Origin of the sequence: Pseudomonas peli (assembly GCF_050563605.1) — a bacterium.
GTDB lineage: Bacteria > Pseudomonadota > Gammaproteobacteria > Pseudomonadales > Pseudomonadaceae > Aquipseudomonas > Aquipseudomonas peli_A.
The window spans coordinates 1-56,278 of record NZ_JBNXUH010000005.1 but is presented as its reverse complement, the minus strand read 5'-3'; the positions used below and the strand labels follow the sequence as shown (position 1 = coordinate 56,278).

49 protein-coding genes and 5 pseudogenes (1 of these 54 cut by a window edge) are annotated in these 56,278 nt (G+C 60.0%); 26 read left to right on the top strand and 28 right to left on the bottom strand.

The window, feature by feature from the left end:
* From ACQ4LH_RS07315 to ACQ4LH_RS07295, 5 genes are all read right to left on the bottom strand, one after another.
* A protein-coding gene (locus ACQ4LH_RS07315) for an IMPACT family protein (protein WP_430696599.1) crosses the window boundary here: on the bottom strand, positions 1-568 show its 5' portion. The gene continues 14 nt to the left of window position 1, outside the view; 568 of the gene's 582 nt are visible here — the first part of the coding sequence; it begins with the start codon at positions 566-568; its stop codon lies off the left edge, out of view.
* Positions 568-1,239 (bottom strand): TetR/AcrR family transcriptional regulator, encoded by a 672-nt coding sequence (locus tag ACQ4LH_RS07310; RefSeq protein ID WP_430696597.1) that lies wholly within the window; start codon positions 1,237-1,239, stop codon positions 568-570. The genes ACQ4LH_RS07315 and ACQ4LH_RS07310 overlap by 1 nt, the downstream gene beginning before the upstream one ends.
* Before the next feature lie 169 nt (positions 1,240-1,408).
* Complete coding sequence (locus ACQ4LH_RS07305) at positions 1,409-2,710, bottom strand: NTP/NDP exchange transporter (protein ID WP_430696596.1); 1,302 nt, start codon at positions 2,708-2,710, stop codon at positions 1,409-1,411.
* 30 nt (positions 2,711-2,740) lie between these two features.
* Complete coding sequence (locus tag ACQ4LH_RS07300; protein ID WP_430696595.1) at positions 2,741-3,658, bottom strand: aldo/keto reductase; 918 nt, start codon at positions 3,656-3,658, stop codon at positions 2,741-2,743.
* A gap of 314 nt (positions 3,659-3,972) precedes the next feature.
* Positions 3,973-4,890: a LysR family transcriptional regulator gene (locus ACQ4LH_RS07295; protein WP_430696594.1), complete on the bottom strand. Its 918-nt coding sequence runs from the start codon at positions 4,888-4,890 to the stop codon at positions 3,973-3,975.
* Positions 4,891-5,027: 137 nt separating this feature from the next.
* On the opposite strand from ACQ4LH_RS07295, the gene ACQ4LH_RS07290 reads away from it, so the two are divergent.
* From ACQ4LH_RS07290 to ACQ4LH_RS07280, 3 genes are all read left to right on the top strand, one after another.
* Positions 5,028-6,374 carry an aspartate aminotransferase family protein gene (locus ACQ4LH_RS07290; RefSeq protein ID WP_430696593.1) on the top strand — a complete coding sequence of 449 codons (1,347 nt, stop codon included), beginning with the start codon at positions 5,028-5,030 and terminating at the stop codon, positions 6,372-6,374.
* Positions 6,375-6,447: 73 nt separating this feature from the next.
* Positions 6,448-7,944, top strand: coding sequence for a CoA-acylating methylmalonate-semialdehyde dehydrogenase (locus ACQ4LH_RS07285; protein ID WP_430696591.1), 1,497 nt, complete (start codon positions 6,448-6,450; stop codon positions 7,942-7,944).
* A 395-nt stretch (positions 7,945-8,339) separates the two neighbouring features.
* Positions 8,340-9,110, top strand: coding sequence for a gamma-glutamyl-gamma-aminobutyrate hydrolase family protein (locus ACQ4LH_RS07280; protein WP_430696590.1), 771 nt, complete (start codon positions 8,340-8,342; stop codon positions 9,108-9,110).
* Between the two features lie 61 nt (positions 9,111-9,171).
* Here the strand turns inward: ACQ4LH_RS07280 and ACQ4LH_RS07275 are convergent, their stop codons facing one another.
* The 3 genes and pseudogenes from ACQ4LH_RS07275 to ACQ4LH_RS07265 all read right to left on the bottom strand — a co-directional run.
* Positions 9,172-10,083, bottom strand: a complete 912-nt coding sequence (locus ACQ4LH_RS07275) for a hypothetical protein (protein WP_430696589.1) — start codon at positions 10,081-10,083, stop codon at positions 9,172-9,174.
* 13 nt (positions 10,084-10,096) lie between these two features.
* Positions 10,097-11,536 carry a DUF3696 domain-containing protein gene (locus ACQ4LH_RS07270; RefSeq protein ID WP_430696588.1) on the bottom strand — a complete coding sequence of 480 codons (1,440 nt, stop codon included), beginning with the start codon at positions 11,534-11,536 and terminating at the stop codon, positions 10,097-10,099.
* Between the two features lie 122 nt (positions 11,537-11,658).
* A pseudogene (locus ACQ4LH_RS07265) lies at positions 11,659-11,769 on the bottom strand (NYN domain-containing protein); the annotation flags it as partial.
* Between the two features lie 850 nt (positions 11,770-12,619).
* Here ACQ4LH_RS07265 and ACQ4LH_RS07260 point away from each other — a divergent pair.
* The 3 genes and pseudogenes from ACQ4LH_RS07260 to ACQ4LH_RS07250 all read left to right on the top strand — a co-directional run.
* A pseudogene (locus ACQ4LH_RS07260) lies at positions 12,620-13,726 on the top strand (HAMP domain-containing protein); the annotation flags it as partial.
* Between the two features lie 15 nt (positions 13,727-13,741).
* The gene (locus tag ACQ4LH_RS07255) at positions 13,742-14,587 is read left to right on the top strand and encodes a methyl-accepting chemotaxis protein (protein ID WP_430696772.1); all 846 of its coding nucleotides are present in this window, start codon (positions 13,742-13,744) and stop codon (positions 14,585-14,587) included.
* 209 nt (positions 14,588-14,796) lie between these two features.
* On the top strand, positions 14,797-15,510 hold the full coding sequence (locus ACQ4LH_RS07250; RefSeq protein WP_430696587.1) for a DUF4349 domain-containing protein: 714 nt from the start codon (positions 14,797-14,799) through the stop codon (positions 15,508-15,510).
* A 79-nt stretch (positions 15,511-15,589) separates the two neighbouring features.
* Here ACQ4LH_RS07250 and ACQ4LH_RS07245 read toward each other — a convergent pair whose 3' ends face one another.
* Positions 15,590-15,958, bottom strand: coding sequence for a hypothetical protein (locus tag ACQ4LH_RS07245; RefSeq protein ID WP_430696586.1), 369 nt, complete (start codon positions 15,956-15,958; stop codon positions 15,590-15,592).
* Positions 15,959-16,304: 346 nt separating this feature from the next.
* Here ACQ4LH_RS07245 and ACQ4LH_RS07240 point away from each other — a divergent pair, with 346 nt between their 5' ends.
* Positions 16,305-17,417, top strand: coding sequence for a hypothetical protein (locus ACQ4LH_RS07240; protein WP_430696584.1), 1,113 nt, complete (start codon positions 16,305-16,307; stop codon positions 17,415-17,417).
* A 68-nt stretch (positions 17,418-17,485) separates the two neighbouring features.
* Here ACQ4LH_RS07240 and ACQ4LH_RS07235 read toward each other — a convergent pair.
* From ACQ4LH_RS07235 to ACQ4LH_RS07225, 3 genes and pseudogenes are all read right to left on the bottom strand, one after another.
* Positions 17,486-18,691: pseudogene (locus ACQ4LH_RS07235) on the bottom strand (type IV pilus assembly protein FimV); the annotation flags it as partial.
* Positions 18,692-19,017: 326 nt separating this feature from the next.
* Positions 19,018-19,599 (bottom strand): DUF1415 domain-containing protein, encoded by a 582-nt coding sequence (locus tag ACQ4LH_RS07230; protein ID WP_430696583.1) that lies wholly within the window; start codon positions 19,597-19,599, stop codon positions 19,018-19,020.
* Between the two features lie 78 nt (positions 19,600-19,677).
* On the bottom strand, positions 19,678-20,403 hold the full coding sequence (locus ACQ4LH_RS07225) for an endonuclease (RefSeq protein WP_430696582.1): 726 nt from the start codon (positions 20,401-20,403) through the stop codon (positions 19,678-19,680).
* Between the two features lie 316 nt (positions 20,404-20,719).
* Here ACQ4LH_RS07225 and ACQ4LH_RS07220 point away from each other — a divergent pair, with 316 nt between their 5' ends.
* Positions 20,720-21,430, top strand: coding sequence for a hypothetical protein (locus tag ACQ4LH_RS07220; RefSeq protein WP_430696771.1), 711 nt, complete (start codon positions 20,720-20,722; stop codon positions 21,428-21,430).
* A gap of 176 nt (positions 21,431-21,606) precedes the next feature.
* Here ACQ4LH_RS07220 and ACQ4LH_RS07215 read toward each other — a convergent pair whose 3' ends face one another.
* From ACQ4LH_RS07215 to ACQ4LH_RS07145, 15 genes are all read right to left on the bottom strand, one after another.
* A complete protein-coding gene (locus ACQ4LH_RS07215; RefSeq protein WP_430696581.1) occupies positions 21,607-21,801 on the bottom strand; it encodes a hypothetical protein in 195 nt (64 codons plus the stop codon).
* Positions 21,802-21,835: 34 nt separating this feature from the next.
* Positions 21,836-22,558: a substrate-binding periplasmic protein gene (locus ACQ4LH_RS07210; RefSeq protein WP_430696580.1), complete on the bottom strand. Its 723-nt coding sequence runs from the start codon at positions 22,556-22,558 to the stop codon at positions 21,836-21,838.
* Positions 22,559-22,678: 120 nt separating this feature from the next.
* Positions 22,679-23,281: a hypothetical protein gene (locus tag ACQ4LH_RS07205; RefSeq protein WP_430696579.1), complete on the bottom strand. Its 603-nt coding sequence runs from the start codon at positions 23,279-23,281 to the stop codon at positions 22,679-22,681.
* Position 23,282: 1 nt separating this feature from the next.
* The gene (locus ACQ4LH_RS07200) at positions 23,283-23,645 is read right to left on the bottom strand and encodes a response regulator (protein ID WP_430696578.1); all 363 of its coding nucleotides are present in this window, start codon (positions 23,643-23,645) and stop codon (positions 23,283-23,285) included.
* Positions 23,646-23,652: 7 nt separating this feature from the next.
* Positions 23,653-25,236 (bottom strand): GGDEF domain-containing protein, encoded by a 1,584-nt coding sequence (locus tag ACQ4LH_RS07195; RefSeq protein WP_430696577.1) that lies wholly within the window; start codon positions 25,234-25,236, stop codon positions 23,653-23,655.
* A complete protein-coding gene (locus ACQ4LH_RS07190; protein WP_430696576.1) occupies positions 25,229-25,756 on the bottom strand; it encodes a molybdopterin-dependent oxidoreductase in 528 nt (175 codons plus the stop codon). The genes ACQ4LH_RS07195 and ACQ4LH_RS07190 overlap by 8 nt, the downstream gene beginning before the upstream one ends.
* A gap of 285 nt (positions 25,757-26,041) precedes the next feature.
* The gene (locus tag ACQ4LH_RS07185) at positions 26,042-26,383 is read right to left on the bottom strand and encodes a zinc ribbon domain-containing protein YjdM (protein WP_304868413.1); all 342 of its coding nucleotides are present in this window, start codon (positions 26,381-26,383) and stop codon (positions 26,042-26,044) included.
* A gap of 65 nt (positions 26,384-26,448) precedes the next feature.
* Entirely contained in the window at positions 26,449-26,943 is a 495-nt protein-coding gene (locus ACQ4LH_RS07180; RefSeq protein WP_430696575.1) for an LEA type 2 family protein, read from the bottom strand.
* Positions 26,944-27,094: 151 nt separating this feature from the next.
* Positions 27,095-27,889 (bottom strand): outer membrane protein OmpK, encoded by a 795-nt coding sequence (locus tag ACQ4LH_RS07175; RefSeq protein ID WP_430696574.1) that lies wholly within the window; start codon positions 27,887-27,889, stop codon positions 27,095-27,097.
* A gap of 238 nt (positions 27,890-28,127) precedes the next feature.
* Positions 28,128-29,075, bottom strand: a complete 948-nt coding sequence (locus ACQ4LH_RS07170) for a MurR/RpiR family transcriptional regulator (protein WP_430696572.1) — start codon at positions 29,073-29,075, stop codon at positions 28,128-28,130.
* A gap of 130 nt (positions 29,076-29,205) precedes the next feature.
* A complete protein-coding gene (locus ACQ4LH_RS07165) occupies positions 29,206-29,973 on the bottom strand; it encodes an ABC transporter ATP-binding protein (protein WP_430696571.1) in 768 nt (255 codons plus the stop codon).
* A gap of 20 nt (positions 29,974-29,993) precedes the next feature.
* Positions 29,994-31,106: a succinylglutamate desuccinylase/aspartoacylase family protein gene (locus ACQ4LH_RS07160; RefSeq protein WP_430696570.1), complete on the bottom strand. Its 1,113-nt coding sequence runs from the start codon at positions 31,104-31,106 to the stop codon at positions 29,994-29,996.
* A gap of 9 nt (positions 31,107-31,115) precedes the next feature.
* The gene (locus ACQ4LH_RS07155; protein WP_430696569.1) at positions 31,116-31,811 is read right to left on the bottom strand and encodes an ABC transporter permease; all 696 of its coding nucleotides are present in this window, start codon (positions 31,809-31,811) and stop codon (positions 31,116-31,118) included.
* Between the two features lie 15 nt (positions 31,812-31,826).
* Positions 31,827-32,516 (bottom strand): ABC transporter permease, encoded by a 690-nt coding sequence (locus tag ACQ4LH_RS07150; RefSeq protein ID WP_430696568.1) that lies wholly within the window; start codon positions 32,514-32,516, stop codon positions 31,827-31,829.
* A gap of 90 nt (positions 32,517-32,606) precedes the next feature.
* Positions 32,607-33,383, bottom strand: coding sequence for an ABC transporter substrate-binding protein (locus tag ACQ4LH_RS07145; protein WP_430696567.1), 777 nt, complete (start codon positions 33,381-33,383; stop codon positions 32,607-32,609).
* A 509-nt stretch (positions 33,384-33,892) separates the two neighbouring features.
* On the opposite strand from ACQ4LH_RS07145, the gene ACQ4LH_RS07140 reads away from it, so the two are divergent.
* The 17 genes and pseudogenes from ACQ4LH_RS07140 to ACQ4LH_RS07060 all read left to right on the top strand — a co-directional run bounded on the left by ACQ4LH_RS07140 (position 33,893) and on the right by ACQ4LH_RS07060 (position 50,841).
* A complete protein-coding gene (locus ACQ4LH_RS07140; protein WP_430696566.1) occupies positions 33,893-35,662 on the top strand; it encodes a cyanophycinase in 1,770 nt (589 codons plus the stop codon).
* A gap of 67 nt (positions 35,663-35,729) precedes the next feature.
* Positions 35,730-36,053: a hypothetical protein gene (locus ACQ4LH_RS07135; RefSeq protein ID WP_430696565.1), complete on the top strand. Its 324-nt coding sequence runs from the start codon at positions 35,730-35,732 to the stop codon at positions 36,051-36,053.
* Between the two features lie 78 nt (positions 36,054-36,131).
* Positions 36,132-37,415 (top strand): OprD family porin, encoded by a 1,284-nt coding sequence (locus ACQ4LH_RS07130; RefSeq protein ID WP_430696564.1) that lies wholly within the window; start codon positions 36,132-36,134, stop codon positions 37,413-37,415.
* A gap of 169 nt (positions 37,416-37,584) precedes the next feature.
* Complete coding sequence (locus ACQ4LH_RS07125) at positions 37,585-38,349, top strand: transporter substrate-binding domain-containing protein (RefSeq protein ID WP_430696563.1); 765 nt, start codon at positions 37,585-37,587, stop codon at positions 38,347-38,349.
* A 108-nt stretch (positions 38,350-38,457) separates the two neighbouring features.
* Positions 38,458-39,717, top strand: coding sequence for a cyanophycinase (locus tag ACQ4LH_RS07120; protein WP_430696562.1), 1,260 nt, complete (start codon positions 38,458-38,460; stop codon positions 39,715-39,717).
* Between the two features lie 294 nt (positions 39,718-40,011).
* On the top strand, positions 40,012-40,653 hold the full coding sequence (locus ACQ4LH_RS07115) for a response regulator (RefSeq protein ID WP_430696561.1): 642 nt from the start codon (positions 40,012-40,014) through the stop codon (positions 40,651-40,653).
* Positions 40,654-40,903: 250 nt separating this feature from the next.
* Positions 40,904-42,037, top strand: a complete 1,134-nt coding sequence (locus ACQ4LH_RS07110; RefSeq protein ID WP_430696560.1) for a methyl-accepting chemotaxis protein — start codon at positions 40,904-40,906, stop codon at positions 42,035-42,037.
* A 30-nt stretch (positions 42,038-42,067) separates the two neighbouring features.
* Positions 42,068-42,436: a response regulator gene (locus ACQ4LH_RS07105; RefSeq protein ID WP_182834340.1), complete on the top strand. Its 369-nt coding sequence runs from the start codon at positions 42,068-42,070 to the stop codon at positions 42,434-42,436.
* A gap of 10 nt (positions 42,437-42,446) precedes the next feature.
* Positions 42,447-42,785 (top strand): STAS domain-containing protein, encoded by a 339-nt coding sequence (locus tag ACQ4LH_RS07100; RefSeq protein ID WP_305594238.1) that lies wholly within the window; start codon positions 42,447-42,449, stop codon positions 42,783-42,785.
* Positions 42,782-44,998, top strand: coding sequence for a chemotaxis protein CheA (locus tag ACQ4LH_RS07095; protein ID WP_430696559.1), 2,217 nt, complete (start codon positions 42,782-42,784; stop codon positions 44,996-44,998). The genes ACQ4LH_RS07100 and ACQ4LH_RS07095 overlap by 4 nt, the downstream gene beginning before the upstream one ends.
* Positions 44,967-45,542 (top strand): annotated as a pseudogene (locus ACQ4LH_RS07090) (MCP four helix bundle domain-containing protein); the annotation flags it as partial. The gene ACQ4LH_RS07095 and the pseudogene ACQ4LH_RS07090, both read left to right, overlap by 32 nt.
* A gap of 405 nt (positions 45,543-45,947) precedes the next feature.
* Positions 45,948-46,652 (top strand): annotated as a pseudogene (locus ACQ4LH_RS07085) (methyl-accepting chemotaxis protein); the annotation flags it as partial.
* A gap of 9 nt (positions 46,653-46,661) precedes the next feature.
* Positions 46,662-47,195, top strand: a complete 534-nt coding sequence (locus ACQ4LH_RS07080) for a chemotaxis protein CheW (protein ID WP_430696558.1) — start codon at positions 46,662-46,664, stop codon at positions 47,193-47,195.
* 27 nt (positions 47,196-47,222) lie between these two features.
* Positions 47,223-48,044, top strand: a complete 822-nt coding sequence (locus tag ACQ4LH_RS07075; RefSeq protein WP_430696557.1) for a CheR family methyltransferase — start codon at positions 47,223-47,225, stop codon at positions 48,042-48,044.
* Complete coding sequence (locus ACQ4LH_RS07070) at positions 48,041-48,544, top strand: chemotaxis protein CheD (RefSeq protein WP_430696556.1); 504 nt, start codon at positions 48,041-48,043, stop codon at positions 48,542-48,544. The genes ACQ4LH_RS07075 and ACQ4LH_RS07070 overlap by 4 nt, the downstream gene beginning before the upstream one ends.
* Positions 48,544-49,596 carry a protein-glutamate methylesterase/protein-glutamine glutaminase gene (locus tag ACQ4LH_RS07065; RefSeq protein ID WP_430696555.1) on the top strand — a complete coding sequence of 351 codons (1,053 nt, stop codon included), beginning with the start codon at positions 48,544-48,546 and terminating at the stop codon, positions 49,594-49,596. The genes ACQ4LH_RS07070 and ACQ4LH_RS07065 overlap by 1 nt, the downstream gene beginning before the upstream one ends.
* A gap of 3 nt (positions 49,597-49,599) precedes the next feature.
* Positions 49,600-50,841, top strand: a complete 1,242-nt coding sequence (locus tag ACQ4LH_RS07060; RefSeq protein WP_430696554.1) for an EAL domain-containing response regulator — start codon at positions 49,600-49,602, stop codon at positions 50,839-50,841.
* 53 nt (positions 50,842-50,894) lie between these two features.
* On the opposite strand, the gene ACQ4LH_RS07055 is transcribed toward ACQ4LH_RS07060, so the two are convergent.
* A complete protein-coding gene (locus ACQ4LH_RS07055) occupies positions 50,895-51,182 on the bottom strand; it encodes a hypothetical protein (protein WP_430696553.1) in 288 nt (95 codons plus the stop codon).
* Positions 51,183-51,747: 565 nt separating this feature from the next.
* On the opposite strand from ACQ4LH_RS07055, the gene putA reads away from it, so the two are divergent.
* A complete protein-coding gene (putA, locus tag ACQ4LH_RS07050; protein WP_430696552.1) occupies positions 51,748-55,689 on the top strand; it encodes a trifunctional transcriptional regulator/proline dehydrogenase/L-glutamate gamma-semialdehyde dehydrogenase in 3,942 nt (1,313 codons plus the stop codon).
* The last annotated feature ends 589 nt before the right edge of the window (positions 55,690-56,278 follow it).

The window sequence follows — 56,278 nt, the reverse complement described above, 5'->3', positions numbered from 1 at the left end:
CAATCCGCCCACGGCTGATATCCGCCAGCAGCCGCTGCAGCTCGGCGACCCGTGGTGCGGGGATGGCCAGCTGCAGCTCGGCTCCCGTGGCGTCGTAGTCTTCGCGCTCCAGCAGGCAGTCGAGTTCCGTCAGGCGCGCTTTGAGTAGCGGCAGTTCGGCGAACAGGCAATGGCAGCGGTACTCCTCGCGGGTGATCAACTCCCGACGTGGGGCGGCCTGTAGGCATTTATTGGCGCTGCCGCCGTAGGCGCGAGCCAGGCCGCCGGTGCCGAGCTGGATGCCGCCGTAGAAGCGGATCACCAGTACCGCCACTTGATCCATCTCCTGGCTCTCGATGGCTGCAAGGATCGGCCGGCCAGCGGTGCCGCCGGGTTCGCCGTCGTCGCTGAAGCGGTATTGCTGGCCCACCTTCCAGGCCCAGCAGTTATGACTGGCGCTGGCATCGTTGTGCGCGGCGATAAACGCCTGCGCCTCGGCTGCGCTGGCAACCGGCGCGGCGAGGGCGATAAAGCGGCTTTTGCGAATCTCCTCGCGGTACTCGCAAGGGCCGAGCAGGGTAAAGGGCATCAGGCGTCTTTGACGGGCGGCGTCAGGCCGCAGCCCTTGAGGATGATGCGGATCAGGTTGTCGCCGGCCACTTCATAGTCCTGCTTGGTCAGGCGCGAGGTGCCGGTGACGCGGCAGATCTGCGAGGAAAAGTCGGCGTAGTGCTGGGTGCTGCCCCACAGCAGGAAGATCAGGTGCACCGGGTCCACCGGGTCCATCTTGCCGGCAGCGCTCCAGGCGGCGAACACTGCAGCGCGGCCACGGAACCAGGCCTGGTAATCCTGATTGAGCATCTGCGACAGGGTTTCGCCGCCGCTAATCACTTCCATCGCATAGATGCGCGACGCTTTCGGATGGCGCCGGGAGAACTCCATCTTGGCGCGGATATAACCGGCCAGCGCGGTGGCCGGGTCGTCGTCCACGGTCAGGTTGTTGAAGGTGCTGTCCCACAGTTCGAGGATGTTCACCAGCACCGCCTGATACAGCCCCAGCTTGTTGCTGAAGTAGTAATGCAGGTTGGCTTTCGGCAGCCCAACGTTCTGCGCGATGGTGTTCATGCTGGTGCCTTTGAAGCCGTGACGGGCGAACTCTTCCTCGGCGGCCTTGATGATCGCTTCTTCGTTTTTCTGCCGAATCCGGCCGGCAGGTTTGTTGTTCGGATCGGCTCGGTGCGCAAGTACTTCAACAGTCATGGGCGGTTCCGCAGTGGTCAGGTTTTCGGACGAATGCACTGATAACCCAGTGCCGCTTAGGTGACAAGCGCAAGGGGCAGAAAAACCGACCTAGATACGCTGCAACCCTGCTTTTGCACCAGGGTTGTGCATGTAAGTGGCGTGTTGCGGCGGTTTTGGGGCTGGCGGGCTATGGCTCGATGCGCCCGTCAGCGGGCCGGCCGCTTTGCTCCCTGCGCCCACCCAAGTACCAGCCGAGCGCGCCCCAGGCGGCTGCGCAAATGGCGCCGGCTACAGCGGCGATCAGTACGCCGTTGGCGAGCATGTCGAGCAGGGCCTTGGCCCAGGCGCTGACGGCGTCGCCGGCGCGGTAGACCACGGTGTCGATAAAGTTCTTGGCCTTGTATTTACTCTCGGCGTCCAGCGGGGCGAAGAGCATTTCCCGGCCGGGGCGCACGAAGGCGTATTCGCCAACCCGGCGCACAATCATCAAGGCCGCGAGCATGGCGAAGGTCGGCGCCAGGGCCAGGCCGATAAAGCCCAGACAGACCAGCAGCGGCACTCCGGCGAGCAGGGCGCGGATGCCGAAGCGTTGGGCGATGCGCCCGGTGATAAACAGCTGCGCGAGCAGGGAGAGCGCCTGCACGCTGAAGTCGATCAGGCCGAATACGCGGATCTGTTCATTGCGCTCGGTAAAGGTCTCAGCCACCAGGCGCGCCTGCTCGAAGTAGAGAAAGGTGCTGGCGGTGGCCAGCAGGATCACGAAGGCGCTGATGCCCAACAGATAGGGCGAGGCGAGTACGCGAGTAAGACCACTGAACGGGTTGCCCAGCACAGGCTGGCGTGGGCTTTCGCTGGGCGGTGCGCCGGGCCGACCGGCCCCGCCGATGGCGCGCCAGGCCATCAACTGCTGTTTGGCCAGAATCGCCATGCCCAGCAGCACTGCCGCCAGCAGGATCAGCCCGCTCTGCCCGAGGCGCTCAATCAGCAGCGCGCCGAGCGCCGGACCGGCCAAGCCACCGCAGCTGGCCCCGGCGGCGATAAAGGCGAACAGACGCCTGGCTTGGGCGCTGTCGAACACATCGGCCATCAGGCTCCAGGCCACCGAGACGACGAACAGGTTGTAGACCGAGATCCACACGTAAAACACCCGCGCCACCCAGATGTCGTCACCGCTGCGCTGAAACAGCGCGGCGAAGGCCAGCAGGTTGAGGATAAAAAAGCCGTACACCCAATCGATATAGCGTGCCCGTGCCACCGTCGAGTTAAGCCAGGCGAACAGCGGCACGGCGGCGAGCATCAGCAGAAAGGTCGCGGTGAATAGCCATTGCAGGTTTTCCACGCCGCCGCGAATGCCCATGGCCTCGCGAATCGGCCGCAGCATGAAATAGCCGCTGAACAGGCAGAAGAACAGGCCAAACCCGCACAGTACCGCCAGCAGCTCGGCCGGCCGTGCATTGATCGCCTGGGCCAGGCGTTGCGCCGGGCTCATCGCCTGGTCTCTAAGGCCAGCCCGCGCATATCAGCTAAACGCCTGAACAATCTTCTCGCGCAGCGCCGCATCAGGCAGGCGACCGATGCCGGCCTTGAGGTTGTCGGCCATATAGCGCGGGTTAGAGGTGGCTGGGATCACCACCGTCACCGCCGGGTTGGCGAGGATAAATTTGAGCAGCAGCTGCGCCCAGGACGTGGCGTCGGTCTCTATCGCCCAGCTGGGCAGGGATTTGCCCTTGACCCGGCTTAGCAGCTGCGCGCGCTGGAACGGTCGGTTGATCAGCGTGGCGATGCCGTGGTCGGCGCAGTAGGGCAGCAGGCGTTTTTCGGCATTGCGCTCGCCCACCGAGTAGTTGAGCTGGACGAAATCCACCGATTCTTTGCCCAGTACCTCCAGCAGATCGTCATGCGCCGACTCGATGTAATGGGTGATGCCGATATAGCGCACCTTGCCCTCGGCTTTCAGCTCGCGCAGCAAGGCCAGTTGGGTGCGGGTGTCCTGCAGGTTATGCACCTGTACCAGGTCGAGTTTGTCGGTTTGCAGCGCCTGCAGGCTGGCCTCGACCTGCGCCATGCCGCGCTCGCGGCCGGTGGCGGAAATCTTGGTGGCGAGGAAGGCCTTGCCCTGGGTTTTGGTGCGTTTCAGCAGCTCGCCGGTCACCGCCTCGGAGGCGCCGTAACTGGGCGCGGTGTCGATCAGCCTGGCGCCGCCATTGATAAAGGTGCGCATCACTGAATCCAGCGGTTTCAGGCTGTCATTGGTAAGGCTGACATCGAAGGTGCGCGAGGTGCCCAGGCCGATCACCGGCAGCAACTCACCGCTGCTCGGGATGGGGCGTTTCAGCAGTTGGCTGGGGTCGGCGTAAGCCAGGGAAGGCAGCCACGGCGTGGCGGCGAGAGCGAGCAGGCTGGCGCTGCCCTGGATGAAGTGACGACGGCTAGGCATAGGGTCCTCCGTGGTAACACTGCACAGGTAAAGGGATCTAAGAACCTGTTCACGATCTGCTGCGCGTCGGCTCTGCTGCGTTAAAAACAGGCCGGGACGCGGCGTCTCGGAATGCTCATGTACAGCTCGTACACTGCGCTTCCTCGCCGCTTTGACCAGCCGAAGGCTGTTACTAACGTAGCACCTTGCATGGCTCTAGCTCGCGAGATCGTGAACAGGTTCTAAGCCGCGCCAGGCGTGGCTCCGACCGAGCATAGACCTGTGAGTCCCGGCTCCGCCCAAGGTTACGTCGCCAGTTGTTACTTGGTGTGTCGCTATGCCTCGGCCAACGCTTCGAGAAAACTCTCCAGCACCAGATGCGGGCGGCGGCCTTTGCGGGTGACAGAGGCCAGGCTGATGTCGTAGAAGCGGCTGGCCGGCTTGAGCACGCGCAGCCGGCCCTGTTGCACCCAGGCCTGGGCGTAGTGGTCGGGCAGGTAGCCGATATAGCGTCCGGTGAGGATGAGAAAGGCCATGCCTTCTCGGTCCGAGGCGCTGGCGGTGCAATTGAGCGCCTGGTAGTGGCTCTGCACCTCGGGCGGCAGGCGGAAGGTCGGCGCTATGGCTTCCTGGGCGTTCAGCCGTTCATCCTCCAGCTGCTGATCATCGACATAGAACAGCGGGTGGCCGACTGCGCAGTAGAGCAGCGAACGCTCGTCGTACAGCGCCTGGTATTCCAGCCCGGACAGCGCACCGGCCTGCGGCACCACGCCGATATGCAGACGACCATCGAGTACGCCCTGCTCAACTTCACTCGGTGGGGTCATGCGGATATGGATATGCACGTCCGGGCCGCGTTCTTTCAGGCGCGCCAGGGCGTTGGTGATGCGCATATGCGGCACCGTTACCAGGTTGTCGGTCAGGCCGATATTCAGCTCGCCGCGCAGGTGCTGGTGCAGGCCGTTGACCTCGGTGCGAAAGCTCTCCAGCGCCGCCAGCAACTGCTGGGTGCTCTGGAATACCTCGCGGCCTTCCTCGGTCAGGGCAAAGCCGGCGCGGCCGCGTTGGCACAGGCGCAGGCCGAGGCGCTGTTCGAGGTCGCTCATCTGCTGGCTGATCGCCGAGCGGCCGATGCCCAGGGCGCTTTCCGCAGCGGAAAAGCCGCCGCATTCCACCACGCTGCGAAACAGCTTGAGCAGGCGAATATCAAAATCACTGACCTGGGCCAGCGGATCGGGGCGGCGGGTGCTCATTGGTTGTGACTCATTGTTTAGTAGATGGTTAACTAAAGATAAGAATAGTCGTGTTTTCCTGACTCTAAGCCCGTGGCACCTTTGCTGGCAACTGCTTCTCCTTATAAGAACACCGCCCTTCCTTGCGAGGCCGCACCATGAACATGCCGCAGACCGCCACCCCGTCCCTGGCCAGCCAGCTCAAGCTGGATGCGCACTGGATGCCGTTTTCCGCCAACCGCAACTTCAAGCGCGACCCGCGTTTGATCGTCGGTGCCGACGGCAACTACTTTATCGACGACAAGGGCCGCCGCGTGTTCGACAGCCTGTCCGGGCTGTGGACCTGTGGTGCCGGGCATAACCGCAAGGAAATTCAGGAGGCCGTGGCCAAGCAGCTGGGCACCCTCGATTACGCGCCGGGCTTCCAGTACGGCCACCCGCTGTCCTATCAGCTGGCGGAGAAAATCACCGAGCTGACCCCGGCCGGCCTCGACCACGTGTTCTACACCGACTCCGGCTCCGAGTGCGCCGACACCTCGGTGAAGATGGCCAAGGCCTACTGGCGCCTGAAAGGCCAACCGAGCAAAACCAAATTTATCGGCCGTGCCCGTGGCTACCACGGCGTAAACATCGCCGGCACCTCGCTGGGCGGCATCGGCGGCAACCGCAAGATGTTCGGCCAGATGATGGACGCCGACCACCTGCCGCACACCCTGCAAGCGCATCTGGCTTTCACCAAGGGCATGGCGGCAACCGGAGGTGTCGAGCTGGCCAACGAGCTGCTGAAGCTGATCGAACTGCACGACGCCTCGAACATCGCCGCCGTTATCGTCGAGCCGATGTCCGGTTCCGCTGGCGTGATCGTGCCGCCAGTCGGCTACCTGCAGCGCCTGCGTGAGATCTGCACCCAGCACAACATCCTGCTGATCTTCGACGAAGTGATCACCGCTTACGGCCGTATGGGCAAGTGGACCGGTGCCGAATTCTTCGGCGTGGTTCCGGACCTGATGAACACCGCCAAGCAGATCACCAACGGCGCGATTCCACTGGGTGCGGTGATCGCCTCCAGCGAGATCTACAACACCTTTATGAACCAGGCGATTCCCGAGCACATGGTCGAGTTCGGCCACGGCTACACCTACTCGGGTCACCCGGTCGCCTGCGCCGCCGGCCTGGCCACCCTGGAGCTGCTCAAGCGCGACAACCTGATCGAGCAGTCCGCCGCCCTGGCGCCGATCTTTGAAGACAAGCTGCACAGCCTGAAAGGCAGCAAGAACGTCATCGACATCCGCAACTGCGGCCTGGCCGGCGCGATCCAGATCAGCCCGCGTGACGGCGACCCGGTGATCCGTCCCTTCGAGGCCGGCATCAAGCTGTGGAACGCCGGTTTCTACGTGCGCTTCGGCGGCGACACCCTGCAGTTCGGGCCAACCTTCAACACCACGCCCGAGCAGCTGGACTCCGTGTTCAACGCCGTCGGCGATGTGCTGAACAGCCTCGACTAAGCCACCCCTCATTCCCTGCAGGAGCCAGCAGCCAGGCTCCTGCAAAAACAAGATCCGTTATTAAGGAATTGCCATGACCCTCGTTAACCACCTGATCCACGGCGAACTGACTGCCGGCACCGGCCGTAGCGCTGACGTGTTCAACCCGTCCACCGGTGCGGCGACCAAGAAAGTCGCCCTGGCCGACCGCGCCACCATGCAATTGGCCATCGACTCGGCCAAGAGCGCCTTCCCGGCTTGGCGCAACACTCCGCCAGCCAAGCGCGCCCAGGTGATGTTTCGCTTCAAGCAGCTGCTGGAGCAGCACGAAGCGACCATCTCCAAGCTGATCAGCGAAGAGCACGGCAAAACCCTGGAAGACGCCGCCGGTGAACTCAAGCGCGGCATCGAGAACGTCGAATTCGCCTGCGCCGCCCCGGAAATCCTCAAGGGCGAGTACAGCCGCAACGTCGGCCCGAACATCGACGCCTGGAGCGACATGCAGCCGATTGGCGTCGTCGCCGGCATCACCCCGTTCAACTTCCCGGCCATGGTGCCGCTGTGGATGTACCCGCTGGCCATCGTCTGCGGCAACTGCTTTATCTTGAAGCCATCCGAGCGTGACCCAAGCTCCACCCTGTATATCGCCCAACTGCTGCAAGAAGCCGGTCTGCCGAAAGGCGTACTCAACGTGGTGCACGGCGACAAGGAAGCGGTGGATGCGCTGATCGAAGCGCCGGAAGTCAAAGCCCTGAGCTTTGTTGGCTCCACGCCAATCGCTGAGTACATCTACAGCGAAGGCACCAAACGCGGTAAGCGCGTACAGGCCCTGGGCGGCGCGAAAAACCACGCCGTGCTGATGCCCGATGCCGACCTGGACAACGCCGTCAGCGCACTGATGGGCGCGGCCTACGGTTCCTGCGGCGAGCGCTGCATGGCCATCTCCGTGGCCGTGTGCGTAGGCGACCAGATCGCCGATGCACTGGTCGAGAAGATCGTGCCGCAAATCAAAGCGCTGAAAATCGGTGCCGGCACCTCCTGCGGCCTGGACATGGGCCCGCTGGTTACTGGCGCTGCACGTGACAAGGTCAAAGGCTATATCGACGCTGGTGTGGCCCAGGGCGCAAGCCTGGTGGTCGACGGCCGCGACCTGGTGGTTGCAGGCAACGAAAACGGCTTCTTCGTCGGCGGCACCTTGTTCGACAAGGTGACCCCGGAGATGACCATCTACACCGACGAAATCTTCGGCCCAGTGCTGTGCATCGTCCGCGTCGGCAGCCTGGAAGCCGCCATGCAGCTGATCAACGACCACGAATACGGCAACGGCACCTGCATCTTTACCCGCGACGGTGAAGCGGCGCGCCTGTTCTGCGACGAAATCGAAGTCGGCATGGTCGGCGTCAACGTACCGCTGCCCGTACCGGTGGCCTACCACAGCTTCGGCGGCTGGAAGCGCTCGCTGTTCGGCGACCTGCACGCCTACGGTCCGGACGGTGTGCGTTTCTACACCCGCAAAAAAGCCATCACCCAGCGCTGGCCGCAGCGCGCCAGCCACGAGGCGGCGCAGTTCGCTTTCCCGAGTAATGGCTAAGTAACACCCAGGGGGCTGATCGCAGGATCAGCCCCCTTTTTTGATGTGGATGACGACCTGTAGGAGCCAGCTTGCTGGCGATCTCTCGCAACCATCCGCTTGCATGCGATCAGTCCCCTCGCCCCGTTGGGGGAGAGGGTTAGGGAGAGGGGGCAACTGCTGGTTTTGCAACGCCTTCAGCCCTCCCCCCAACCCCTCTCCCATAAATGGGAGAGGGGAGCAGTACCGCTTTACGCAACAAACCAGCCGCGCGGGCGCGGCGTTGGTGCAGTGACCGCAGGTTACGGCACCCCTTGGGTGAGCGGGTTCAGGGTTTCCTGATCCGCAAGCCCGCTCTCCCAAGGGCAGCCCACTTCAATTATTAATGAAGAGGACTCCTTGCAATGAGCAAACCCATGATTGGCCTTCCCCTGTGCCGTTGGCAGCTGACCAGCCGTGATATCGGCTGGTTTCACCTGGTCGGTGAGAAGTACATCCACGCCGTCACCGGCTTCGGTGCCTTCCCGCTGATGATCCCGGCGTTCGGCGATGATCTGGACATGGACACCGTACTGGATAGCGTCAGCGGCATCATGTTCGGCGGCTCACTCTCCAACGTGCACCCCAGCTTCTACGGCGACGACCATCCTGGTTTAGGTCTGGCCGACAAACCCCGTGATGAAACCGTACTGCGCCTGCTGCGCGCCTGTATTGATCGCGGCATTCCCTTTCTCGGCATCTGCCGGGGCATGCAGGAAATGAACGTGTTGTTTGGCGGCACCCTGCACCGTGAAGTGCACGAGGTTGAAGGGCGCCTTGATCACCGCGAGGTGAAGGACGTACCGGACGATGTGGCCTACGGCCCGATTCATAACGTGGCCCTGACCGAAGGCGGCGTGCTGCATGCGCTGTTCGGCGAGCGGCAGATCAAGGTCAACTCGTTGCACGGTCAGGGGATTGATCGTCTCGGCGAGGGTTTGCAGATTGAAGCCGTGGCCGAGGATGGGCAGATCGAGGCGGTCAGCGTGATTGGCGCCAAGGCGTTTGCCGTTGGGGTGCAGTGGCATCCCGAGTATCGCTATTGGGAGAAGGCGGATTACAACGCGCTGTTGGAGGCGTTTCATCAGGCGGCGAGGGAGTATCAGGTGAAGAAGCTTGAGCGTCGCAGCGAGGCGGCGTTGGCCTAAACACTGCGCTGGTGATTGAAAGCAAAAGGCCCGTCGAGTGACGGGCCTTTTATTTGAAATTCTATCGGGAAGCTGAAGTGATTTTTTTTGCTGTTGTATGTATTTTTGTATTTGTTTTGTTTGTTGTGGTTTTGACGTGATAGGTTTTAAGTTCGTTAATTTCTGCAGTGTGGTAAATGGTTATTTGACATTCGCGATTTAAATTCATTGGCGGTGTTCCGAAGCAGTCTGTCCCGCTGCTAAATGTAATGTGTAGGCGGTCACCTAGATGTATATGTCTGTCATGCCATTCATTGGCCTCTGAAAAATTTGGAAAGTAAGTTTTCGTGGTTGCAGTGCTTGGTTTGCAGGCTCTTATGCACTCGTCTGACGTTACTCCGCTGTTAAACTCGCTTATGATTATTAATTCGGCGTGTTTCTTGATTTTTTTTGATATTGATACTATTAGGCTTAATGATGCAGGTTTTAGATATCTGTCATAGATTACAACTCTGGTTTCGTTGGCAAAATAATGCAGGATTAGATTGTTGTCGTGTTTGGTTGCGGAAGATATGTCTATTACGTCAAGGATGTTCGTGCCTTGATTTCTCTTTTTCTTTGTTTCAAAATTCATAGCATCTATTAATTCAATACCTAGATTTTTGCAGTCGTCAATTTTTTTTGCCCCCTCTGCTTCTCCTGTTATGTGTTTGTTTCCGTTGAAATAGGCTGCCAAGGCATATTTTTCTGTGCTTTCTGAATTTTGAAAGTATTTAGAAATCAAATCGTTTGGTATTTTGTAATGATTTTCAGGGTCTGAAATTAGCCAGGCTAGAAAGTCTTTGAAAAATCCTGTTCCATCAGTTTCTACGGCTTCAACATATTCTTCGTAAATTTCTTTACTTAAAGCAATAACTGATGAGGATATTGCGGAGTCTAATTTTCTATTTGTTGTGGATAAGGCTATTCCTGAGGGATCTATTGCAAATCGCATATTATGCCCCTCCCTAGAAATTCTTGTTCATAAATATTTTCTTAGAAAGTTCAAGTGACTCGTCGAAGAACCCTTTTGGCCATCCACCAAGTATTTCTCCCCATTCGTCTAGCGCGAGTTCTCTATAGCACTCCTCGCTGTTATTTCCGAAATAGTAAATACCAAGTTCGTTGTTTGTTATTTGGGGGGATTTCTTTTTACGATTTTCTGAGATGGCTAGTTGTAAACCTTTTAAAATATGTTCGCTATGGGTTTCTATTATGAAGTTAATTCCATGCTTTTTTGCGGCTACAATAAATTTTGAAATTTCTACTTGAGCTTTTGGGTGGAGGTGGAGTTCTGGTTGTTCAATTATGAGGGTTTCGCCTGGAGACATTACCGCGGCTTGAGCAATGATCGGAATAATCTGTGAGTACCCAAATCCAATATCTTGAATGGAGTCGGTCCTGTCACCTTTGCAGAGGTTGACTTTTATTGTTGATCCAGTTTTTTCGCATTTGATCTTACAATCTTTAAATATCAAGCCGAACCATTTTTCAAAACGCTCCCACTGTGCATGCCCTGTTTCTTTTCTAAGTTTACCTTGGCCTCTTTCAAAAGCTTGTTGCATGTAATAGAGAACGGTTGGTGTTTGCTCACCATTTGTTCCTACGCTTAGTTCATGTAGTTTCTTTTTATATCCTCGTGATGGGCTCATGCGTAATGGCCCTAGATAGTGGATTTTTTTGAATGCGGATTTTAAGGAGTTTAGTTGTCGGCCGAATATGTTTAATTTTAGATCAACTGGAGAGAATCTAATTGCTGTTGGCTTTTTGGGGGTGGATAGCGAAACATCAAAAGCATCTTTTATGTTTATAGATGTTTTTTGTTCGTATTGTTTCTCGGCATTGTTCTTTTCAAAGAGTAGATAGTCTTCTGCTATTTTTTGAATTTTTCTAGCAGCAGTAGATGTGTATTGCAAGCTAAATGTGGGCTGTGTTTTGAATCGGGTCGCCTCGCAAAGTTTAATGCCAGTGTCGGTATGATCCTTAATGTTTTCTGATAGCGTGCATGTGATGCTGTAAAGCTTGGCGCTCTCAATTGCTTTGTTGTGGTCATACTCTAAGTCTATTGCTAAAGAATTGTATTCTTTCAATAGGGTAAATGGATCTGCAAATCTTTGTTCGCTTGGAGTTTCGTCAGATATAGTTATTCCAATGCCAAATTTTAACTCTGTATTGTGGTTATGTATGAAGTCTGCATAATCACCTAGGTCTGTTATATCCCCTTGAGATGCCCATGCGTCATAAATGTTTTGTGGGCCGAAGGTTTGTTTTGCTCCTGCAATGGCTTTCAGGAATGATGATTTTCCTGAGCTGTTTTCTCCATAAAGCAATATTATATTTCGAGAGAGGTCGAATGCTTCGTCTTTGAATTTTTTATAATTTTTTAATCTTATTTCTTTAATTCGCATAGAGTTTCCTCGTGAGCTTGTATGCTGTGATTCATTGCAGCTTTGTGCAGCTTAAAAGCGAGTAGAGTGGATGACGCTTTGTTCATCCATCATTTGGTGCAGTATTAATCCGGGCTGAGTGCTTTGGCGATTTCCTCGAACAGGCCTTCAGCGATTGCAGTGGAGGCGTTGTCGGCGTCGATCAGCGCAGCGAGGTGCTTCTGCTGCCGAGGTGGGCTGGATTTGGCGGCCATGCTTCTTCCTTGAATAGGGTTAGCTCGACCTTACTGCGAACGGGTGGCAATGCGCCATAGCTTGGGTATTGGCTTTTGGTCTTGGTGTGTGTCCGCCGCTTATTTGTTGTTGCTACTAACGGTTCCGCCCTTACGGCGGGTCACTTCTGGCAAACGCCCCAGAAGTAACCAAGAGGTCTTGCCCCTTGCATCCGGCCCGCCTGCGGCGGGTTCCCTCGTTCCATCATTGCTCCAGGGGCCGGCGTACAAGGGCCGTCCCTGGCCCTTTACGCCTCTCGCCGCATCCATGCGGCTCGCTCCCTTCCACAACGATTCCACTCGGCCTCCTGATGGGGCGTTTGGCGTCGTCTGTGAGAATTTTTGAGGGGCACGGCTTTGGTTTTTGCTTTGGCTTTTTGCTCTGCTCTCCACAACTCGCCCAAACAACGCGGTCCCCGAATCCCGTCAGGAGGCCGAGTGGAGGTGCTGTGGAGAGGGGCGTTTGGCATGGATGCCAAACGAGGCATGTCGGGCCATGGATGGCCCGTCTTGCCGACCCTCGGAACAGCACCGGAGCGAGGGAAGTTGAGCGCAGCGAAACCCGGATGTCGGGCGCGCTTTCTCTTTGGTTACTTTCTCTTTCGCGCGAGCAAAGAGAAAGTAACTCGCCGTAAGGGCGAAACCAGTAAGTAGAGCCAACACACCTGCGGCGGAATGCCTGCGGTCCAACCAGCCCCCTATTTACCGCGATAGTCGCTTTCGCGCTGCCGCTGTGTCGTGGTGAGGCCAGCGCTGGCGCGGTCATCAGCCTTAACTATCCTCTACAAGCGCCGATAGAGCGTATTACTGGTCAGCTAGAAGGCGAAGTCCCATGAGTATCAAGTCCAAACTGTTGGTGAGCTTTCTGGTTGCCACCCTGATTCCAGTTCTGGTGGTGGCGCTGCTGACGATTCGCAATGTCACACAGCAGGCCAAAGAGAACTTTCTGGTAGCCAGCAGCCTGGATATGAAGCTGGTGAACAACAGCTTCGCCACCTTCTTTGATTCGGTGGGCTACACCGTTTCCGCCCTGGCGGAATATCCCGCGGTGAGGGATGCCGATAACGGCGAGCTGACCACCTACTTCGGTGAGGCGCGCAAGCCGGGCGAGGTGGCCACCGCCAACGGTGGGCGCGAGAAGCAGATTTTCGATTACTTCTCCAGCATCGGTAAAAACAACCCCACCTTCGGTTACGTCTACATGAGCGATACCAAGGGCGGCTATGTGGAGTGGCCGGGCACCGGGGATTACGGTGATTGGGACCCGCGCACGCGCGAGTGGTACCCGATTGGTCGCGACGCCAACTTCACCCTGGGCCGCCGCGACGGTTATTACTGGGAGCCGGATGACGCGGTGTATGTCTCGGTGCTCAAGGGCTTCAAGGACAACGCCGGGCAGTTTGCCGGGGTGGTCGCGGTGGATGTGTCGCTCAAGGCGCTGACGGATATGGCGCAGAAGGTGCGCTTTGGCGAAACCGGTTTTCTGATGCTGGCGGAAGGCAGTGGCACCTTGTTGGTGGATGGCCTGCAGCCGGACAACAACTTCAAGAAGGTCAGCGAGCTGCCCGGCGAGCACTTTGCAATCATCGGCAAGACCGAGAACGGCCTGGTGGAGGTGGAGATCGACGGGGTGGCTTATATGGCCAACGTCTACACCTCGCCGGAGCTGGGCTGGAAGTTTGTCGGCTTCAAGCAGGCGGATGAGATCTACGCGAGCGCGCGCGAGCTGACCTGGATCACCCTGATTGTCTGTGTGGTACTGGTGCTGGTATTCGGCGCGGCTGGGGTAATTATCGCCAACCGTATCGTCAACCCGATCAATCTGGTGAAGGACGGGCTGCGCACTATCGCTCAGGGTGAAGGTGATCTGACCCGGCGCCTGGACCTGCTCAGCAAGGATGAAACCGGCGAGCTGGCCAAGTGGTTCAATCAGTTTATCGAGTCGATCCAGGGCATGATCAAGGTGATCAAGGAGAACGCCATCAGCATGGATGGGGTTTCCAGCGATACCAATAAACGCACCACGGCGATGTCGGCCACGCTGCAGCGTCAGTTGAGTTCGGTGGAGCAGATCGTCACGGCGGTGACCGAGATGTCGTCGGCGGCCAATGAGGTGGCCAAGACCTGCGTGCAGACCGCCGATGTGTCGGAGCAGGGGCTGGTGGCCACGCGCAATGGCAAAGAGGTGATCGCCCGCAGCACGTCCGGGGTCAACAAGCTCGGCGCCAGCATCCAGAACTCCAGCAAGGTGCTGCAGGAGCTGGAGAAGGAAACGGTCAATATCAACAATATCCTCTCGACCATTCAGCAGATCGCCGAGCAAACCAACCTGCTGGCCTTGAACGCTGCTATCGAAGCTGCCCGTGCGGGCGAGCAGGGGCGAGGGTTTGCGGTGGTGGCTGATGAAGTACGCAACCTGGCCAAACGCACCCAGGACTCCACCGAGCAGATCAACAATATCCTCAACCTGCTGGTCAACCGCATCAAGGAAGTGACGGTGAGCATGGACCAAAGCCTGGTCGAGTCGGGCAAGGCCATCGTGCTGTCCGATGAGGTTATGGCCGCCTTCGAAAGCATTGAAGGCAAGGTGCAGATGATCCGCGACATGACCATGCAGATCGCCACCGCAACCGAGGAACAGCACCTGGTGACCGAGGAAATCAACCAGAACATAGTCGCCATCAACGACGCGGTAACGCAGATATCGGTGCAGGCCGCCGAGGTTGAAAGCTACGCCCAGGAACAAAGCGGCCTGAGCAGTGAGCTGAAACAACTGGTGGTGCGTTTCCGCACGGAGTAGGCCGGCCGGCGCGTTGCGCCGACTAACCCCAATAAAAAGCCCCGCAATTGCGGGGCTTTTTCTATCGGCGATAGCCATGGCCGTGCGCAAACCGTATCGCCAATAGCTGGGTGAGTTAACAGGGCGCATCTGTTGCGCATGACGGTGCTCTATCCCGCCCCGTATGATCGCCGGCTTGTTTACTGCGCTGGCCAGAGAGGGCCTTACGGATGAAGCGATATCTGCGTCAATGGAAGTTCTGGGTGCTCTGCGTGCTGTTGGGTTGCGTGCTGGGCTGCGCTTCGCGCGGTGGTGATTATCCGGGTGGGGCGGCTGCTTCCGCTGAAGCATCAGTGCCGGGTACGCAGTTGCAGGGCAAGGCGGCTGGGCGGTTACTGGTATGGACCGCCAGTTTTACCCTGGAGGTTGTCGATCTCGACAAGGCTAAGGCTCAGCTCACCGAGCGCATGCTGGCGTTGGGTGGGTATGTTGAGGAAACCAGTGATTACGGTGATGACAGCCAGAGCCTGGTTTACCGTGTGCCCAAGGATGCCTTCGAGACGGCTTTGGGGAGTGTTGAGCAAAGCGGCAATGTGCTGAGGCGGCATGTCAAAGGTGAGGATGTCACCGAGCAGTACGTCGACGTGGAGACACGTCTGAACAATAACCGTGCACTGCGTGATCGCCTCAAGGATCTACTCGCCAAGGCCAGGGATGTGAAAGACATCCTGCAGATCGAAAGTGAACTCAACCGCGTGCAGTCGGAGATTGATTCGATGGACGCGCGCATGCGCATCCTCAAGGATCAGATCCAGATGTCCACCCTGACCGTTGAACTGCGCCAGCAGGTGCCTGCCAAGCCCGCCACTATCTACGGGCCGCTTGGCTATCTGTACAAGGGTGCTGAGTGGTTTGTCACCAAGCTGTTCATCATCCGCGAGTGATTTTTGCTGCGAGAGTAATGTGGCGTAACTAGCCCCGTAGATGATCCAGAAAAAGCCCCGCAATAGCGGGGCTTTTTGTTTACCAGCGATATCCATGTCCATGTCCATGGCCGCGCCCGTCGTGCCGACGGTGTTTGTGGCCATGCCAGCGTTTGTGGCGCGGCCGTTCTTGCACGTAATACACCGGGGCTGGTTGGTAATAGACCGGCTGACGTTCGTAGTACACCCGTTGTGGCGGGTAATAGGCCGGGGGCGGCGGGTAGTACTCGCGCGGTGGCGGGGCGTAGACCTGTACGGGGCGGCTTTGGCTGACGATAACGCCGCCAATCACCGCGCCCACAACGGCTCCGGCAATCGCTGCGTCACGGTTGGAGGCCTGCGCTGGGGCCTGGGCAAACAGTACCAGGCTGGCCACCAGGCCGGTGATAAGGGGGATACGCGACAGCATGATCGAAACTCCTCTGCAAACCGGTCTTTCCCGGCTTGTAGTTTCGACACTGGGTGTTGCACGGCATTGCAGGGAGGAATGTAAAGCCTGTGTAAAACAGGGCGGCGGTGGAGGCGGGCCAAAAGCAGTGCAAACAGGCCAAAACGGCACTGTCTGTTTATGTCTGGCTGGGAAGGACAGTTTTGATCAGAAGGCAGTTCGGTTGTGTGGGAGAAAGAAATATTTGGCAGTATCGGCAGGCTGGCGGAGCAAAAAACAATTCAATCCGCCGCCTTTGCTTCTGTACTTCAGCCTCAGGCCTGGAGGCTGAAGCGAAGAGGATTTTTCCTCAATAAAGGAGTCGCTTATGTTGAGCCGCAAAGGATTTCTGCTTGTCGCAGCTGCTGGGCTGTTGGCCTGTCATGCTCAGGCCGCTGATGTCACGGTCAAGCTTGGCAGTACCGAGCGCGTCACCCGTTTGTTTGCCTATCCCAATAACTGCAATGTGATCTGCTATCGCGACTGGACGCTGGAGCAGACCGCCGAGCACTACCTGCGCCAGAGCTTGCAACGTGATGGTTACGACACCGCCAAGGTCAGCGTGCACCGCGAGCAGCAAGACCTCTATGCCAAATTCACCGAAGTGCCTGAGGGCTACGGTAAACCGCTTGAGCAACTGCTGAAGACCGGAGAGCTGGCCTACGCCGGCGCCAAGCTGCTCAACAAGGACGGTAAGTGGCAATACAACTGGTCGTTGTTCCTGCCGCTGGGCATGGCGCTGGATAACCGCAAGAGCGTTGAGCTGTTGCACTTTCCACCGGATTACTCGCTAACCCAGGCGCAGGACTATCTAGAGTCGAGCACCACAAACCGCTGGGCTGACCTACTTACTCAGAACGGAATCAGTGCGGCGCAGACACCGGCCTTCCAGACCATTATAGACATTGCCCCCATTGCCGCGCCTGCCAACGCCGGCAGCGCGCTTGAGGGGGTTTACAGCTACTTCAACGCCTACCAGACGCAGATGGTTATGCAGTTGACCGCGGGTGAAGGCGGCCAAGCGCTGCCAATGGTGGCCTTTGGCAGCCCGGTGCGCAGCTGGGTTAAACAGCAATATGGGGTTTCTGTCGATGTGCTCGGTCTGGCGCAGATCAGCCCTGCTGCTGGGCAGAAAGTTGCCGTGCTCGGCGCCAATCACCCCAGCTACATCTGGTATGCCGCTGACCCGGAAAACTATGACGGCGATCAGCAGAAAGCCGATGCTGCGGGCCTGAAAGTCATGGGGCAGGATCTCAGCGCCGCCTGCTGGCAGGCACGTATGGGCGAACAACCGAATCAGGACGCGAGCCCGGTGCTGAGTGCTTGCAGCGAGAAATGGCAGGTTACTGACAAGCTACAAACCTGCGAGCTGTTCTACACCTCGGTGCGCAACCTGGCGCCCGAAGCCGCGCAGGCCAAGTGCACCCCAGCTAGCAGCTAAGTAGCTCGGCCAAAGCCCATTGCTATGGGCTTTGGCCGCTATCGGGCCGTTAACGACGCTTAAGGAATAGCCGGTGTTGCAGCGCCAACTGTACCTTCTGGCGCGCCTGGTGCTACCGCTGGCGCCTGGTTTTGCGCGGCCAGATGAGCCTGTAGTTGGGCCATCTGATCGTTTTTCAATTGGATCAGGCGCTGCAGTTTGTCGAGTTGACTCTGCAGATCGGCAATACGGCTTTTCAGTTCAGCGTTTTCACGATTGGTCGAATCGAGGCTTTCCTGGGTCACGGCCAACTGATCAAGCAGGGCCTTGTTACCTGCGCTGCCTTTGTCACTGCCTGCGCCCGCCTTGTCGCTGCCATCTGCAACCAGTTTCAGGTTGTCGCTGCGTTCAATTGTGGCCGGTACAGCGGCTGCGTTGCTGCGCTTGCTGGCATCCAGCTGACGGGCGCTGGCGGCAACACTGCGGCCTTCACGCCAGGCTGCGGTTTGCTCGTTAACCTGAGCGATGGCGGCGCTTGGCGAGCGGCTGTTGATTTGTTGTTGATTGGGTAGGCGCAGCACTTGGCCGCTTTTCATGCGGTTGATGTTGTTGTCGATAAAGGCCTGCGGATTCAGCTCCTGGATCGCCAGCATGGCCTGATGCACGCTGCCGTCAGCCCGCGCACGGTTGGCAATGTCCCAGAGATTGTCGTTGGCGGTGGTTTTGTACTCATTGCCTTGCAGCGGCTTGGCCGCCGGAGCAGTTGATGATGCTGGAGCCGCCGACTGAGCCGCAGCTGTGGCCGGGCGCGCTGCCGGCAACTGTGCGCGTGGCGCGGAAGACGCAGCGGTTACCGGCTGTTGTATTGCAACAGGGGTAACGCTTTGCGCGGTATAGAGCGGTGGGTCCAGCAGCAGGGTGTATTCACGCTGCAAACGGCCATTTGGCCAGAGCACTTCCACCAGGAAGTTCAGGTAGGGCTCACGCATCGGCTTGCTGGAGGTCACCCGAATGACGCTTTTGCCATTTGGTTTGAGCACCGGGGTGAATTTCAGGTCAGTCAGGAAGAACTGACGGTCAACGCCGGCCTTGTTGAAGGCTTCAGGGGACGCTAAGCGCGGTATCACTTCATCGGCAGACAGATCACGGCCTTCCACCAGCTCAATCTCAGCCACCAATGGCTGATTGAGCTCTGATTGAAGCGTCACTTCACCCAGCCCTAGCGCGTGCGCCATGCCGGATGACAGCGCCGAAGCCGCTGCGATTGCCAGCACCAGTTTACGAACCCGAGCCATAGCGTTATCCCTTGTTTTATCTGTGTCTTGACCAGCGAGAGGGTCGTGAGCGTTGTTGCCGTCTGCCCGCAGAGATGAGCGCACTCGGCAATCAACTCGGCCAGTATTGGCAGCTTCGAAAGAGCTGGGGATTTTATGGAGTTGCGCCGATTAATTGTGTTGATCAGCTTGCAAATCTTTCAAGGTTCTTGCTGAGAACTGCGGCTAATAGCGTCCATTCGTCGGGTACGCAGCATCCGCACGCTCATTCGAATGGGCGTGGGTACTGAGCTGGGTAGGTACGTTTTCGTGCCGTCAGGTGTTTCTGGCAGCCCCGCGTTTGCGGCTTAGCTGTTTTGTGCGTCTTTGCGGCACTGCGCCTGCAGGGCAGCCCAGCCTTCGGCGCCGAGATCTTCCAAGGTCTGGATATTGGCTTCGAAGATCGCCTCTGGGTCGGGGAAGGCGGCTACAGCGCGGTCGATGCTGGCTTCGCGCAGGATATGCAGGGTCGGGTAGGGCGAGCGGTTGGTGGCGTTGCTGACATCATTGACGCCGGTGTCGGCAAACTGGAACTGCGGGTGGAAGCTGGCCACTTGCAGAATTCCGGCATAGCCGAGCTCGTCGAGGGTGTCGTCGGCCACGGCAAGGAAGTCGTTGAAGTCGAGAAAGTCTGTGAGCGCGGTGGGGTGAATCAGCAGGGTGGTGTCGGTTTCGCTTGGCTCGCAGTTGGCCAGGTGGTGCAGCTCATCGATCAGCATGGCGAGCAGTTCTTCCGGCTCGGCGCTGGCGCACACCACATAGCGCACTTGCCCTTTGACCTGCACGACCTTGGCGAACGGGCAGAGGTTCAGGCCGATCACTGCGCGATCAACCCAGGCGCGGGTTTCGGCAATGGCGTGGGCTGCGCTCGGGGTGGCGGTGCTGGACATAGGGCAATACTCGGGCTGGCGTGGCGTGAAGTTTAGCGTTAATAGCGGCGGTAGGGTTCGTGGTGCGGTTGCCCGCGCTTAGCCGCTGTTGCGTGGCGGATTACCGGCGCGGCGCAACGGGCTGCAGCGGCCGAGGTCGATGGCGCCGACATAGGGGTTGCCGTGGCCCATCACGCAGCCGACCTGCTGATTGCGCCAGCGCTCCCATTCGCTGATCGGGTATTGGCGATTCCAGGCTTCGTAGGTGCGGCGGTCGAGCTTGGACAGGCGCAGCTGGTAGCGCTCAGCCATATATAGATAGATGCGCGCTGCCGGGCCGCGAGCGTGGGCCGGCGGCATGGCGGTTTTCGCCTTGAAGTTGACCACCATCGGGCAGCTTCCGTACTGCGTGGGCTTGTCGCTGAGCATGCCGAGGGCGTAGTTGGAGCGGTCGCCGTTTACCTCGCCGATGCTTGGCACCAGGTTGTGCAGATCGGCTTCGGCGGCTTTGAACGTGGCGTCTGTGCGGGTGCAGTTCTTGCGGCCGCCGTTCTGCCAGCACTGACGCTGATGGCCAATCACCCAGGCCGGCACCACATGCTCCCATTCCAGACGCTGGGCGCGGCGCAGCTGTTTGCGCGGGCTGTAGCCGCAGCTATTGAGGTCGACACGGTTACCGCTGTAGGCGCATTGGCAATAGAAGGTATTGGGTCGTTCGGCATACAACCGCCAGGCGATTTTCTTGGCGGCGCTGAAGGTTTTCGGAGCATCGGCAAAAGCGGGCAGGGCAACTAACAGGCAAAACAGGACAAGCAGACGCGGCATGGGGCACTCGGCAGCCAAAAAGCTGCGGATCATACCGATTAAAGCGCTCTGCGACGGGCCTTTTGACGATGCGCTGATAAGCGGTTGCCAACCTTTTACGCATGACGTGGTCTGTTGGCAGTCCACCTGAGCTTATGCAGCTAGGTGCTTGATTGTGCTGAAAGTCATGTATTCAGGAGGAAAACTGGCCAATCTGGATTTTGTTGCTAGCGTTACCCCATCACACCGCAGCGGACGACCTCCTCTGATGAGCACTGTGCAGCGTTGGCAACGGCTGAAAATGGGCCCCGCCTGGTCGGGCGGCAGTGCCGTGGCAATGCGCTTGTCGGTGCTGTTTTTGCTGTTGCTGGCTGTCAGTGGCTGCTCAACTCGGCAGGACCATCAGACCATTATCAGCAATCGCAGTGAGATCAAGCCCACCGAGTTCTTCCAGAGCCACGCCGACCGCATGGCCACGCTCGGCATGCGTAACAACCTAAATAGCCTCTACCGCTTGATGGACAAGCTGTACCTGCGCAACCCGCGTGAGTGGCGCAAAACCGGCCTGGCTGATGTGGAGTCCGCCAAGCGTGCGGTACACCGCGCCATCGAGCTGGATCAGCCGCTGCCGCAACTGGGTGGGCGTACCGATGTCGCCGCTCTCGGCTATGCCTTGAGCGCCGAATACCAAGGCGACCGGGTGGGAGCGTTTATCTATTCACTGGCGAGCATGCTGATTACCGCCCACGGCGGGCGTACCGAGTACTACCTGAGCGATACACTGAACCCGCAGTTTATCCACAACGCTGCGCGTAATTTCGAGAAGGCCAGCTGGATGCTCGCCCAGCGTACGGATGCCGGCGGCAAGCCCTGGCTGCTGTCCAACGAGATTTCCGCCGAGGGGCATAACCTCAGCTATGCCGTGGAGTTCGGCAAGATAGTCGCGCGGCTGGATCTACTCACCGATGTGCTGGATGAGCGCTACCGGCGTATGGGCGTGAGTTATGCCCAGGGTTTGCTTTTTTTGAACTTCCTACCGGTGCAATAAGAACCTATTTACGGTCTGTTGCGCGTCGGCTCTGCTGCGTTAAAAACAGGCTCGGATGCTCATGCACAGCTCGTACACTCCACTTCCTCGCCGTTTTGACCAGCCGAAGGCTGTTACTACGTAGCGCCTTGCAGGGCTCTAGCTCACAAGACCGTAAACAGCTTCTACGCCTCCATTTAATAGCCTTCTTCCAAGCGCTTATTGCTCTGCGCATTGGCCGCTTCGATCTGCTGTTTCAGCTGTTCGGTCTGCTGCTGCAGCTTTGCCGCCTGTTCGGCTTGCAGGCTGGCGGTTGCGGCGGTTTCACCGAGGCCGCAGGCGCTCAGGGTGAGGGTGGTTGATAGCAGCAATAACGCAAGGGCGGCGCGCATAGTGGCTCCTAGGCAAATAGATAAAGGACGCGGCTTAGTGCCAGCGCTTGTGAATGCTATCCAGAGTGCCAGCCTGTCTTAAACGCTCCAGTGCTGCCGAGAACTGTTTGGCACGGACGCTATCGCCCTTGGCGAAGGCCACATAACGCGGCATTTCCACCAGCGGTTTAGGCAGGATGCGTACGTTTTGCTCTGCGCGTTGCTCGCGCACGAAATACATCAGCTGCACCCGATCGCCGACTATCACATCAATGCGTCCGGCCAGCAGCATCGACACCAGTTGGCGTGGGTTCTGCGCGCTGGTATCGCGCGACAGCTCGGCCTTGTCGAAGTCCGACTGATAGGCATAACCGCGCACCTGGCCAATGGTGTAGGGCGACAGATCGTCGAGTTCGGCCCAGTCGGTGAGGGTGGTTTTACGCGAGGTCATAAATACCGTGGAACCGGTACGAATCGGCCCGACCAGCTCGTATTGCTGCATACGCTCAGGGGTGCCGGCGAACTGAAAGGCCATGGCCACTTCGCTGCGGTCGATCATCCGTTTGACTCGTTCCCAGGGGTACAGGCGCAGGCTGTAGGGAATCTTGGCCTCCTGCATAACGGCCTCCACCAACTCGACATCCAGCCCGCGCGGCTGGTCATCCTCGATGGTGACGAAGCTGTAAGGCGCAAATTGCTCATCGCCCACCACTTTCCATGTCTCGGCCTCTACAGCCCAGGGCAGTAGCAGCGTCAGGCACAGCGCAACAATACGCATGAGGTCCTCCAGGCGGGTGCCTCGAACGAGCGATTTGCTCTGTATTGATGCTAGCCAATTACGCGGCAGATGATGCTGGCGATGCGCTGTTTTAAGCGTCTTTATGTAACCGTCTGGCCGTTAACCCAGCGTGGCAATAAAGCGGTTTACCGCCTGTAGCAGGTCTTCATAGGAGGTCGAGTTCATCACGAAGACTACGAAGCCTTCGATATCCTGCTTTTTCAGCTCGAAGCGGATATGAATCAGCATTACCACATGGTTCTGCACCCGGGTGCCGAGTACTTTGCGGGTGTCGCCGGAGTCGACCGTGGGCATGCTGCATTCGAAGGGGGTATTGGTCAGTTCGGAGAGCGAGGCCAGGCAGGCGTTGAGCACCACGTTGCCGACTTCCAGCAGGGCGTCGCGTTGAATCTGCAGCAGTTCGGTGCCGGGTGGCACGTCGCCGATCAGCATTTTGACCATCTCCAGGCTCTTGTCCTCGGGGAAGATCAGCAGGGCATTGCCGGAGAACATGCCTTGGAATGGCTGGCGGATGCAGTACATCGAGGCGCTTTTCTTGCCGAGGTGGTCGGTCACTTCGCTGACCGTGACAAAGTGCAGCTCGGGCACGCACAGCAGCACTTCATCCTGGAGCATTTCGCTCATGGCGGCAGCAGCGCGGCCTATGCCGATGTTGAACATCTCGCAGAGCACATCCGTTTGCAGTGTCGATAGTTTGAGCATGTCACTGTCCCAACGCTTGCAAGAGCGCTGGCCCCTTGTCGGCGGTTATCGGTTTGGCCAGAAAGGACAGGCCAAGGGCTTGGATCTGGGCCTGGATCGCCGACTGGATATTGGCTGTAAGCATGACAATCTTGATGTTCGGGTATTCCTGACGAATTACGGTCGCGGCTTCCAGGCCGCTGATGCCGGGCATGTTCAGGTCCATGCTGATCAGGTCGATGGGGTGCTGTCGGCAGATGTCGATCGCCGCCTGGCCGCTGGCGGCTTCAAACACGGTCCAGCTGGGTTGCAGGTTGGCGAGGATGCTCTTGGTCATCATGCGCGAGACCATGCTGTCATCCACGATCAGAAAGTTTTTTGCCATAGCGTTATCAAATCTCCACGCGATTGCGGCCAGCCATTTTTGCCTGATAAAGCGCTTTATCCGCCGTTATCAATATCTGCTCCAGCGTAGCGTTCTGTTGCGCATTGAACACGGCAGCACCAATCGAGATGGTCATCTGCAGGTTTCCGGTCGCGCTGGTTATCGCTGTACTGGCAACAGCCTGGCGCAGCCGTTCGGCGCTTTCCAGGGCCTGTTGCTGATCGGTGTGCGGCAACAATACGGCAAACTCTTCACCGCCCATGCGGCCGATGATATCGGCTTCGCGCAGGGTGTCGCGCAAGGTCTGGCTCAGGCTGCAGATGGCTTCATCGCCCACTGCGTGGCCATGGGTGTCGTTGATCTGCTTGAAGTGGTCGATATCGATCATCAGCACACTGCACGGATGTTCGTAACGTTTGCAGCCGTCCAGCACCTGTTCGCCGAGTTTGTAGAACGCGCGCCGGTTGTACAGCTTGGTCAGTGAGTCGGTATTGGCCTGGGTTTCCAGCAGGTTGAGCAGCGTGCGGTGCTCGCTGATATCGAAGCCCCAGAGCAGGTGGGCGAGCTTGCCTTCGATCTCTACCAGCTTGGCCGACAGCGAGCTCCAATAGGGCTTGTGCGGCATGATCTGGGCTTCCCAGTTATCGACACGGCCGTACTGATCCAGCTCTTCGAGAAACGCCTCACCTTGCTCCGTGTCGACCAGCAGGTTTTTCAGAAACAGCTGCGGTGGTGGGGCGCTGAGTTCCAGCTTGTCGAGCAGGGTTTTGTTGATAAACAGCACATCGCCGGTTTCGGCATTTACCAAAGCCGCCTCGCTGGGGCTGGCATCGAGAATAAACATCAGCAGCGCCTTGCTCTCGGCCAGTTGGCGGGTGCGGCGGTTGACACGCATTTCCAGGCGTTTGTTCAGCGATTCGAGGTGGCTGGACAGGCGCTTCATGATTTGCCGGTCCCAGATCAGCTTGATCACCAGAGCCGTGATGCCGACTAGCAGGGCCACCAGAATCCACCCAAGCAAGGCGAACTGTTCGTAGTGGCTGATACGCGCCTGGTCCTGTGCATTGGTGCTGGCGATATGCACGGCGAGCACCACATGGCGCAGGCCCTCGGCAAGCTCGTCGTTGTGCTCGACGACCTCCTGGATTACCTGGGCCGGGTCGGCGCTGTTGGCCAGCCGATAACTCCAGGACTCAATGCGCTCGCTGAGCACATTCAGGGTTTGCTGAGCCTGCGGCAGGGTGTGCAGGATGGTTTTTGATACTTTCGGCGCGAACTCGGCGGGCTTGAGCAGGCTGGCCAATACATCCAGGCGCACCTCCAGTTCGTCTCGTGCATCCTGCGGTGTTTGAGCTGTGCTGGCTTGGCGGGCAACCCGGCCTAGGTTGTGCAGTTCCAGCGCGGTATTGGTGACATACCACAGATCATGATTTTGCTGGGGTTTGGCCAGGGCGTGCATTTCCAGCTGGGTAATGCGCAATGCAAAGAGCGTGGCTGCAGCCATCAGAATAACGGCCAGCAGCAATACTTCAGTCAGCCAACTGTCCCGCGCCGGCCGTTTGAATAATCTGTTTAGATAAGACTTATTCAATATGGATTTCATTGATCTGCCAGACTGACCTGTTTATATAAACTTGTTGGCCAAGTTTCTTAAATTTATTGAATGGATAGATCAAGATAAAAGGGCCCTTTTCGCGGATGGTCAAGTTCTGCCCGTCGCGCCGATAAGCCAGGATGGGATTGAACTGTTCGGCATCGCTGATCGGCAGGGTTGCGTAATAACCGTTCAGTGCCTGCAGGCGAATCGATTGGCCGCTGCTGTCGCTCAGCTTGAGCAGGTCCTGCAGGCTGATGCCTTGCCAGCTGTGGCTGCCTTGGATGCCGAAAGTCTCCGGCAACTCCAGGGTCAAGGTGCTCTGCGGCAGGGCGTCAAGGTCTTCAAGGTTGAGGCGGGTTTGCCGTGCAACGCCTTGACCATCGACCCAGTGCAGGGCCAGTAAGGTTTTGCTGCGGGTGGGTTCTGGGCCTTGAGTCGCGCTGGCGCTAATTGAATAAAGCAACGATAGGAAGGTGGTGATAGCGATATGTTGAAGAATGGATCGCACACTCATTGTTGAATCTACCTTGGGCTATAGCACCACTGTTTAATTGTTGAACTTAGATTTCCAATCTTTATGTAGTTGTTGTGGGAAACAACCAAGCTAATTGTCCCGCGCCTTGGCATTCCGGCTCGCTATTGTAGCCAGAAGGGTAGCCCAAGATTGCAAAGCAGGTAGTTCGACTAGGTTGTCGGTAATACTGGGTAGTGCGCTGCTAGGTAGTTTTACGGGCGCGCGGGCGGCGCATAAAAAAGCCCCAGCATGCAGGCCGGGGCTCTTTTGTTGCGGGTGCTGCGCTCAGACTTTGCGCACGAACTCGGATTTCAGCTTCATCGCGCCGATGCCGTCGATCTTGCAGTCGATATCGTGGTCGCCGTCGCACAGGCGGATGCCTTTGACCTTGGTGCCGACCTTGACCACCAGGGATGAGCCTTTGACTTTCAGGTCCTTGATTACGGTGACGGTGTCGCCGTCCTGCAGCACGTTGCCCACCGAATCCTTGATCACCTTGGCGTCATCTGCCGCGTCGCTCGCGCCAGTGGCCGACCATTCGTGGGCACACTCCGGGCAGACCAGCTGTGCGCCGTCTTCGTAGGTGTATTCGGAGTTGCATTTGGGGCAGGGCGGCAACGTGCTCACGGCGGGTCCTTGATGGGTCGATAAGAAAAGGCCGCATATTGTATAGGGTTTTATCGGCTTTGGTTTTACTGGGCTGCGTTTGGCGCTGGCAGTTGCGGCCAGTTCAGCGTGCCGCGGTCATTGAAGCGCCAGGTGCTGAATAGGCCGTTGGCCAGTTTGCCGCGCAATTCATAGGGCAGGCCCCGGCCGTCCTGATAGCCGGCCATGCCCCAGGCCTGGCGCAGCGCCGCGTAGGCGGAAAGGCTGACCGGTATGCGCAAAACGCTCTCGCCATAACGTGGCACCTGGCCGCTCTGGTTGCTGACGCCACTGAGCAGCGGTTGCTGGTTGACCTTCAGTTCCAGGTCTACGCCGTCGAAGTCGATGGCCTGGTTATTGGGGTTCTGTATCCGCAGTTTGATCGCGAAGCGCGCTTCCAGGCCTTCGCCGGGCAGCGGTTCGATACCGACCAGCTCGATGCGCAATGGGTCGCGCGGGGCCAGGGTGCTGCATGCAGCCAGGGCGAGCAGCAGGCTGACAAGCAGGGCGCGGGCGAATGTGCGGTGAAGGGCGTTAGGCATGCTGGGTTTCCACTGCTGAATAATTACAGAGTAGAAGACCCCGAGAGCGGGGCGATTACGCCGCAGCTGGGCAAATTAGCGCGAGAAAGGTTGTTGCAGGAGATGCCCGCCAGCCTGCAATCACAGGTGCTGGCGGGGTTTCAGCGCAGTATCAGAAGTGCACTTTTACCAGCAGGCTGGCGGTGTTCTGGTCGGTACCCTGGAGGATTTCATCGCCGAGGAAGCTGTCGTCGTCGATGCCGTACTTGTCCTTCCAGTAGTCGTACTCAAAGCCCACATACAGCTGCTTCTCGCCCCAGTTCATGGCCTTACCCAGGTCGTACTTGATCTGCGGGTTGAAGTGCAGGTTTGCGTGGTAGCTCTTGTCGTTGTCCACCACCCAGTCCATAAAGCCGTCGATAACGATGTCGGATTTGCCCACTGGGATGGTGTAACTCCACACCGGGGTGATCTGCCAGACATTATCGCCGTCGCGCTTGCCATCTGTAGTTCGGTTGTAGAAGTTCAGCGAGAAGTAGTCGAAGCCGGGAATTGCCAGGTCGAAGCCCGGGCCGATCAGGTAGGACTCGACATCGTCTTCGCCAAACTCGTAGGTGGTGGCCAGCAGTACATCTTTGATCGGGCCGAATTCCAGTTTGCTGTTGAACAGCTTGCCGAACGACAGACGTGGCGAGAACTCGCCGTAGAAGGTGTGGCCGTCGCCTGCGCCATTGGTGGCGTCGGTGTTGTACTTGATGGTGTCGACGAAGAAGAACAGGTCGCCGATAGCCCAGCCACTGGCGTGCTCGAAGGTCACGGTCTGCTGGATTTCCGGGTCGATCTTGTAATCCTGGCCATAGAGGTAGGTCAGGCTGTTGTTCTGCCAGTGCAGCAGGTCACCCGCTACGGCCTGGCCGCCCGCCAGCAGCCCGCCCGCCAGGACCAGAGAGGAAAGAGTACGGTTCATCGAGTGGTGCTCCCCAAAGTGCTGAATTATCGTTTTAAACCTGTCTGAGTGGTCAGGCTGTCGAGGCTTGAGCAAGAACAAGGCCAAGTCCTGCATTTGCCCACGACGCAGCCACTAGAGCGCTGCGGGCGCGCACTCTAGTGGTTTCCAGGGGAATGTAAATACGCTGTATGCACTGATAACTGACCGGCTGGACAGTTTCGGCGTTAAGTTGGTGCGCCTGCCCGAGTGTTGGCGGTTAGCTCTGCCGCGGCGTGGTGCTGGTGCGGCGCTTGATCGGCTTGCGCACCGGCTTGTCGCTGCCCGCTACATGCAGGTAGGACATCACGCTTTCGGTCAGCTCGGCGGCCAGCTGCACCGCTTCCTTGTTACGCGCCATCACGCCGGCAACCAAGCCTTCGATCAGCGCCAGCACCGAGGTGTTGGAACTGATCAGCACCGGGTGATCGGCTGGGGCAAACAGCGCGTGTTTGGCGATGGTGGTCAGCGGCGAGGCGGGCGAGTCGGTGATCGCCAGCACGGTCGCGCCGCGTTCGCTGGCAAAGCGCGACAGCTGCAGGGTGTCGAGGGAGTAGCGCGGCAGGGAGATCGACAGCAGCACGTCATGTTCGGTGATGGCCGCCAGGCGGTAGGCGGCGTTTTCGTTGCCGCCTTCCATGCTCACCGCCGTGGCATCGGCGCAGAACGGCACCAGGTTGGCGGCTGCCAGGCCGGCCATATAGGCGCTGTTGCCGAAGCCGAGGATGTAGATCTTGCGGGCCTGGATCAGGCAGCTGACAAAGGCTTCGAAGGTGTCCGCGCTGTTATTGGCCCCAGCGGTGGCCAGGTTGCTGCTGGCGATCTGCACCTGCTCGTGCAGGCCGAAGGCGCCGTCCGGACGATGCGCCAGTTCATTGCGCAGCTTGTCCACCGGCGACACCATCTGCTGCAAGGTGCTGACCAGTTCGGCTTTCAGCCCGGTATAACCGCCCAGATCGATGGCCTTGGCCAGGCGGTTGACGGCTGCCGCTGAGGTGGCGGTTTCCACCGCCATTTCCTCGATGGTCAGGGTCGCGGCTTTCAAAGGGTGGCGCAGGATAAAGTCGGCCACCTTGCGCAGCGAAGGCTGCAGGTGCGGGGCGATTTCCGCCAGTTTGCGCATCACCGGGGCGGCGTAGACGGTTACGTTCTTGGCAGAAGTCGGCATGGATGGGCTTTCAGCACGTTGAAGGATTGGGCGTACGCGCCGGGTCGGGGCGTGCCTGTAATTGCGGCTGAAGTGTATCCGAAGCCGACCGCGGCTGTGGCATTGCGCGCGGTCGGCCTGTAGGCGCCGTCTATTTAAGGCTACCAGCGAGAAACTGCTGCAAGCGTTCGGATTTGGGCTGGGCCAGCACCTCGCGCGGGCAGCCGCTTTCTTCGACGCGGCCTTGATGAAGGAACAGCAACTGGTTGGACACTTCGCGGGCAAAGCCCATTTCGTGGGTGACCACCACCATGGTGCGGCCTTCCTCGGCCAGGTCGCGCATGACCTTGAGCACCTCGCCGACCAGCTCCGGGTCCAGCGCCGAGGTAGGCTCATCAAACAGCATTACCTCAGGCTCCATCGCCAGGGCGCGGGCAATCGCTACGCGCTGCTGCTCACCGCCGCTCATATGCGCGGGATAGGCATCCTTGCGGTGCGCCACGCCAACTTTCGCCAGGTAGTGTTCGGCTTTCTCCCGGGCTTCTTTCTTATTCATGCCCAGTACATGCACCGGCGCTTCCATCACGTTGTCCAGGGCGCTCATATGCGACCAGAGGTTGAAGTGCTGAAAGACCATGGCCAGGCGTGAGCGCATGCGCTGTAGCTGCTTGCTATCGCTGGCCTTGAGTGCGCCGGTTGCTCGGCTCGGTTGCAGTTTCAGCTCTTCGTTATTCAGCAGGATGCGCCCGCTGTGCGGTTGCTCCAGCAGGTTGATGCAGCGCAGGAAGGTGCTCTTACCCGAGCCGCTGGAGCCGATGATGCTGGTGACATCGCCAGCCTTGGCGGTCAGGGACACGCCCTTGAGCACTTCATGGGTGCCATAGCGTTTGTGCAGGTTGTCGATTTGCAAGGTGTACATGGCGGCGGATTCTCTTGTTGTTAGTCGGTAAGCAGGCGGCCCTGGCGAATCGGGTGAGCGCCTGCGACCTTGGCCAGCCACAGGCCGGGCTGGGCATAGCGCAGGCGCTCGCGGGCGTAGAGGATTCCTGAGGTCGTGGCGTGTACTACTGAGTGCTGATCGCTTAGCGGGTCGATCACCTCGAACAACGGGTCGCCGAGCTTTACCCGCGCCCCCAGCGGTTGCAGAAAACTCACCACGCCGGGGTGCGGCGCGTAGGCGTACTGCGCGCCGGCAAAGGGCGTGGCTTCACAACAGGTGAACGGCGCGGCGGGCCAGTCGCCGCTGATCAGCCCTTGTTCGGCGAGAAAACCGAGAATGTCGTCGGCACTGTGTTGTGCCTGAATGCGGTCGGTATCGGCCATGCCGCGCAGCTCGATGGTAGTGGCCATACAGGCCAGCGGAATGTTGGCATCCGGATAGCGTTCGGCCAGGCGCAACCAGGGTACGGCGCAGGCTTCATCGAAGGAGTTGCCGCCGCTGTCTTCAGCCAGCAACACCGCGCCGGCGCGCAGACGCGCGGCCAATGGCTGCAGGTTGGGCCAATGCTGGGGCAGGGCGTAGAGCAGCATGATCGACTCGAAATCACAGTGCAGGTCGAGTACCAGATCGGCGTCGCAGGCTTGTCGCAGCAGCAGGCGGCGCAGGCCCTCCAGCTCCGATCTGGTGGATGGCAGCTCGGCAATGGCCTCGCGCATCAGGCGGCGAATCAACCTCACGTTGGCCTGCCCGTCGTCACCCAGGCGGCCTTCCAGCTGTGGCGCGATCAGCTCGGCCAGCGCAGGAAAATCGCGGTTGAAGTTCTGCCCGCTGGCCAGGTCGAAGCGGCCCTGATGGGTGGCCTGAAACATCTGTCCCAGGCCAATCGGGTTAGCTACGGGCACCAGTTCGATTACGCCATTGAGGCGGCCCTGCTGTTCCAGTTCGAGTAGCCGCTGTTTGAGTTCCACCGCCACGCGCATGCCGGGTAGCTCATCGGCATGCAGGGCGGCCTGGATATACGCCTTACGCGGGCCGCTGCCAAAACGAAACACCGAGAGCCGGCGTTCGGTGCCCGCGGTGCTCCAGGGCAGCAGGTGCTGAATATGTTCCATGGCGTTCCCTTAATTCTTGCGCGGGGCCAGGTGGGCCAGCCAGCGGCCTTCGGCCAGCTTGAACAGGCGCACCAGGATAAAAGTCAGCACCAGGTAGAACAGCCCAGCGGTGATAAAGGCCTCGAACGGCATGTAGTAGCGCGAGCTGACGGTGCGCGCCGCGCCGGTGATATCGATCAGGGTGACGATCGAGGCCAGCGACGTGGTGTGCAGCATCATGATCACTTCATTGCTGTACTGCGGCAGCGCCCGGCGCAAGGCCGACGGCAGGAGGATGCGCCGGTACAGGGTGAAGCGCGACATGCCCACGGCTCTGGCTGCTTCGATCTCGCCGTGGGGCGTGGCCTTAAGGCTGCCGGCGAGGATCTCCGCGCTGTAGGCGCTGGTGTTGATGGCAAATGCCAGGCAGGCGCAGAAGGTGGCGCTGGAGAAATACGGCCACAGCACGCTCTCCCGTACCGCCTCGAACTGCGCCAGGCCGTAATAAATGAGGAACAGCTGCACCAGCATTGGCGTACCGCGGATCACATAGGTGTAGAGCCAGGCCGGGCCGTTAAGCCAGGGCGCGCGCGACACGCGCAGCAGCGCCAATGGGATGGCCAGCGCCAGCCCCAGCGCGAGGGCGATAAACAGCAGTTTGAAGGTCACCAGTACGCCGCTGCCGTAGAGCGGCAGGCTGTCGGCAATCAGTTGGAAATCGAGCACGGTAGAAGGTCTCGCTTAGAGTTCGGCCAGGCGGGCGCCCACGGAATAGCGTTTTTCCAGCAGGCGCAGGGCCAGCAGGGACACGGTGGTGAGCAACAGGTACAGCGCGGCAACCGCGAGGAAAAAGGTGAAGGGTTCACGGGTGGCGTCGGCGGCGTTCTTGGCCTTGAACATCATGTCCTGCAGGCCCACCACGGATATCAGCGCGGTGGCCTTGGTCAGCACCAGCCAGTTGTTGGTAAAGCCGGGGATGGCGAAGCGGATCATCTGCGGCACCAGAATCCGCCAGAACACCTGCATGCCACTCATACCGTAGGCCGCACCGGCTTCGGCCTGACCTTTGGCGATGGCCATAAAGGCGCCGCGGAAGGTTTCCGAGAGGTAGGCGCCGAAGATAAAACCCATGGTGCAGACCCCGGCGATAAAGGGGTTGATGTCGATGTACTGCGGGTGACCGAGCAGCGGAGCCACGCGGTTTACCAGGTCCTGCCCGCCGTAGAAGATCAGCAGAATCAGCACCAGATCAGGAATGCCGCGAATAACCGTGGCGTAGCCTTCGCCGAGCAGTGCCAGCCATTTCAGCGGTGACAGGCGAAACGCTGCGCCAACCAGGCCCAGGGCGATTGCCAGGGTCATGGAAGTCAGGGCCAGACTGAGGGTCAGCCAGGCGCCCTCGAGAATGGTCGAGCCGTAGCCGTGGAGCATGATGGGGTTCCTCACGCAGAGGCCGAATGGCCTGCGCTACAACGAGAAAAAGGTGCCTCGCAATGGAGGCACCGTGCGCGTTAGCGGTACTTACTTGCCGTAGATATCGAACTCGAAGTACTTGGCCTGCACGTCCTGATAGGTGCCGTTGGCGCGGATTGCGTCGATAGCGGCGCTGATGCGGGCGGCGTTTTCGCTGTCGCCTTTGCGTACTGCGATGCCGGCACCGTTACCGAAGTATTTCGGGTCGTTGAAGTCCGGTCCGACCAGGGCGAAACCCTTGCCGGCTGGGGTTTTGATAAAGCCTTCATCGATATTGATGATGTCCGCCAGTGTGGCGTCCAAACGACCGGAAGCCAGGTCGAGGAAGGCTTCGTTCTGCGAGGCGTAGCGCACTACTTCAATGCCGGCTTTCTCAAATTGGTCGCTGGCGAAACGGTCGTAGGTGGAGGCGCGCTGCACGCCGACTTTCTTGCCTTTGAGGTCGACCAGCGGGTCCTTGATTTCGCTACCGGCCTTCATCGCCAGCTTGCCGGGTGTGTGGTAGTACTTTTTGCTGAAATCCACCGATTTCAGGCGGTCTTCGGTGATCGACATGGACGACAGCACGGCGTCGACCTTGCGTACTTTCAGCGAGGGTATCAGGCCATCGAATTCCTGCTCGACCCACTCACATTTGACCTTCATCTCCGCACACAGGGCGTTGCCGATGTCGTAGTCGAAACCACTGATCTTGCCGTCAGGGGTTTTGAAGGCGAAGGGCGGGTAGGCCGCCTCGATACCTATGCGCAGGTTGTCCTGGCTGGCGACACTGAATGTGCTGACGGCGCTGAGCGCCAGAGCGCCGAGAAGTGCGATCTTGTTCATCTTATTGACTCCTTGATGGGGCGTTTGGGTTTGCGCTGATCGTCATGCCTTCGCCTGCGATCAGCAGGTACTGCCTGCAGCAATGGCCTCGCCAGATGGCGCGGCGTACAACCTGAAGCCTTGTGGGCTTCTGTTCGTTTCGGCCGGGCTAGGTAGGCCTGGCCTGGGGTTTGAGTGCGAATAGGTGTGACATGTTTATTTTCATAAAGCTACTTATTAGAAATATTTGTGTCAAATGCGTTCTGTCGGATAAATGGCTCAAGCCGCTCTAGCGCGGCGGATCGCTGCTGGTGAAGATTTTTTTGGTGCCGCTGGAGCGGCTAGAAGTCAGCGCTAAAGGCTTGATCGGGTTTTCCTGTTGGTATATAAAATTTCACAAAGCGAGATTGTGAAAATTTAAATTCACAGCCGAAAAGCCAGGACTGGCGCGGTGTTTTACCTGCTGCAGGGAGGCGCTTACGGGACCGGAACACCGGCTCGCACGAGTTCTCATAACAAGAGCAATAAGAATGAAAAAGCAGCTGAACAAGCGCGTGGCGGTGGCCGCCCTGATCCTTTCCTGTGCAAGCTCTGCAGCCCTGGCTGAAGGTCATTTACTGGCCGTCGGCGGCATGTTGCGTGCGAGCAACTCGCCGGTGTACGCCAAGTTCATCGAACTGGCCGGTGGCCAGAAAGATGCGCGCATCGTGATCATGCCAACCGCCAGCGGTAGCCAGGGTTCGAGCAAGCGCTTTATGAGCGAGCTGGTGGCGTTGGGTATCCCGGCCGAGCGCATCAGCATCGTCGGCATCGACAAGAGCAACTACCAGACAACCATGAACGATGCGGCCGTGGTCAAGCCACTGGGCGAGGCCAGCGCGGTGTGGTTTGTCGGAGGCGATCAGGCGCGTATCGCTCGCGCGCTGTTCAATGCCGATGGCAGCCAGTCGCTGCTGATGCAGGAAGTGCGCAAGGTGTATGACAAGGGCGGCGTGGTCGCCGGTACCAGCGCGGGTGCCAGCATCCTCGGCGCGCAGATGCCCACCGCTTATGGCGTGGTCATGGATACCCTGGACTTCGGCGTGGCCAGCAAGGCCGACCAGCGCGGCGCGGCGGTGCTGAAAGGTTCGGGCCTGTTCAGCGGCGGCATCATCGATCAGCACCTCGACCAGATCGAGGAAACCAGTACCGGCCGCGCCGCGCGCATGGCTGCTTACCTCGCCGATCAGAAGTCCACACGCGGCTTCGGCCTGGATACCAACACCGCCATGTGGGTAAACCCCGAGGGCCAGGTGCAGGTGCTTGGCGAGGGCTACCTGACGGTGATGGACGCCAGCCAGGCCGAAAAGAAATTCGGTGTGTACGGCACCCAGTTGAGCAACGTGCGCCTGGCCATGCTCGGCAACGGCGACCGTTATGATCTGGCCAGCGGCAAGGTGCAGCCCGCCGAAGGCAAAGCCGCCATTGAGGCCGGTAACGAATACCTGGTGGGCAACCAGCTGATCACCGATCTGTCGGCCGTTTCGGCAATTGGCCGGGCGGTGCTCTATGGCCTGGCGGACAACACCGCGATGCGTCAGGTCGGCCTGATGACTCGCTACAACCCGCTCAACGGTTACCACTACGGCTACCGCTTCGAGTTCAGCAAAACCGCTGACTTCAGTGCCCATAGCCAGTTCTACGATTCGCTGACCAACTACAGCGTCAACGGTGTGCGCCTGGATATTCGCCCGGTCAACGCCAACCTCGGCGACCCGGCGAGCAGCGCACCGAAAGATGCTGACAACGGCGCAGCGGGCGATGCGATTCGCGCCGTGAGCTTCCGTGGACTGATGACCCTCAATGGGCAGAACGCCTTCGAGCCGCAACGGCCGATCAGCCGTCTGGAGCTGGCCAACGCCCTGCAGATGACCCTGGCCGCTGAGCCCAAGCTGGATGCGCTGCCCAAGCTCACGGACATCGGTGTGGATGATCCGATGCGCGATCAGCTCAACGCCGTGCTTTCCAATGGCTGGATGACCAGTGCTGATGCTTTTGCCGGTAACCAGCCGGTCACCCGTAAGGAATGGGCGCTGGCCTGCAAGTCACTGGTCGAGCGCTATCAGGGCATCAGTCTGGCGAAAACCGCCGCGCTGACGGATCTCGCTGGCGTCGATAAAGCCTTTGCCGACGCTGCCAGCCTGACGGTGGGCGAGGGCTGGTTGCAGGCCGAGAAGGGTCGCTTCAACCCGGATGCTCCGGTCAGCCGAGCCGAAGTGGCACAGACCCTGGCCAAGGTCAGTGGCTTGCTCAAGCTCTGAGCTAAACCGCCAAGCGCCGCGCTTATCCGCGGCGCCCCAATCACCGATGAAGAGCGTGAGTCCCTGTATGCAACTGAGCAGGCTGGAATCCTTCGCCCTGGAAAAACTCCTGCAGCCGGCGCAATGCGCCGAGTTGGCTGCCGTGCAGCCAGCGCTGCAGGTGTTGCAGCGGGTGCAAACCAGCGCCGGCTTCTACTCGATTATCCAGCTGCCGACCGGTATCGCGGCGCTGCCGCAGAACCACGAGCTGGAGTGGCCGTTCAAGCTCAAGCGCCTGAAAGCTAAAGGTTATTTCGTTTGCTGGGCGGAGTCGTCAGCGACCCTGTGCCTGGAGGCGGTGATCAGCAAGGGCGTGTGTCCGCCCGAGCTGTCGCTGGAGCAGTTTGCCTAGCGGCAGTGCTGGAAGGAATGCGTCGCTGCCTGGCGACGGATTTTCAAGATGTTCAATAAAAAACCAATGGAGTAAGCCATGAACGTTGTAAAACTGAGCCTGATCGCCCTGGCAGTTGCCGCGGCCAGCTCGCAACTGGCAGTCGCCGGCGAGCAGCAAGAGTCCAAGGGCTTTATTGCCGACAGCACGCTGAACCTGCTCAATCGCAATTTCTGGATGCACCGCGATTACCGTAACTCCACACGTAATATTCGCGATGAGTGGGCCCACGGCATCCAGGCGCATTACGTGTCCGGCTTTACCCAGGGCACCGTCGGCTTCGGTGTCGATGCCCATGGTTATGGCGGCATCAAGCTTGATGGCGGGCGCGGCAGCGTTGGCAACGGCATCATGCCGGTGGACGGCGATGGCCGCATCGAAGACAACACCGGCGAGCTGGGCGGCGCGGTCAAGCTGCGGGTTTCCTCCACTGTGTTGAAGTTCGGTGAGCAGCGTCCGACCGCACCGGTTTTCGCCACCGGCGACTCGCGCCTGCTGCCGGAAACCGCCACCGGTTTCCAGCTGTCGAGCAGTGAGTTCGATGCGCTCTCCCTCGAAGCGGGCTATTTCACCGCAATCAATCGCCGCAACTCGAGCAACTCCGATGGTGAACTGACCAGCGAATATGCGGAAGTCGAAGCACGCAGCGTCGATTTCGTCGGCGGCACCTACAACTTCACCGACAACCTCAGTGTGGCGCTCTACGGTAGCGAAGCCGAAGACATCTGGCGTCAGTACTTCGCCAACGTCTACTACACCATCCCGCTGGCTGACGATCAGGCGCTGAACTTCGACCTGGTGGCCTACAAGACCGATGACCAGGGTGATGCCCTGGCAGGTGAGCTGGATACCCTGACCTACTCGCTGAAAGCCGCCTACAGCTTCGGCGCGCACAAGCTCAGCCTGGCGTACCAGAAGGTCAACGGCGACGAGTTCTTCGACTACATCGGTGGTGACTCGATCTGGCTGGCCAACTCCGTGCAGTACTCCGACTTCAACGCCCCCAACGAGCGTTCCGTGCAGGTGCGTTACGACCTGAACATGGCGACCTTCGGCGTACCGGGCCTGAGCTTTATGGCGCGTTACATCAAGGGTGATGACATCGACGGCACCAAGGCCGATCCGAATGGCGCCTTCGCCGGCTGGGCGGGCGATGACGAGAAGCATTGGGAACGCGATCTGGAAGCCAAGTACGTGGTGCAGTCCGGTGCCGCCAAGGACCTGTCCCTGCGCCTGCGTCAGGCCACCCATCGCTCCACCGCATTTGACAGCGACCTCGACGAAGTACGCCTGATCGTCGAGTACCCGCTGAGCATTCTGTAAGGCAGTCGCCGGCCGTTCATGCTGGTGAAGCGGCCGGTTGGTTATTCAAGGTCAGCTCCCATTGCTCCTTTGGCCTTAAGGCGCCCTGTGCGGCGCCTCTTTTCTCGGCTTGGAGCCTGGCCTCTGACCCCAGGCTGTCTGTCTGACAGCGCTTGCAAGGGGCACCGAAATGCTACGAGCAACCCTATTTATGCTGGGCTTGATGCTGCTAAGCAGTGCTCAGGCGCAGCCCCTGCGCATCGCCATGGAAGGGCAGTTTCCGCCCTTCGAGCAAATCGATGCGAACGGTCAATTGCGCGGTTTCAATGTCGACATCGCCCAGGCCTTGTGTCAGGCCATGGCGGCCGATTGTCAGCTGGTCAGGTTTGCCTGGGACGATTTGATTCCGGCACTCAATGAGCAGCGTGCGGACCTGATTCTGGCATCCATGTCGATCACCGCGCAGCGCGCCGAGCTGGTCGATTTCACCGCCAAATATGCGCAAACCCCGGCCTTTTTCTTCGCCCGCAAGGGCCTGGTCAACCAGGTGATCATCACCCCAAGGCGCATTGCCGGCAAACGCCTGGGCGTGCAGCGCGACACCACCTATGACCGCTTCCTCACTGACAAATACCAGCAGCACACCGAGGTGCTGCGCTTCGACTCAGCCGAAGGCATGTACCAGGCGCTCGGTGCAGGGCACGTCGACCTGGTGCTGGATGACGCGGTGTCCGGCTATTTCGGCTTTCTCGACACGGTCCAGGGCCAGGGCTTCGAGCAGGTGGGCAACAAGGTGGTCGCCCCCAAACACTTTGGCAAAGGCCAGGGCATCGCCGTACGCAAGGGCGATCACGTATTGCGTGAGCGGCTGGATAGAGCCCTCAGCGTGATTCTCAGCAACGGCGTCTACAAACGCATCGAGAAGCAGTACTTCAAACAATTCACGGTGTATTAGCCGAAGGAGTCAGCCACCCAGAGAGCCACGCGGCGTTATCTGCAGCAGTTCCCGTTTTACAACTCTCACAACAAGCGTGCGCCGAGCGCACATCGGAGAACTCGAACCATGATCAGATCATTTATGCGATGCAGCGCGTTGCTGCTCGCCCTTCTACCCGTCACCGGCTACAGCGCCGGCCCGCTGATATTGATTGGCGGCGGCCTCAAGGATGACAACACGGCGATCTATCAGCGCCTGATTCAACTGGCCGGTGGCAGCGGCCAGGCGCGAATCGGCGTTATTACCGCTGCTTCGATCCCGGAAAGTGACGACCCGGATGCCGGTACGGCCGACGCCGCTAACTCCAAAGCCAATGGCGAGTTCTATGCCCAGCTGCTGGAGACCTACGGCGCCGCCGATGCGCAGTGGATCCCCATCGACCTGGATCAGATCAGCAATAACAGCAACCCGCAGGTGGTCGCGCAGATCAATAGCATGACCGGTTTCTTTTTCGGCGGTGGCGACCAGTCGCGTCTGACCCAGGCCCTGCAAACCGCGACCCGTGCCGACAGCCCGGCCTTGGCGGCCATTCGTGCGCGGCATAACGCTGGCGCGGTATTGGCGGGTACCAGCGCCGGTACCGCGATCATGGTGCAGGGGCCGATGGTCACTGGCGGCGAAAGCTATGACGCGCTGCGTTATGGCGTGTACACCTCGCCGGGTGGTGATGACCTGTCCTACGACATGCAGGGCGGTTTTGGCTTCTTCAATTACGGTTTGCTGGATACCCACTTCAGCGAGCGTGGCCGTCAGGGCCGTATCGTGCGCCTGGCGGATCACACCCAGGTGCCGTTTGCCTTCGGTGTCGATGAAAACACCGCGCTGCTGGTGCAAAACAACGCCACCCTGGGCCAGGTGGAAATGGAAGTGATAGGTGCGGCCGGGGTGTTTATCTTCGACCTGCGCAACAAGGAGCGTGGTACCGGCAGCAGCTACGCGCTTTATGACGTGCTGGGCAGCTACCTGACGGCGGGTGATCGCTATCGCCCGGTAACCGGCCAGTTTGTGATCGCCAGCGGCAAGACCAGCCTGCGCGGTCGCGAGCGCTACAGTTCGGCGATGACCGCCACCACCGATATTTTCAGCAGCCCGAACAACAGCACCAGCGCTGGCCGGCGCAAACCGCGCGAGTTCGTCAAAGTCAGCGCCGACCTGTTCGACAGCCGCGTGACCACGACTCTGGGGCGTACCTACGAGACCAACCCGCGCTTTCGCGTCGACCTGTTCAAAAGCAGCCAGTTCGATAGCCACGGTTACCAGGGCACCGTTGGCGGCAAGAACATGCTGTCCTACCTGCGTTTGCTGATGGATTTCCGTCCTAACTAAGCGAACTGCGGCCCGTCGGCTTTTGCTGGCGGCGGCCACTGAGCAAAGCCACTTTCTGTTCGGAAGTGGCTTTGTTATTTCAGTCCTGTGGGCAAGGTTTCCTGCACGATGCGCGCATCTGCCCTACATTTCGCCTCAGTAACTGGCTGATTGTCGGCCCCAGGCCCCTCGCGCAGAATGCGCCGCGCGTTTGGGCTGGTCAGCTGGCTGCCAGGCGTTGCACGATAACAATGCCAAGCCAGGGAACGGTGTCTGCCAGTTGTACCGGGGTATGCCCCGTCTGAGGAGTCTGCAATGTCTGCGCGGGTTGTATTGGTCGATGATCACGAACTGGTCCGTGCGGGCATTCGCTCGCTGCTGATCGAAGCAGGCTATGAGGTGGTGGCCGAGGGCAGTGATGGTGATCAGGTCGAGGCCCTGGTCGAAAGCCATCAGCCTGATGTGCTGCTGCTCGACCTGACTATGCGCCGCTGCTCGGGGCTGGAGGCGCTGACCATGGTGCGTTCGCGCTGGCCGGGGCTGCCGGTGATTCTGCTGTCCATGCATGACACCCGCGACTATGTACTCAAGGCCATGCAGATGGGCGCCAGCGGCTATCTACTCAAGGATGCGGCGGTGATCGAGCTGCAACTGGCCCTGCAATCGGTGCTGGGCGGCCACCGTTACCTCAGCCCGCGAGTGGCTGGGCAGGTGATCGATGCGGCCTCCGGGCGCGGCGGCGAAGACCCGCTTGAGTTGCTCACCAGCCGCCAGCAGGAAGTGCTGTATTGGCTGGCCAAGGGTAAGAGCAACAAGGAAGTGGCGTTTATCCTCAACCTCAGCGTGAAAACTGTGGATACCCACCGTGCGCAGATCATGGAGCGCCTGGCTATTCGCGACCTGGCCGGCTTGGTGATGTATGCCCTGCGCCGCGGCATTATCAAGCTGGACGAGTAGCCCTCGCGCTTTTTTGCCTAGGTAGATTTACCTGCGCCCACCGGTAAATCACTGATAAGCCTTTTGGCGTCAATTTTATAAGCTCACCGCAGCAGATGGCAGTAAGCCGTCAGGTGGCTTGTCGCCGTTAAATTGGCGATCGGTTCGCCGATGTTCTGGGCCTGACCTATAGTTTTTCCAGCGCGGCGCTGTGCGCGCCTTGCCGTAACACGAGTAGCGGTGACCTCCCTCGTCAGTACCGAGAATTCCCATGATCAAGCATCCGCGACTGATTGCTTATGCTTCGCGTCCCTGGCTGGTAGCCGGCGCTGTTCTGCTGCCAGCCGCCTGCCTGCTGTTGGCCAGCGTCTGGTGGCACGGCCTGTTGGCCGCCGCCGTGTTGTTGCTGTGGCTGTGGCTGCTGGTGGCCAGCCCGGCGCTTGAGCAAGCCGCCGTTGAGCCGCAAGTCTCGGCGCAGGCCCTCGATGAGGTGCAAAGCAGCCTGACGGCCCTGCGCGAGCTGCTCGATGCGGTGCTGCCGTTGTGGATGCGCCATATCGAACTGGTCAACGGCCAGACCTCCAGCGCAGCCGGTGGCTTGACCGAGAAATTTATCAGCATGAGCCAGCAGATCAGCCAGGCCCTGGATATCGGCGCCGGCGAAGACGGTGGCGGGGTGTTCGAGGTGCTGCGCAGCGCCCAGGTCGAATTACCGCAGGCGGTAAAGATGCTCGACGACACCCAGGGCGAGCGCGAGCGCTTTCTGGTGGAGATCCGCGAACTCAGCCGTTTTGTCACCGAGCTGCACGGTATGGCCGAGGATGTCGCCAAGATTGCCTCGCAAACCAACCTGCTGGCGCTCAACGCCGCCATCGAAGCGGCGCGGGCCGGCGAGGCCGGGCGCGGTTTCTCGGTGGTGGCCGATGAGGTGCGCAAGCTGTCGTCGATGTCCGGCGAGACTGGCACCAAGATCACCGAGAAGGTGCAGATCATGGGCCGCTCCATGGAATCCATGGTGGCGCGGGCCGAACAGATGGACACCAACAGCCATGACGGCATCGAGGCCGCCGAACGCATTGTCGGCAAGGTGCTCGGCGAGCTGGGCGATGGCGTGGCGCAGCTGGAGCAGCGCCTGCAGATGCTCCAGGGCAACAGCCGCGAGGTCGAGCAGACAGTCAACGCGGTACTGGTTGACCTGCAGTTCCAGGACCGCGTCAGCCAGATCATTTCGCACATCAGCGAGGACATGCAGCGCCTGCGCGACAGCCTCGCCGAGCCGGTGGTGCCGGCCAGTCGTGACTGGCTGCGCCGTCTGGAGTCGAGCTACACCACCTTGGAGCAGCAGCGCGTGCACAGCGGCCAGCGTGCTTCCAGCGTCGAGCAATCTTCGGTCACCTTCTTCTAACGCAATTTCAGAACCACGGGACGCACAGTAATGGGAAAGACGGTCTTGGTAGTGGATGACTCGACCAGTTTTCGGCAAGTCGTCGGCATTGCCCTCAAGGGCGCCGGCTACGACGTGCTGGAGGCCTGTGATGGCAAGGACGCACTGAGCAAGCTGGATGGTCGCAAGATCAACCTGATTGTCTCGGACGTGAACATGCCGAACATGGACGGCATCACCTTCGTCAAATCGGCCAAGTTGTTGCCGGCCTACAAGTTCACTCCGGTGATCATGCTCACCACCGAAGCCGGTGAGGCAAAGAAAGCCGAAGGCAAGGCCGCCGGTGTGCGCGCCTGGGTGGTCAAACCCTTTCAGCCGCCGGTGCTGCTCGATGCAGTGTCGAAACTGATACTGCCCTGAGGAGGCATCCGTGACCGTAATAAACAGTCGTGAAGAAACTGGACGGTACATCTTCGAAGTAGCAGGCGAATTCAATATCTACAGCGCCGTCCAGCTCAAGGATGAACTGCTCAGCCTGCTGGGCAGCCATAAGCAGCTTGAGATTGACCTGGGCGCGGTCGAGGATTTCGACAGCACCGGGGTGCAGATCCTCTTGCTGCTCAAGCGCGAAGCGCAGCGCCAGGGTCGCAGCCTGGCTTTTATCCAGCACTCGCCTGCGGTGCGCGAGGTGCTCGATCTGCTCAACCTGGTGGCCGAACTCGGCGACCCCATGGTGATTCCGCTGGATGCTCGCGGAGGTCGCCCATGAACCTTGATCAAGCCCGTGGTGCATTGGTCCAGGAAGCCCGCGAACTGCTGGTGGACATGGAAGATGCGCTGCTGGAAATCGAAAGCGACGGCTACAACGCCGAGCGGGTCAACGCCATCTTCCGTGCGGCGCACACCATCAAGGGCTCGGCCGGGCTGTTTGGTCTGGAGTCGCTGATCAACTTCACCCATGTGGTGGAAAGCCTGCTCGATCAGGTGCGCAACGGCGAAAAAACTCTGGATGGCAGCATGCTCTCGCTGCTGCTGACCTGTGGCGACTACATCGGCAGCCTGATTACCGCCGTCGAAGACCGCAGCGAAGCCATCGACCCCAACCCCGAGCTGCGCGCACACCTGATCAGCCAGCTCAATGAATACCTGGAGCAAGGTGCCGAGCCTGTCGCCGCGTCGCCGCTCCCCGAGCAGACGCAACTGTCGCAGGTGCCGAGCGGCAAGGTCGATGTGTTGACTGGCGAAGAAGTCGGCAGTGACCTCTGGCATATCTCGCTGCGGCCCAATAGCGATGTGCTGCGCAACGGCATGGACCCGCTGTCGTTTCTGCGTTACCTGAGCAAGCTGGGGCGCATCGTTTACCTGCATACCCTGACCGATACCCTGCCGCTGGCCGAAGCCTTCGACGTCGAGAGCAATTACCTGGGCTTCGAGATCGAGTTCGAATCCCAGGCCAGCAAGCAGGAAGTCGAGGATGCCTTCGAGTTTATTCGCGAGGACAGCCAACTGCTGATCCTGCCGCCGCACAGCAAGATCGAGGCGTACCTCAACCTGATCGTCAGCCTGCCCGAATCGCCGCGCAAGCTCGGCGAAATCCTGCTCAAAAGTGGCGCGCTGACTGCTCACGAACTGCAGCGCGTACTCGCCCTGCAATCCGCCGCGCCGCAGCCGGCACCGCCGCTGGGCACCTTGTTGGTGGAAGAACAGCTGGTGGCGCCGCCGCTGGTGTCGGCGGCGCTGAACAAGCAGAAGCAATCCGACGACAAGCGCGTGCATGAGCAGGTGTTTATCAAGGTCGAGGTCGGCAAGCTGGATGAGCTGATCAACCTGGTGGGCGAGCTGGTCATTGCTGGTGCGGCGGCCAGTCTGTCGCTGCGCCAGGGCAGCCCGGCGGCCATGGGCGAGGCCAATGAAGCGGTGGCCACCCTGGTCGAGCATATTCGCGATGCCTCGTTGTCACTGCGCATGGTCGCCATCGGTGAAGTGTTCCAGCGCTTCCCACGGGTGGTGCGCGATATCAGCAAGGAGCTGGATAAAGACATTGAGCTGCTGATTACCGGTGCGGACACCGAGCTGGACAAGTCGATGGTGGAGAAGCTCGCCGATCCGCTGATGCATATCGTGCGCAACGCCATGGACCACGGTATCGAGCGCTCGGCCGATCGCCTGGCCGCCGGCAAGACCCAGCGCGGCGCACTGCGCCTGAATGCCTATCACGAGTCCGGCAGCATTGTGATTGAGGTGACCGACGACGGTCGCGGCCTGGATCGTCCACGCATCCTCGCCAAGGCGCTGGAAAAGGGCCTGGTGCAGCCCGATCAGGTGCTTAGCGACAGTGAAGTGTTCCGCCTGATTTTCGAGGCCGGTTTCTCCACCGCCGAAACGGTGACCAACCTGTCCGGGCGCGGCGTGGGCATGGATGTGGTGCGCAGCAATATCGAAAAACTGCGCGGCGAGGTCGAGGTACTCAGCGTATTCGGCCAGGGCACCACGGTGCGCATCCGCCTGCCGCTGACCCTGGCCATTATCGATGGCTTCCAGGTGCGGGTTGCCGATGAAGCCTTCGTGCTGCCGCTGGATCAGGTGGTCGAGTGTGTCGATCTCGGCCCTCAGGTCGAGCTGCATGACCTGCTCAACCTGCGCGGTGAACCGCTGCCCTATGTGCGTCTGCGCAGCCTGTTCGGCCTGCCGCCGAGCGACGGCGCGCGCGAGAGCCTGGTGGTGCTGCAGTTCGGCAGTAACCGCGCAGGTGTGGTGGTCGATCAGCTGGTCGGTGAGCTGCAGGCGGTGATCAAACCCCTGGGACAGATTTTTGCGCAAAACAAGGTGCTCAGTGGCTCCACCATTCTCGGTGACGGGAGTGTGGCGCTGATTCTTGATGTCGCCCATTTGATTCAGCGTGCCAGTGCAGCCGCTGAAAACTCAGTCAGTGCCAACCTCCGACGCGCAGATGGCTCTGCCGCCGTGGCACGGACTCAATAAAAGCCGGGAGAAGAAAATGTTCGACAAAATGACGGTGGCGACCCGCCTGCTCCTGCTCGCAGGGGTGCTTATTCTGTTTCTGCTGCTGATCGGTGTGCTGGGAATTTTCGGCATGCGCGAATCCAACGCCGGCATGGAAACGGTTTACAACGACCGGGTTGTACCCCTGCGTGATCTGAAAGTGATTTCCGACAACTACGCGGTGAGCATCGTCGATACCACGCACAAGGTACGCATCGGCGCGCTCAGCTGGCAGGAGGCGCTGCGCAGCGTGAACAAGGCTGAGGAAGCCATTCAACAGAGCTGGAGCAACTTCACCTCGACCCGATTGGTGGGTGAGGAGCAGGTATTGGTCGATGAGCTCAAGCCGCTGTTGAAGGAGGCCGACGAAGCCAACGCCAAGCTGCTGCGCATTCTCGAAGGGCGCGACCAATTGGCCCTGGAGCAATTTATCAGCAGCGATCTGTACCAGAAGATCGATCCGGTTTCCGACCGTTTCGGCAAGCTGGTCGATGTGCAGTTGCAGGTGGCCAAGAGCGAATACGACCTGGCCCATGATCGCTACAACCTAGTGTTTACCGTTGCCGTCAGTTGCATGGTCCTGAGCCTGCTGTTGGCTGTGCTGCTGGGCGTAATGATTACCCGCAGCCTGCTGCGCCAGCTCGGCGGCGAGCCGTATGCGGCTATGGAGTCGCTGCAGCGCGTGGCGGCCGGCGACCTGACCGTGGATATCCGCCTGAAAGACGGCGACCAGAGCAGCATGCTCTACAGCCTGCAGCAGATGGTGCTCAAGTTGCGCTCGATCATGGGCGATGTGCGCATGACGGCCGACTCGCTAGCTTCAGCCTCCGAGCAGGTCGCTGCCTCGGCCCAGGCGCTGAGCCAGAACGCCTCCGAGCAAGCCGCCAGCGTTGAAGAAACCAGTGCTTCGGTGGAAGAAATTGCCGCCACCGTGGCGCAGAACAGCGAGAACGCCAAGGTCACCGACGGCATGGCCAGCCAATCGTCCAAGGATGCGGTGGAAGGCGGCGCGGCCGTGCGCGAGATGGTCAACGCCATGCGCCAGATCGCCGGCAAGATCGGTATCATCGACGACATCGCTTACCAGACCAATCTGCTGGCGCTTAACGCCGCGATTGAAGCAGCGCGCGCCGGTGATCACGGCAAAGGCTTTGCCGTGGTGGCGGCTGAAGTGCGCAAGCTGGCTGAGCGCAGCCAAGTGGCCGCGCAGGAAATCGGTTCGGTGGCCAGCGACAGCGTGACCCTGGCCGAACGCGCCGGGCAACTGCTGGAGCAGATGGTGCCGTCGATCCGCAAGACGGCCGACCTGGTACAGGAAATCTCCGCCGCCTCGCGTGAGCAGAACACCGGTCTGGAACAGATCAACCTGGCGGTGGGCCAGTTGGCGCAGATCACCCAGGTCAATGCTTCGGCTTCCGAAGAGCTGTCCTCGACTTCCGAGGAAATGAGCGGTCAGGCCGTGCAGTTGCAGGAGATGATTCAGTTCTTCCAGCTGGCCGAAGTGGCGGCGCGGCAGATGCCCGGCACACCGCCTGGCAGAAATCGGCCGGCGGCCATGAGCAAGCCGACGCAGCCTGTACGCCGTCATCTGCACGATGATCAGGTCGATGAGTCGGCGTTCACCCGCTTCTAGGAGGCTGCCATGAGTACTTTGCCAGCCCATATCCAGGGCCGCGCTGCGGCCCCGGTGGAAACGCCGCTGACTCAGCAGTTTCTGACCCTGACCCTGGGCCAGGAGCTGTTCGCTCTGCCGATTGAGCATATTCGCGAAATTATCGAGTTCGGCGGCCTGACTGAAATTCCACTGATGCCGAGCTTCCTGCGCGGGGTGATCAACCTGCGCGGCGCGGTGGTGCCGGTGATTGATCTGGCCGTGCGCTTCGGTCGTGAGCGCACGCCGATTGCCAAGCGCACCTGCATCGTTATCGTCGAAGTCGAGCAGGGCGACAGCATGCAGCTGCTCGGCATCATCGTCGATGCAGTCAACGAAGTACTGGCCGTGGAAGGCCATCAACTGGAAAGCCGACCGGCCTTTGGCGCGCGCATTCGCGCAGATTTTATTGCCGGCATCCTCAAGCACCACGAGCAGTTTGTGGTGGTGCTGGATATTCCTCAGGTGCTGTCCCTCGATGAGCTCGCCGAGCTGGTGGGCGGCCTTGAGCACAGTGAAGGGTGAGGCGTTATGGCTGATGGCGGGTGGGCAATGAATGCGGGCACCCAGGTTGCGCTGAGCGAGCCGGAGTTTCGCCAGCTGCAGGCACTGTTCTACGAGCGTGTCGGCATTCAGCTGCCGCCGGTAAAGAAGCCGCTGATCTGCGGGCGACTGTCCAAGCGCCTTACGGCGCTGGGGCTGAGCAGCTATCAGCGCTATTACCAGTACCTGATTTCGCCGCAGGGTGTGACCGAACTGGAGGTCGCGATTGATCTGATCACCACCCACGAAACCTATTTCTTTCGCGAACCCAAGCACTTCGACTTTCTTCAGCAGAAGATTCTTCCGGCCTGTGCCGGTCAGTCCGACTTTCGCGCCTGGAGCGCGGCCAGCTCCACCGGCGAAGAGGCTTATACCCTGGCGATGCTGCTGCATGAGGCGCGTCCGCACTTGGGCTGGAGCGTGCTCGGTACTGACATCAGCCGTCAGGTGGTGCAGAGCGCCGAGCGTGGCCTGTACCTGATGGAGCGCGGCAGCAAGATTCCCGCGCACTACCTCAAGCGCTACTGCCTCAAGGGCAAGGATCAGTACAAAGGCTATTTTCTGGTCGAGCGCGGGCTGCGGGAGCGGGTCGAGTTTCGTCAGGGCAATCTCAACCTGCCGGCGCCTGAGCTGGGCCTGTTCGAGCTGATCATGCTGCGCAACGTGCTGATCTATTTCGATCAGGACACCAAGCAGCGGGTGCTGCACAACGTGGTGCAACGCCTCAAACCCGGCGGTTGGTTGATGGTCGGCCACTCCGAGGCGCTGCATGACACCGGTTTGCCGATTGAGATGGTCGCCTCGTCGATCTACCGCAAGGTGGCGGTATGAGCCGCAGCTGCTTTCTCAAACCCGGTGAGCTGTATTTCGGCGGCGGTGATGTGCGCGTGGAAACCCTGTTGGGGCCCTGCGTATCCATCGTGCTGTGGTTTCCGCAGGCCGCCAAGGGCGGTATCTGCCACTTTCAGTTGCCCGGCCTGCGCCGCGTCCGTGAGCACGCGCGGGATCTGGATGGCCGTTATGGCGTGGATGCCTGGGTCTGGTTGAAACAGCAGATGCGTGTGCATGCGCTGCAGCTGGAGGATGCCCAGGTCAAACTCTTCGGTGGTGCGCGCAGCCTGAGCAATGCGGGCTCGCGACTGCGTACCGATATCGGCGCGCAGAATATTGCCTTCGTCGAGAAGCTGATGAATGAGCTGGGCGTGCAGGTGGCGGGGCGTGATCTGGGTGGCGAAGGCTGCCGCTTTCTGCGTTTCGAGCTGGCCAGCGGTGAAGTCTGGGTGCGCCGTGGCGCGGCGTTGAGTATTGAACCGCTTGAGGCGCTGCAGTAATGGCTATCAAGGTGATGATTGTTGATGACTCGGCGGTAATGCGTGAGGTCATGCAACAGCTGTTGGCGCCGCACAAGGACATCGAAGTGGTCGGCGCGGCGATGGACCCGCTGCTGGCCCTGCAGAAGATGAAGACCGTATGGCCGGACGTGATCCTGCTCGATGTGGAAATGCCGCGTATGGATGGCATCACCTTTCTGCGTCAGATCATGGCAACCCGGCCAACCCCGGTGGTGATCTGCTCGACCCTGACCGAGAAGGGCGCGGCCATTACCCTGCAGGCGCTATCGGCTGGCGCGGTGGAGGTGATCACCAAGCCGACCATGGGCCTGCGTGACTTTCTCCATGACAGCGCCCAGGAAATGCTCAGCGCCATCCGAACCGCGGCAAAAGCCCGGGTGCGTGGCGCAGCAGTGCCTACACTGGAGAAGGCCAGTGCCGATGCCGTAGTCAGTGCGCCGATTGTCGGGCTGCACAATCAGCGGACCAGTGAGCGGATTGTCGTGTTAGGTACCTCGACTGGCGGCACCCAGGCGCTGGAGCAGGTGCTGAGTCAGTTGCCGTCCAGTGCGCCGGCGATTGCCATCGTTCAGCACATGCCGGAGAAGTTCACCCGCAGTTTTGCCGAACGCTTGAATTCGCTGTGTGCCATCGAGGTGCGCGAGGCGCAGAACGGCGACCGGCTGCTGCCGGGCCTGGCGCTGATTGCGCCGGGCGGCAAGCATATGTTGGTCAAACGCAGTGGTGGTCAGTACCACGTGGAGGTCAAGGATGGGCCGCTGGTCAGTCGTCACCGTCCCTCTGTTGATGTGCTGTTCCGCTCTGCAGCCGTGCAGGCCGGACGCAATGTGTTGGCCGTGATCATGACCGGCATGGGCGACGATGGTGCCCGCGGCTTGAAGGAGCTGCATGAGTCAGGGGCCAAAACCTATGCCCAGGATGAAGCCAGTTGTGTGGTGTTCGGCATGCCGAAAGAGGCAATCAAACTGGGTGGTGTGGATCAGGTGATCGCGCTGGATGACATCCCAAACGTCCTGATGAGCTGGAGGTAGCAGGTGGAAGAGGCAGTCAACAGATTTCCCCAGCATGTGCTGGTGATCGATGACAGCGAACTGCAACGCCAGTTTACCGCTGAGTTGTGCAGCGAAATGGGTATCGAGGACATTCTGCAGGCGGTGGATGGTTTCGACGCGATTGCCCAGATGAAAACCAACCCGCAGATTCAGGTGATCGTGCTCGATCTGGAAATGCCTGGCATGGACGGTGTGCAGGTGCTGCACGAGATGGCGCGCCTGGAGCTGAATCACTCGGTGGTGGTGGCCAGTGCACGCGAGAGCGTGCTGCTCAATGTGGTCGAGAGCATGGGGCGTAGCCTGGGTTTGCACCTGCTCGGCGTGCTGCAGAAGCCCATCAGCCATGAGCAACTGGCCGCCAGCCTGAGCCGGTTTGCGGTACAGGCAGTGCAGGCCGAGCAATTTGCCGCGCCTCGCGCGCTGTGGCCGCAGCTGACCGAGTCCGATGTGCAGCGCGCGCTGCGTGAGCATGAGTTCGTCGCCTATTTCCAACCCAAGATCAACCTGGCCAACGGCCGCCTGAAAGGCGTGGAGGCGCTGGTGCGCTGGCAGCATCCGGTGCATGGCCTGCTGGCACCGGGGCTGTTCGTCGACATGATCGAGCGCAGCCATTACATCTCGGAAATGACCCTGCAGATGCTCGACATGTCCCTGGCGCACTGCCGGAAGTGGCATGACGCCGGCCTGCCGCTGAGTTTTTCCTTCAACGTGTCGGCGCGTTCGCTGGCAGATTCCAAGCTGGCCGACGAGATCATCGCGCGGGTGGCGGCCAGTGGTATCGCCCCGCAGTACGTGATTCTGGAAATCACCGAAAGCGCGATCATGACCGACCTGAGCATTACCCTCGGCACCCTGGCGCGTCTGCGTCTGAAAGGCTTTGGCTTGTCGGTGGACGACTACGGCACCGGGTTTTCCTGCATGTTGCAGCTGTCACGCGTGCCCTGCACCGAGCTTAAGGTCGACCGTGCCTTCGTCAATGGCGCCAGCGAGAGCCTGCACCTGCGTATCCTGCTGGAAAGCGCTCTGGATATCGCCAGCAAGCTGGGCCTGGGCGTGGTCGCCGAGGGCGTGGAAACCCTGCAGGACTGGCAGCTGCTGCGTGATCTGGGCTGTGGGGAAGTGCAGGGCTACTTTGTCGCCAAACCCATGCCGGGTGACGCGCTGCTGGCCTGGTGGCGCAGCAATGAGGCGCGCTTACGCGGCCTGGTGATGGCGACCTCTTAGCGCAGGTCGCTAGGCGTTTGAGCTACAGCTGTGGCGAGTGCCATATGAGTGAGTTAAAGCTCGTCCTCAGTCGTTTCCAGGCTCTGTAGCACCACCTGTTCCAGTGCGTTGCCGGGCTCTGGCTGCGTGCCGGCAAGCTGGCCGAGCAATTGCCACTGTTGATCCAGTTCGCTGTTGATTGCCAGCATGCGCTCAATCATTTTGCACGCAGTGGCGTTCACGGCGCTGTCCTGGGTGTTGAGCAGTTCAAACGACATTGCGGTGATGGCGGCAGTCAGGTGGGTGAGGGTGCGCGTGGACAGGCTGAGCAACTCGGTCAATTGCGCTTCCTTGGCAGTCATGGTCATCTCCTTGTGAATCCTGCCCTGAGCTTAGCGCGACATGGTGTCGCCCGGCTATCCGCTCCATCGCCTGAGTCCTACCGCCGGGCTTCTGTGCAGTTTCTTTCTCCTCTCTATTGTCAGGTATATGGCCGGTTGCACTGATCGTGCACGCACTCCGTCGGCCAATGCGCGCGCAGTTGCCTGGTGTGCTTTGCTCAGTTAAGGCGTGAATACAGGGTGTGGTGCAACCTGCTGGCTGTTTCGGTTGTACCTGTCGTCGGAAGCGCTGCGGTTTTTTAAAACAAGCGTTTTGCTTACTTAGCGTGCGATTTCCACTGGAACCGCGCCAGAACTGGGCTTGCGCCAGAATGCAGCTGGATTACTGGCTGCTGAAGACCGTAAAAAGCTCTGATTTTGTTTGGTTGCACCTAGTTGCACCATGCGCCTTCTGAGGTTTAATCTCTCGCCAGATTTTTTGTGACCCGCCACCCATAGCGGCCACCTCTCGGGGCCGTCGCGGGGCAACGTCCAAAATTGCTCCCGGCGATTTTTTGCCGTGCTCCAGCCCATACAGGACAAACCAATGGCCACCACCACCCTTGGCGTAAAGCTCGATGATGCAACCCGTGATCGCCTCAAGCAGGCTGCGCAGTCGATTGACCGCACGCCGCACTGGCTGATCAAGCAGGCGATCTTCAATTATCTCGAGCAGATCGAGGGTGGTCTGACCCCGGCTGAGCATTCCGGCCTCGCGGCAGTAGCTGGTGAAGAGTCGGTTGATTCCTTGACCGAGCAGGGCCTGCAGGTGTTCCTCGATTTTGCCGAAAGCATCCTCCCGCAATCGGTGCTGCGCGCCGCGATTACCGGCGCTTATCGCCGCCCGGAAACCGAAGCGGTGCCGATGCTGCTGGAGCAGGCGCGCCTGCCCAAGGACATGGCCGAGGCGAGTAACAAGCTGGCCATGGGCATTGCCGAGAAGCTGCGCAATCAGAAGAACGCTGGCGGCCGTCAGGGCCTGGTGCAGGGCTTGCTGCAGGAATTCTCGCTTTCCTCGCAGGAAGGTGTGGCGCTGATGTGCCTGGCCGAAGCGCTGCTGCGCATTCCGGACAAGGCCACCCGTGACGCGCTGATCCGCGACAAGATCAGCAACGGCAATTGGAGCCAGCACCTGGGCAACAGCCCGTCGATGTTCGTCAACGCAGCTTCCTGGGGCCTGCTAATCACCGGCAAACTGGTGGCCACGCACAACGAAGCCGGCCTGGTGACTTCGCTTAACCGCATCATCGGCAAGGGCGGCGAGCCGCTGATCCGCAAGGGCGTGGACATGTCCATGCGCCTGATGGGCGAGCAGTTTGTGACCGGCGAAACCATCGCCGAAGCCTTGGCCAACGCCACCAACATGGAAAGCAAGGGCTTCCGTTATTCCTACGACATGCTCGGTGAAGCCGCGCTGACCGATGAAGACGCCAAACGCTACCTGGCGTCTTACGAGCAGGCGATTCATGCCATCGGTAAGGCCTCTCACGGCCGTGGCATCTACGAAGGCCCGGGTATCTCGATCAAGCTCTCGGCGCTGCACCCACGTTACAGCCGCGCGCAGTACGAACGCGTGATGGACGAGCTGTACCCGATCCTGCTGGGCCTGACCAAGCTGGCCAAGCACTACGACATCGGCCTGAACATCGACGCTGAAGAAGCCGACCGCCTGGAAATCTCCCTCGATCTGCTAGAGCGCCTGTGCTTCGATCCGGCGCTGACCGGCTGGAACGGTATCGGTTTCGTCATCCAGGCCTACCAGAAGCGCTGCCCGTACGTGATCGACTACGTCATCGACCTAGCCAAGCGCAGCCGTCACCGCCTGATGATCCGCCTGGTGAAAGGCGCGTACTGGGACAGCGAGATCAAGCGCGCCCAGGTCGAAGGTCTGGAAGGCTATCCGGTCTATACCCGCAAGCCGTACACCGATATTTCCTACATCGCCTGCGCGCGCAAGCTGCTGGCCGTGCCGGAAGCCATCTACCCGCAATTCGCCACCCACAACGCCCACTCGTTGTCGGCCATCTACCAGTTGGCTGGGCAGAACTACTACCCCGGGCAGTACGAGTTCCAGTGCCTGCACGGCATGGGTGAGCCGCTGTACGAGCAGGTGGTGGGCAAGGTTGCCGATGGCAAGCTGAACCGTCCGTGCCGTATCTACGCACCAGTGGGCAGCCATGAAACCCTGCTGGCTTACCTGGTGCGTCGCCTGCTGGAAAACGGCGCGAACACCTCGTTCGTCAACCGCATTGCTGACCACAGCATCTCGATCAAAGAGCTGGTGCTTGACCCGGTACAGCAGGTCGAGCAGATGGCCACGCAGGAAGGCGGCCTTGGCCTGCCGCACCCGCGCATTGCCCTGCCGCGTGCGCTGTATGGCGACGCCCGCTTGAACTCCGAAGGCATCGACCTGGCCAACGAACACCGCCTGGGTTCGCTGTCCTCGGCGCTGCTGAGCAGCACCAACAACGCCTACAAGGCCATGCCGCTGCTCGGTTGTGAAGCCCCTGAGCTGAGCGACGCACAGCCAGTGCGCAACCCGGCGGACCACCGCGACATCGTCGGCCATGTGCATGAGGCCAGCGAGCAGGATGTGCGCAACGCCTTGCTCTGCGCCGTGTCCAGCGGGCAGATCTGGCAGTCGACCCTGCCGGCCGAACGCGCCGCTGTGCTCGATCGCGCCGCCGACCAGATGGAAGCGGAAATGCAGCAGCTGATGGGCCTGCTGGTGCGCGAATCCGGCAAGACTTTCGCCAACGCCATCGCCGAAGTGCGCGAGGCGGTGGACTTCCTGCGCTACTACGCGGCGCAGGCACGCAATCACTTCAGCAACGATAGCCACCGCCCGCTGGGCCCGGTGGTGTGCATCAGCCCGTGGAACTTCCCGCTGGCGATCTTCAGCGGTCAGGTGGCCGCCGCGCTGGCTGCCGGCAACACCGTGCTGGCCAAGCCGGCCGAACAAACTCCACTGATCGCCGCGCAGGCCGTGCGCATTCTGCTGGATGCCGGTGTACCGAGCGGCGCCGTGCAACTGCTGCCGGGCCGTGGTGAAACCGTCGGTGCTGGCCTGATCGGCAACGAGCGAGTACGTGGCGTGATGTTTACCGGCTCCACCGAAGTGGCCGGGATTATCCAGCGCAACCTCGCTGGTCGCCTGGATGCCCAGGGCCGCACCATTCCGCTGATCGCCGAAACCGGCGGCCTCAACAGCATGATCGTCGACTCCTCGGCGCTCACCGAGCAGGTGGTGGTCGATGTCGTGGCCTCGGCCTTCGACAGCGCCGGCCAGCGCTGCTCGGCACTGCGCGTGCTGTGTGTGCAGGAAGACGTGGCGGATCGAGTGATCAACATGCTCAAGGGCGCTATGGCCGAATATAGCCTGGGCAACCCGGAGCGCTTGAGCACTGACATCGGCCCAGTGATCGACGCGGAAGCCAAGGGCAATATCGACCAGCACATCGAGAGGATGCGCGAGAAGGGTCGCAAGGTATTCCAGACCGCCCGTGCCGTGGGTGACGACATCAAGCGCGGCACCTTCGTGCTGCCGACGCTGATCGAGCTGGACAGCTTCGACGAGATGCAGCGCGAGATCTTCGGCCCGGTGCTGCACGTGGTGCGCTACCAGCGTGCTGACCTGGGTAAGTTGCTGCAGCAGATCAACGACAGCGGCTATGGCCTGACCCTCGGTGTGCACACGCGCATCGACGAAACCATCGCCCAGGTGGTCAACACCGCCAAGGTCGGCAACCTGTATGTAAACCGCAACATGGTGGGTGCTGTGGTCGGCGTGCAGCCTTTTGGCGGCGAAGGTCTGTCCGGCACTGGCCCGAAAGCCGGTGGCCCGCTGTATATGTACCGCCTGCTGGCAACCCGTCCGCAGGACGCAGTGGCCAAGCAGCTGCAGCAGGAAAATGGCGAAATCCAGCGCCCGGCAGAGCAGGCCAAGGTGATTCAGGCGCTGCAGGATTGGGCGACCAAGCATGAGCCGAGCCTGAGTGCCCTGAGCGCGCAGTATGTCGAGCTGGCGCAGAGCGGCACCGTGCAGATGCTCAACGGCCCAACCGGTGAGCGCAACAGCTACAGCCTGCTGCCACGCGAGCATGTGCTGTGCCTGGCGGATGAACGCAGTGATCTGCTGGTGCAGCTGGCAGCAGCCCTGGCTGTGGGTTGCCAGGTGCTGTGGCAGGAAGGCGAGCTGACCCGCGAGCTCTTTGCCGCATTGCCCAAGGCCGTGCAGCAACGCATCACAGTGCTCAGCCAGTGGCGCGAAAGTGACAGCACGTTCGACGCCATCCTGCATCACGGTGACTCCGATCAGCTGCGCGAAGTCTGCCAACTGGCGGCTCAGCGCCCTGGCGCAATCATCGGTGTGCATGGTCTGCACAAAGGCGAGACGGATATCCCGCTGGAGCGTCTGCTGATCGAACACGCCCTAAGCATCAACACCGCAGCAGCTGGCGGCAACGCCAGCCTGATGACCATCGGCTAACAGGTTCTACGAGCATCCCACCCCGACCGGTTCGCCGGCCGGGGTGGTTGGCAACACCGGCTTACCGCCACCCCCAGGCACCTTGCCCAGGTGTCTGATGCTGCACTGCAGCGCCCGTCGTACATCCGGCAACGGAGGGTTACCCACCCGGTACGATGCGTTTCTTCCCCTCTGGCATTTCGATGCGCTGCGCTCGCCTACCCGGCGGCGCAGGAACGGAGCTACCCGCTCCGTTCCACATCGGCCGCCTGCCGACTGTTCAGATCTAATCCTGCGTTGTTATGTGCCCCTGCATTCACTCGACTGTGTGTAGCCGCAAGGTGCTCAAGCGTATCGATAGCGCTATTTGGTTTTGCCTGCCAGCTGATCGCGCAGTGCGCGCTCGACCGCAATCTGCAGCGTGTATGCAGGTGCTTCGATGGCGTCGTGGTCGCGGGTGTAGCGGCGGGNGRAAATTGCGTACGCCCCCNCTKCTGKTATTKYTGCMCSKGCMGCAGGTCATGCGCCCCCNCACCCSACMMTTTTTTTGGGGGCTTYCNACSTTGCGGGAGAMGAKGATGTCGATCAGCGGTAMCSCCTKCACGTCGGG

Excerpts from the sequence above, each read along its gene's own strand:
- ACQ4LH_RS07200 (WP_430696578.1), bottom strand. The coding sequence starts at position 23,645 with ATGGCAAAAAACTTTCTGATCGTGGATGACAGCATGGTCTCGCGCATG.
- ACQ4LH_RS07245 (WP_430696586.1), bottom strand. The coding sequence starts at position 15,958 with ATGCTGTCGCGTATCCCCCTTATCACCGGCCTGGTGGCCAGCCTGGTA.
- ACQ4LH_RS07180 (WP_430696575.1), bottom strand. The coding sequence starts at position 26,943 with ATGCCTAACGCCCTTCACCGCACATTCGCCCGCGCCCTGCTTGTCAGC.
- ACQ4LH_RS07255 (WP_430696772.1), top strand. The coding sequence starts at position 13,742 with ATGATCAAGGTGATCAAGGAGAACGCCATCAGCATGGATGGGGTTTCC.
- ACQ4LH_RS07080 (WP_430696558.1), top strand. The coding sequence starts at position 46,662 with ATGAGTACTTTGCCAGCCCATATCCAGGGCCGCGCTGCGGCCCCGGTG.
- ACQ4LH_RS07295 (WP_430696594.1), bottom strand. The coding sequence starts at position 4,890 with ATGAGCACCCGCCGCCCCGATCCGCTGGCCCAGGTCAGTGATTTTGAT.
- ACQ4LH_RS07305 (WP_430696596.1), bottom strand. The coding sequence starts at position 2,710 with ATGAGCCCGGCGCAACGCCTGGCCCAGGCGATCAATGCACGGCCGGCC.
- putA (WP_430696552.1), top strand. The coding sequence starts at position 51,748 with ATGGCCACCACCACCCTTGGCGTAAAGCTCGATGATGCAACCCGTGAT.
- ACQ4LH_RS07220 (WP_430696771.1), top strand. The coding sequence starts at position 20,720 with ATGCGCTTGTCGGTGCTGTTTTTGCTGTTGCTGGCTGTCAGTGGCTGC.
- ACQ4LH_RS07125 (WP_430696563.1), top strand. The coding sequence starts at position 37,585 with ATGCTACGAGCAACCCTATTTATGCTGGGCTTGATGCTGCTAAGCAGT.
- ACQ4LH_RS07285 (WP_430696591.1), top strand. The coding sequence starts at position 6,448 with ATGACCCTCGTTAACCACCTGATCCACGGCGAACTGACTGCCGGCACC.
- ACQ4LH_RS07130 (WP_430696564.1), top strand. The coding sequence starts at position 36,132 with ATGAACGTTGTAAAACTGAGCCTGATCGCCCTGGCAGTTGCCGCGGCC.
- ACQ4LH_RS07300 (WP_430696595.1), bottom strand. The coding sequence starts at position 3,658 with ATGCCTAGCCGTCGTCACTTCATCCAGGGCAGCGCCAGCCTGCTCGCT.
- ACQ4LH_RS07240 (WP_430696584.1), top strand. The coding sequence starts at position 16,305 with ATGTTGAGCCGCAAAGGATTTCTGCTTGTCGCAGCTGCTGGGCTGTTG.
- ACQ4LH_RS07270 (WP_430696588.1), bottom strand. The coding sequence starts at position 11,536 with ATGCGAATTAAAGAAATAAGATTAAAAAATTATAAAAAATTCAAAGAC.
- ACQ4LH_RS07215 (WP_430696581.1), bottom strand. The coding sequence starts at position 21,801 with ATGCGCGCCGCCCTTGCGTTATTGCTGCTATCAACCACCCTCACCCTG.
- ACQ4LH_RS07110 (WP_430696560.1), top strand. The coding sequence starts at position 40,904 with ATGATCAAGCATCCGCGACTGATTGCTTATGCTTCGCGTCCCTGGCTG.
- ACQ4LH_RS07115 (WP_430696561.1), top strand. The coding sequence starts at position 40,012 with ATGTCTGCGCGGGTTGTATTGGTCGATGATCACGAACTGGTCCGTGCG.
- ACQ4LH_RS07275 (WP_430696589.1), bottom strand. The coding sequence starts at position 10,083 with ATGCGATTTGCAATAGATCCCTCAGGAATAGCCTTATCCACAACAAAT.
- ACQ4LH_RS07230 (WP_430696583.1), bottom strand. The coding sequence starts at position 19,599 with ATGTCCAGCACCGCCACCCCGAGCGCAGCCCACGCCATTGCCGAAACC.
- ACQ4LH_RS07310 (WP_430696597.1), bottom strand. The coding sequence starts at position 1,239 with ATGACTGTTGAAGTACTTGCGCACCGAGCCGATCCGAACAACAAACCT.
- ACQ4LH_RS07095 (WP_430696559.1), top strand. The coding sequence starts at position 42,782 with ATGAACCTTGATCAAGCCCGTGGTGCATTGGTCCAGGAAGCCCGCGAA.
- ACQ4LH_RS07250 (WP_430696587.1), top strand. The coding sequence starts at position 14,797 with ATGAAGCGATATCTGCGTCAATGGAAGTTCTGGGTGCTCTGCGTGCTG.
- ACQ4LH_RS07075 (WP_430696557.1), top strand. The coding sequence starts at position 47,223 with ATGAATGCGGGCACCCAGGTTGCGCTGAGCGAGCCGGAGTTTCGCCAG.
- ACQ4LH_RS07070 (WP_430696556.1), top strand. The coding sequence starts at position 48,041 with ATGAGCCGCAGCTGCTTTCTCAAACCCGGTGAGCTGTATTTCGGCGGC.
- ACQ4LH_RS07165 (WP_430696571.1), bottom strand. The coding sequence starts at position 29,973 with ATGTACACCTTGCAAATCGACAACCTGCACAAACGCTATGGCACCCAT.
- ACQ4LH_RS07290 (WP_430696593.1), top strand. The coding sequence starts at position 5,028 with ATGAACATGCCGCAGACCGCCACCCCGTCCCTGGCCAGCCAGCTCAAG.
- ACQ4LH_RS07170 (WP_430696572.1), bottom strand. The coding sequence starts at position 29,075 with ATGCCGACTTCTGCCAAGAACGTAACCGTCTACGCCGCCCCGGTGATG.
- ACQ4LH_RS07145 (WP_430696567.1), bottom strand. The coding sequence starts at position 33,383 with ATGAACAAGATCGCACTTCTCGGCGCTCTGGCGCTCAGCGCCGTCAGC.
- ACQ4LH_RS07105 (WP_182834340.1), top strand. The coding sequence starts at position 42,068 with ATGGGAAAGACGGTCTTGGTAGTGGATGACTCGACCAGTTTTCGGCAA.
- ACQ4LH_RS07190 (WP_430696576.1), bottom strand. The coding sequence starts at position 25,756 with ATGAGTGTGCGATCCATTCTTCAACATATCGCTATCACCACCTTCCTA.
- ACQ4LH_RS07160 (WP_430696570.1), bottom strand. The coding sequence starts at position 31,106 with ATGGAACATATTCAGCACCTGCTGCCCTGGAGCACCGCGGGCACCGAA.
- ACQ4LH_RS07225 (WP_430696582.1), bottom strand. The coding sequence starts at position 20,403 with ATGCCGCGTCTGCTTGTCCTGTTTTGCCTGTTAGTTGCCCTGCCCGCT.
- ACQ4LH_RS07175 (WP_430696574.1), bottom strand. The coding sequence starts at position 27,889 with ATGAACCGTACTCTTTCCTCTCTGGTCCTGGCGGGCGGGCTGCTGGCG.
- ACQ4LH_RS07120 (WP_430696562.1), top strand. The coding sequence starts at position 38,458 with ATGATCAGATCATTTATGCGATGCAGCGCGTTGCTGCTCGCCCTTCTA.
- ACQ4LH_RS07055 (WP_430696553.1), bottom strand. The coding sequence starts at position 51,182 with ATGACTGCCAAGGAAGCGCAATTGACCGAGTTGCTCAGCCTGTCCACG.
- ACQ4LH_RS07280 (WP_430696590.1), top strand. The coding sequence starts at position 8,340 with ATGATTGGCCTTCCCCTGTGCCGTTGGCAGCTGACCAGCCGTGATATC.
- ACQ4LH_RS07150 (WP_430696568.1), bottom strand. The coding sequence starts at position 32,516 with ATGCTCCACGGCTACGGCTCGACCATTCTCGAGGGCGCCTGGCTGACC.
- ACQ4LH_RS07140 (WP_430696566.1), top strand. The coding sequence starts at position 33,893 with ATGAAAAAGCAGCTGAACAAGCGCGTGGCGGTGGCCGCCCTGATCCTT.
- ACQ4LH_RS07210 (WP_430696580.1), bottom strand. The coding sequence starts at position 22,558 with ATGCGTATTGTTGCGCTGTGCCTGACGCTGCTACTGCCCTGGGCTGTA.
- ACQ4LH_RS07135 (WP_430696565.1), top strand. The coding sequence starts at position 35,730 with ATGCAACTGAGCAGGCTGGAATCCTTCGCCCTGGAAAAACTCCTGCAG.
- ACQ4LH_RS07205 (WP_430696579.1), bottom strand. The coding sequence starts at position 23,281 with ATGCTCAAACTATCGACACTGCAAACGGATGTGCTCTGCGAGATGTTC.
- ACQ4LH_RS07065 (WP_430696555.1), top strand. The coding sequence starts at position 48,544 with ATGGCTATCAAGGTGATGATTGTTGATGACTCGGCGGTAATGCGTGAG.